61 protein-coding genes (2 of these 61 running past the window's edge) are annotated in these 55749 nt (G+C 67.7%); 15 read left to right on the forward strand and 46 right to left on the reverse strand.

Going from position 1 to position 55749, the window contains the following annotated elements:
• The 4 genes in view from SLQ33_RS18900 to SLQ33_RS18915 are tightly spaced (at most 7 nt apart) and all read right to left on the reverse strand, a layout consistent with a single transcriptional unit that may run on beyond the window.
• Window positions 1-17 carry the start of an HpcH/HpaI aldolase family protein gene (locus tag SLQ33_RS18900; RefSeq protein WP_319455393.1) on the reverse strand. 778 nt of this gene lie to the left of the window's left edge, so the window shows 17 of its 795 coding nt (coding positions 1-17); its start codon is at window positions 15-17; its stop codon lies beyond the left edge, outside the window.
• The gene (locus tag SLQ33_RS18905; RefSeq protein ID WP_319455394.1) at window positions 14-982 is read right to left on the reverse strand and encodes a zinc-binding dehydrogenase; all 969 of its coding nucleotides are present in this window, start codon (window positions 980-982) and stop codon (window positions 14-16) included. The genes SLQ33_RS18900 and SLQ33_RS18905 overlap by 4 nt, the downstream gene beginning before the upstream one ends.
• A 2-nt stretch (window positions 983-984) precedes the next feature.
• Window positions 985-2229 (reverse strand): cytochrome P450, encoded by a 1245-nt coding sequence (locus SLQ33_RS18910; protein ID WP_319455395.1) that lies wholly within the window; start codon window positions 2227-2229, stop codon window positions 985-987.
• 7 nt (window positions 2230-2236) lie between these two features.
• Entirely contained in the window at window positions 2237-2941 is a 705-nt protein-coding gene (locus SLQ33_RS18915; protein ID WP_319455556.1) for an NIPSNAP family protein, read from the reverse strand.
• 132 nt (window positions 2942-3073) lie between these two features.
• Between SLQ33_RS18915 and SLQ33_RS18920 the strand changes: the two genes are divergently transcribed.
• Window positions 3074-3892, forward strand: a complete 819-nt coding sequence (locus SLQ33_RS18920; protein ID WP_319455557.1) for an SMP-30/gluconolactonase/LRE family protein — start codon at window positions 3074-3076, stop codon at window positions 3890-3892.
• A 1-nt stretch (window position 3893) separates the two neighbouring features.
• The gene (locus SLQ33_RS18925) at window positions 3894-4700 is read left to right on the forward strand and encodes a thioesterase family protein (protein WP_319455396.1); all 807 of its coding nucleotides are present in this window, start codon (window positions 3894-3896) and stop codon (window positions 4698-4700) included.
• Here SLQ33_RS18925 and SLQ33_RS18930 read toward each other — a convergent pair.
• Window positions 4697-5860, reverse strand: coding sequence for a CoA transferase (locus tag SLQ33_RS18930; RefSeq protein ID WP_319455397.1), 1164 nt, complete (start codon window positions 5858-5860; stop codon window positions 4697-4699). The two genes, SLQ33_RS18925 and SLQ33_RS18930, sit on opposite strands and share 4 nt — an antisense overlap.
• A 107-nt stretch (window positions 5861-5967) precedes the next feature.
• Between SLQ33_RS18930 and SLQ33_RS18935 the strand changes: the two genes are divergently transcribed.
• From SLQ33_RS18935 to SLQ33_RS18950, 4 genes are all read left to right on the forward strand, one after another.
• Window positions 5968-7068 carry a phosphotransferase family protein gene (locus SLQ33_RS18935; RefSeq protein WP_319455558.1) on the forward strand — a complete coding sequence of 367 codons (1101 nt, stop codon included), beginning with the start codon at window positions 5968-5970 and terminating at the stop codon, window positions 7066-7068.
• Between the two features lie 94 nt (window positions 7069-7162).
• Window positions 7163-7711 (forward strand): TetR/AcrR family transcriptional regulator, encoded by a 549-nt coding sequence (locus SLQ33_RS18940; protein ID WP_319455398.1) that lies wholly within the window; start codon window positions 7163-7165, stop codon window positions 7709-7711.
• A 63-nt stretch (window positions 7712-7774) separates the two neighbouring features.
• Window positions 7775-9259 (forward strand): aldehyde dehydrogenase family protein, encoded by a 1485-nt coding sequence (locus SLQ33_RS18945; protein ID WP_319455399.1) that lies wholly within the window; start codon window positions 7775-7777, stop codon window positions 9257-9259.
• On the forward strand, window positions 9256-9663 hold the full coding sequence (locus SLQ33_RS18950) for a nuclear transport factor 2 family protein (protein WP_319455400.1): 408 nt from the start codon (window positions 9256-9258) through the stop codon (window positions 9661-9663). Before SLQ33_RS18945 ends, SLQ33_RS18950 begins: the two co-directional genes overlap by 4 nt.
• A 103-nt stretch (window positions 9664-9766) precedes the next feature.
• Here the strand turns inward: SLQ33_RS18950 and SLQ33_RS18955 are convergent, their stop codons facing one another.
• Together SLQ33_RS18955 and rlmN are read right to left on the reverse strand one after the other, a co-directional pair.
• A complete protein-coding gene (locus SLQ33_RS18955) occupies window positions 9767-10330 on the reverse strand; it encodes a hypothetical protein (RefSeq protein WP_319455401.1) in 564 nt (187 codons plus the stop codon).
• 16 nt (window positions 10331-10346) lie between these two features.
• Window positions 10347-11444 carry a 23S rRNA (adenine(2503)-C(2))-methyltransferase RlmN gene (gene rlmN / locus SLQ33_RS18960; protein ID WP_319455402.1) on the reverse strand — a complete coding sequence of 366 codons (1098 nt, stop codon included), beginning with the start codon at window positions 11442-11444 and terminating at the stop codon, window positions 10347-10349.
• Window positions 11445-11513: 69 nt separating this feature from the next.
• Here rlmN and SLQ33_RS18965 point away from each other — a divergent pair, with 69 nt between their 5' ends.
• On the forward strand, window positions 11514-12422 hold the full coding sequence (locus SLQ33_RS18965; RefSeq protein WP_413467660.1) for a DMT family transporter: 909 nt from the start codon (window positions 11514-11516) through the stop codon (window positions 12420-12422).
• Here SLQ33_RS18965 and SLQ33_RS18970 read toward each other — a convergent pair.
• From SLQ33_RS18970 to SLQ33_RS18985, 4 genes are all read right to left on the reverse strand, one after another.
• Window positions 12406-13287 (reverse strand): phosphatidate cytidylyltransferase, encoded by an 882-nt coding sequence (locus tag SLQ33_RS18970; RefSeq protein ID WP_319455404.1) that lies wholly within the window; start codon window positions 13285-13287, stop codon window positions 12406-12408. The genes SLQ33_RS18965 and SLQ33_RS18970 overlap by 17 nt on opposite strands.
• 34 nt (window positions 13288-13321) lie before the next feature.
• A complete protein-coding gene (gene frr / locus SLQ33_RS18975) occupies window positions 13322-13879 on the reverse strand; it encodes a ribosome recycling factor (RefSeq protein WP_319455405.1) in 558 nt (185 codons plus the stop codon).
• Between the two features lie 42 nt (window positions 13880-13921).
• Window positions 13922-14677: a UMP kinase gene (gene pyrH, locus SLQ33_RS18980; protein ID WP_319455406.1), complete on the reverse strand. Its 756-nt coding sequence runs from the start codon at window positions 14675-14677 to the stop codon at window positions 13922-13924.
• A 145-nt stretch (window positions 14678-14822) separates the two neighbouring features.
• Window positions 14823-15524, reverse strand: a complete 702-nt coding sequence (locus tag SLQ33_RS18985; RefSeq protein WP_319455407.1) for a class I SAM-dependent methyltransferase — start codon at window positions 15522-15524, stop codon at window positions 14823-14825.
• Window positions 15525-15569: 45 nt separating this feature from the next.
• On the opposite strand from SLQ33_RS18985, the gene SLQ33_RS18990 reads away from it, so the two are divergent.
• The gene (locus SLQ33_RS18990) at window positions 15570-15986 is read left to right on the forward strand and encodes a MarR family winged helix-turn-helix transcriptional regulator (RefSeq protein ID WP_319455408.1); all 417 of its coding nucleotides are present in this window, start codon (window positions 15570-15572) and stop codon (window positions 15984-15986) included.
• Between the two features lie 179 nt (window positions 15987-16165).
• Here SLQ33_RS18990 and SLQ33_RS18995 read toward each other — a convergent pair whose 3' ends face one another.
• The 10 genes from SLQ33_RS18995 to rpsB all read right to left on the reverse strand — a co-directional run bounded on the left by SLQ33_RS18995 (window position 16166) and on the right by rpsB (window position 26681).
• Window positions 16166-18145: a primary-amine oxidase gene (locus tag SLQ33_RS18995; protein WP_319455409.1), complete on the reverse strand. Its 1980-nt coding sequence runs from the start codon at window positions 18143-18145 to the stop codon at window positions 16166-16168.
• 21 nt (window positions 18146-18166) lie between these two features.
• Window positions 18167-19681, reverse strand: a complete 1515-nt coding sequence (locus SLQ33_RS19000; RefSeq protein ID WP_319455410.1) for an APC family permease — start codon at window positions 19679-19681, stop codon at window positions 18167-18169.
• 39 nt (window positions 19682-19720) lie between these two features.
• Window positions 19721-20458: an ABC transporter ATP-binding protein gene (locus SLQ33_RS19005; RefSeq protein WP_319455411.1), complete on the reverse strand. Its 738-nt coding sequence runs from the start codon at window positions 20456-20458 to the stop codon at window positions 19721-19723.
• A gap of 2 nt (window positions 20459-20460) precedes the next feature.
• Complete coding sequence (locus SLQ33_RS19010) at window positions 20461-21027, reverse strand: ABC transporter permease (RefSeq protein ID WP_319455412.1); 567 nt, start codon at window positions 21025-21027, stop codon at window positions 20461-20463.
• Window positions 21027-22193: an ABC transporter permease gene (locus SLQ33_RS19015; RefSeq protein ID WP_319455413.1), complete on the reverse strand. Its 1167-nt coding sequence runs from the start codon at window positions 22191-22193 to the stop codon at window positions 21027-21029. Before SLQ33_RS19015 ends, SLQ33_RS19010 begins: the two co-directional genes overlap by 1 nt.
• Window positions 22194-22374: 181 nt before the next feature.
• Window positions 22375-23781: an amidase gene (locus SLQ33_RS19020; protein WP_319455414.1), complete on the reverse strand. Its 1407-nt coding sequence runs from the start codon at window positions 23779-23781 to the stop codon at window positions 22375-22377.
• A 39-nt stretch (window positions 23782-23820) separates the two neighbouring features.
• Window positions 23821-24165 carry a hypothetical protein gene (locus SLQ33_RS19025; RefSeq protein WP_319455415.1) on the reverse strand — a complete coding sequence of 115 codons (345 nt, stop codon included), beginning with the start codon at window positions 24163-24165 and terminating at the stop codon, window positions 23821-23823.
• A 44-nt stretch (window positions 24166-24209) separates the two neighbouring features.
• Window positions 24210-24845, reverse strand: a complete 636-nt coding sequence (locus tag SLQ33_RS19030; RefSeq protein ID WP_319455416.1) for a nucleotidyltransferase domain-containing protein — start codon at window positions 24843-24845, stop codon at window positions 24210-24212.
• 150 nt (window positions 24846-24995) lie between these two features.
• Entirely contained in the window at window positions 24996-25811 is an 816-nt protein-coding gene (gene tsf, locus SLQ33_RS19035) for a translation elongation factor Ts (RefSeq protein ID WP_319455417.1), read from the reverse strand.
• Between the two features lie 21 nt (window positions 25812-25832).
• The gene (rpsB, locus tag SLQ33_RS19040) at window positions 25833-26681 is read right to left on the reverse strand and encodes a 30S ribosomal protein S2 (protein WP_319455418.1); all 849 of its coding nucleotides are present in this window, start codon (window positions 26679-26681) and stop codon (window positions 25833-25835) included.
• A gap of 294 nt (window positions 26682-26975) precedes the next feature.
• Here rpsB and SLQ33_RS19045 point away from each other — a divergent pair, with 294 nt between their 5' ends.
• Window positions 26976-27467 carry a M23 family metallopeptidase gene (locus SLQ33_RS19045; protein ID WP_319455419.1) on the forward strand — a complete coding sequence of 164 codons (492 nt, stop codon included), beginning with the start codon at window positions 26976-26978 and terminating at the stop codon, window positions 27465-27467.
• Here SLQ33_RS19045 and SLQ33_RS19050 read toward each other — a convergent pair.
• The 9 genes from SLQ33_RS19050 to SLQ33_RS19090 all read right to left on the reverse strand — a co-directional run bounded on the left by SLQ33_RS19050 (window position 27464) and on the right by SLQ33_RS19090 (window position 36921).
• Window positions 27464-28378, reverse strand: a complete 915-nt coding sequence (locus tag SLQ33_RS19050; RefSeq protein ID WP_319455420.1) for a tyrosine recombinase XerC — start codon at window positions 28376-28378, stop codon at window positions 27464-27466. The two genes, SLQ33_RS19045 and SLQ33_RS19050, sit on opposite strands and share 4 nt — an antisense overlap.
• Before the next feature lie 58 nt (window positions 28379-28436).
• A complete protein-coding gene (locus SLQ33_RS19055; RefSeq protein WP_319455421.1) occupies window positions 28437-29462 on the reverse strand; it encodes an NADP-dependent oxidoreductase in 1026 nt (341 codons plus the stop codon).
• A 40-nt stretch (window positions 29463-29502) separates the two neighbouring features.
• Window positions 29503-30666 carry a lactate 2-monooxygenase gene (locus SLQ33_RS19060; RefSeq protein WP_319455422.1) on the reverse strand — a complete coding sequence of 388 codons (1164 nt, stop codon included), beginning with the start codon at window positions 30664-30666 and terminating at the stop codon, window positions 29503-29505.
• Between the two features lie 23 nt (window positions 30667-30689).
• Window positions 30690-31541 carry a siderophore-interacting protein gene (locus SLQ33_RS19065; protein ID WP_319455423.1) on the reverse strand — a complete coding sequence of 284 codons (852 nt, stop codon included), beginning with the start codon at window positions 31539-31541 and terminating at the stop codon, window positions 30690-30692.
• A gap of 63 nt (window positions 31542-31604) precedes the next feature.
• Complete coding sequence (locus SLQ33_RS19070) at window positions 31605-32672, reverse strand: endo-1,4-beta-xylanase (RefSeq protein WP_319455424.1); 1068 nt, start codon at window positions 32670-32672, stop codon at window positions 31605-31607.
• A gap of 43 nt (window positions 32673-32715) precedes the next feature.
• Window positions 32716-33843 (reverse strand): DNA-processing protein DprA, encoded by a 1128-nt coding sequence (dprA, locus tag SLQ33_RS19075; protein ID WP_319455425.1) that lies wholly within the window; start codon window positions 33841-33843, stop codon window positions 32716-32718.
• Window positions 33840-35351, reverse strand: a complete 1512-nt coding sequence (locus tag SLQ33_RS19080) for a YifB family Mg chelatase-like AAA ATPase (RefSeq protein ID WP_319455426.1) — start codon at window positions 35349-35351, stop codon at window positions 33840-33842. The genes dprA and SLQ33_RS19080 overlap by 4 nt, the downstream gene beginning before the upstream one ends.
• The gene (locus SLQ33_RS19085) at window positions 35351-35722 is read right to left on the reverse strand and encodes a YraN family protein (protein ID WP_319455427.1); all 372 of its coding nucleotides are present in this window, start codon (window positions 35720-35722) and stop codon (window positions 35351-35353) included. Before SLQ33_RS19085 ends, SLQ33_RS19080 begins: the two co-directional genes overlap by 1 nt.
• Window positions 35723-35805: 83 nt before the next feature.
• A complete protein-coding gene (locus SLQ33_RS19090; RefSeq protein ID WP_319455428.1) occupies window positions 35806-36921 on the reverse strand; it encodes an FAD-dependent oxidoreductase in 1116 nt (371 codons plus the stop codon).
• A gap of 58 nt (window positions 36922-36979) precedes the next feature.
• On the opposite strand from SLQ33_RS19090, the gene SLQ33_RS19095 reads away from it, so the two are divergent.
• Entirely contained in the window at window positions 36980-37639 is a 660-nt protein-coding gene (locus SLQ33_RS19095; RefSeq protein WP_319455429.1) for a helix-turn-helix domain-containing protein, read from the forward strand.
• Here the strand turns inward: SLQ33_RS19095 and SLQ33_RS19100 are convergent.
• Entirely contained in the window at window positions 37590-37976 is a 387-nt protein-coding gene (locus SLQ33_RS19100) for a heme-binding protein (protein WP_319455430.1), read from the reverse strand. The genes SLQ33_RS19095 and SLQ33_RS19100 overlap by 50 nt on opposite strands.
• Window positions 37977-38202: 226 nt before the next feature.
• On the opposite strand from SLQ33_RS19100, the gene SLQ33_RS19105 reads away from it, so the two are divergent.
• Genes SLQ33_RS19105 through SLQ33_RS19120 form a run of 4 tightly spaced genes read left to right on the forward strand, consistent with a single transcriptional unit; the run spans window position 38203 to window position 44353 of the window.
• Window positions 38203-39222 (forward strand): iron ABC transporter substrate-binding protein, encoded by a 1020-nt coding sequence (locus SLQ33_RS19105; RefSeq protein ID WP_319455431.1) that lies wholly within the window; start codon window positions 38203-38205, stop codon window positions 39220-39222.
• Window positions 39223-39234: 12 nt separating this feature from the next.
• The gene (locus tag SLQ33_RS19110; protein WP_319455432.1) at window positions 39235-40806 is read left to right on the forward strand and encodes an iron ABC transporter permease; all 1572 of its coding nucleotides are present in this window, start codon (window positions 39235-39237) and stop codon (window positions 40804-40806) included.
• Complete coding sequence (locus SLQ33_RS19115) at window positions 40803-41873, forward strand: ABC transporter ATP-binding protein (RefSeq protein WP_319455433.1); 1071 nt, start codon at window positions 40803-40805, stop codon at window positions 41871-41873. The genes SLQ33_RS19110 and SLQ33_RS19115 overlap by 4 nt, the downstream gene beginning before the upstream one ends.
• Entirely contained in the window at window positions 41870-44353 is a 2484-nt protein-coding gene (locus SLQ33_RS19120; RefSeq protein WP_319455434.1) for an AMP-binding protein, read from the forward strand. Before SLQ33_RS19115 ends, SLQ33_RS19120 begins: the two co-directional genes overlap by 4 nt.
• Here SLQ33_RS19120 and SLQ33_RS19125 read toward each other — a convergent pair.
• The 9 genes from SLQ33_RS19125 to rplS all read right to left on the reverse strand — a co-directional run bounded on the left by SLQ33_RS19125 (window position 44322) and on the right by rplS (window position 50995).
• Window positions 44322-45137, reverse strand: a complete 816-nt coding sequence (locus tag SLQ33_RS19125) for an acyl-CoA thioesterase (protein WP_319455435.1) — start codon at window positions 45135-45137, stop codon at window positions 44322-44324. The genes SLQ33_RS19120 and SLQ33_RS19125 overlap by 32 nt on opposite strands.
• Window positions 45134-46336 (reverse strand): CoA transferase, encoded by a 1203-nt coding sequence (locus tag SLQ33_RS19130; RefSeq protein ID WP_319455436.1) that lies wholly within the window; start codon window positions 46334-46336, stop codon window positions 45134-45136. The genes SLQ33_RS19125 and SLQ33_RS19130 overlap by 4 nt, the downstream gene beginning before the upstream one ends.
• 37 nt (window positions 46337-46373) lie before the next feature.
• Window positions 46374-47006 (reverse strand): hypothetical protein, encoded by a 633-nt coding sequence (locus SLQ33_RS19135; protein WP_319455437.1) that lies wholly within the window; start codon window positions 47004-47006, stop codon window positions 46374-46376.
• Window positions 47007-47009: 3 nt separating this feature from the next.
• Window positions 47010-47750, reverse strand: a complete 741-nt coding sequence (locus SLQ33_RS19140) for an HAD-IIA family hydrolase (RefSeq protein ID WP_413467668.1) — start codon at window positions 47748-47750, stop codon at window positions 47010-47012.
• 65 nt (window positions 47751-47815) lie between these two features.
• Window positions 47816-48625: an SDR family NAD(P)-dependent oxidoreductase gene (locus SLQ33_RS19145; RefSeq protein ID WP_319455439.1), complete on the reverse strand. Its 810-nt coding sequence runs from the start codon at window positions 48623-48625 to the stop codon at window positions 47816-47818.
• A gap of 7 nt (window positions 48626-48632) precedes the next feature.
• Window positions 48633-48938, reverse strand: coding sequence for a DUF2469 domain-containing protein (locus SLQ33_RS19150; protein WP_102142913.1), 306 nt, complete (start codon window positions 48936-48938; stop codon window positions 48633-48635).
• 45 nt (window positions 48939-48983) lie between these two features.
• Window positions 48984-49721, reverse strand: coding sequence for a ribonuclease HII (locus SLQ33_RS19155; RefSeq protein ID WP_319455440.1), 738 nt, complete (start codon window positions 49719-49721; stop codon window positions 48984-48986).
• Between the two features lie 21 nt (window positions 49722-49742).
• Window positions 49743-50615, reverse strand: coding sequence for a signal peptidase I (gene lepB, locus SLQ33_RS19160; protein ID WP_319455441.1), 873 nt, complete (start codon window positions 50613-50615; stop codon window positions 49743-49745).
• Window positions 50616-50653: 38 nt separating this feature from the next.
• The gene (rplS, locus tag SLQ33_RS19165; RefSeq protein ID WP_319455442.1) at window positions 50654-50995 is read right to left on the reverse strand and encodes a 50S ribosomal protein L19; all 342 of its coding nucleotides are present in this window, start codon (window positions 50993-50995) and stop codon (window positions 50654-50656) included.
• A gap of 347 nt (window positions 50996-51342) precedes the next feature.
• Between rplS and SLQ33_RS19170 the strand changes: the two genes are divergently transcribed.
• Window positions 51343-52290: a hypothetical protein gene (locus SLQ33_RS19170; RefSeq protein WP_319455443.1), complete on the forward strand. Its 948-nt coding sequence runs from the start codon at window positions 51343-51345 to the stop codon at window positions 52288-52290.
• A 9-nt stretch (window positions 52291-52299) separates the two neighbouring features.
• Here SLQ33_RS19170 and trmD read toward each other — a convergent pair whose 3' ends face one another.
• The 6 genes from trmD to SLQ33_RS19200 all read right to left on the reverse strand — a co-directional run.
• Entirely contained in the window at window positions 52300-52977 is a 678-nt protein-coding gene (gene trmD, locus SLQ33_RS19175) for a tRNA (guanosine(37)-N1)-methyltransferase TrmD (RefSeq protein ID WP_319455444.1), read from the reverse strand.
• A gap of 1 nt (window position 52978) precedes the next feature.
• Window positions 52979-53500 carry a ribosome maturation factor RimM gene (gene rimM, locus SLQ33_RS19180; RefSeq protein ID WP_319455445.1) on the reverse strand — a complete coding sequence of 174 codons (522 nt, stop codon included), beginning with the start codon at window positions 53498-53500 and terminating at the stop codon, window positions 52979-52981.
• Window positions 53501-53505: 5 nt separating this feature from the next.
• On the reverse strand, window positions 53506-53748 hold the full coding sequence (locus tag SLQ33_RS19185) for an RNA-binding protein (RefSeq protein ID WP_003881089.1): 243 nt from the start codon (window positions 53746-53748) through the stop codon (window positions 53506-53508).
• The gene (gene rpsP, locus SLQ33_RS19190; protein ID WP_319455446.1) at window positions 53745-54242 is read right to left on the reverse strand and encodes a 30S ribosomal protein S16; all 498 of its coding nucleotides are present in this window, start codon (window positions 54240-54242) and stop codon (window positions 53745-53747) included. Before rpsP ends, SLQ33_RS19185 begins: the two co-directional genes overlap by 4 nt.
• Window positions 54243-54601: 359 nt before the next feature.
• Entirely contained in the window at window positions 54602-55018 is a 417-nt protein-coding gene (locus SLQ33_RS19195) for a nuclear transport factor 2 family protein (RefSeq protein WP_319455447.1), read from the reverse strand.
• A 28-nt stretch (window positions 55019-55046) separates the two neighbouring features.
• Window positions 55047-55749, reverse strand: the 3' portion of a protein-coding gene (locus tag SLQ33_RS19200; protein WP_319455448.1) for an osmoprotectant NAGGN system M42 family peptidase. 533 nt of this gene lie beyond the right edge of the window; the window shows 703 of its 1236 coding nt (coding positions 534-1236); its start codon lies off the right edge, out of view; the stop codon is at window positions 55047-55049.

The following is a 55749-nucleotide window of genomic DNA, read 5'->3' on the forward strand; positions in this document are numbered from 1 at the left end:
CTGCTCGCGCTCGTCATGGAACCAGCGCGATCTTGACGCGCTGCGGCGTTGGCCGGCAAGCGAGTTCGAATGCGGACTGGACGTCGGACACGCTGATGGTGTGCGTCAGGTAGGCGGGCAACAGGTCGGGATGCGCCCTGGCGAAGTCGTCGGCGAGGGCGAGCACGCGGCGTCGGTCGAGCGTCACACCCGACTTCAGCGTCAGGTTGTTGCGCAACATGATGCGCATGCTGATCGGGTAGCTGTCGTCGTCGGGCACTCCGAAGTAGAACACGGTGCCCCCGAAGGCCGCGGCCTCCACCGCGTGGCCCAGCGTCGCCACCTGATGTCCGACGGCCTCGATCACCACGTCGGGCTTGTCGGTGGCCGCGAGGTGCCGCACCCATCGGTCGCTGGTGGCGCGCACGACCGTGTCCACCCCGAACGCACTGGCCACGGCGGTGCGGTCGACCGGGTCCACCCCGGTGACGCGCGCGGCACCCGCGGCCTTGGCGACGTACGAGAACAGCAGCCCGATTGACCCCTGCCCGATGACGGCGACGTGGCGTCCGGTCAGGTCGGGCAGCTGCTCGACGGCGTACAGCACGCAAGCCAGCGGTTGCAGAGCCACGGCATGCTGCGGGGTCAGGGCTGAGTCGTAGTGCGCCAACCCGTTTCCGTCGGCCACCACGCGCTCCATGAGCCCGTCGAAGCCAGATGCCCACCCGACGACGCGGTCGCCGCGCTGGTGCTCGGGATGTCTGCTCGCGATGACCTCGCCCGCGATTTCGTGGATCGGGAAGCCATCCATCTCGGCGGCGCTGGATCCGGTGTCGCCAGGCAGCTTGCCCTGGGTTCCGCGGAAGCCGGGAAGGTCGCTACCACACACGCCGGCGGCCAGAAACTGCAGCAGCACGTGGCCTTCGGCCAGCGACTCGGGTGAGGGATCCGGAAGTTCGCGTCGCTCAAAGGTGTACGGCGCGACGAGGCGATAGGACCACATCGTCAGACGCCCTCCACCTGGACTCCAACAGGGACACTGCTCCAGCCCCACTGAAAGCTCGAAGGCGGTCGGTCCGCGGCGGCATGGTCGACCTCGAAGTCGGGCACCCGCTTGAGCCACTCCGTCACCATGATCGCGATCTCGAGCCGCGCCAGGTGCACACCGAGGCAGAAGTGCTGGCCGCGCCCGAAGGCGAGCAGCCGCTCGATGGGCCGGTTCCAGACGAACTCGTCGGCGTCCGGGTACTCTCGCTCGTCGCGGGCCGCCGAGCCGAGCAGCGTGATGATCCGTTGCCCGGGCTCGATGGTGGTGTCGTGGACGGTGAACGGCTTGCGCACCGTGCGCGCAAACCATTGCGCCGGTGCGCAATAGCGGATCATCTCCTCGCGCGCGACGGGTACGTTGGCCTCGAGGTCCGCGCGCACCGCGGCGAGTTGGTCGGGATGCTGGGCCAGCTCCCAGAGTCCGTGGGCGACGATCTTGGGCACCGTCTCGGTGCCTCCGATGAACACCCCGAGCATCTGAACGGCGGCCTCGAGGTCGGACAGCGGCGACCCGTCGGGCAGCCGGTAGGCCAGCAGGCCGTCGACGATCGGCAGCGGCTCGCCGTCCGACTGGGCCCGTCTGCGCTCGACGATCGGTGTCAGGTACTCCAGGTAGCCGGGCCTGGCGTTGGCCACCTCCACCCCGCTGCCGGGCTGTGCCTGGCTGCCCGCGTTAACGGTGGCGAGCACGTCGGCGGCGAGATCGGCTGGCAGTCCGACCAATTCGCAGACGATCGAGGCGGCGACGATGCCGCCGTAGTCCTGGGTGAGGTCGAAGCGGCCCTGCGGCAACAGCACGTCGAGGCGCTCGTTGGCCAACGTACGAATCCGGTCGGCCAGCGTGGTCACCGGCTTCGGTCGCAGTTGGCTGGACGTGCAGCGACGGACGTCCTCGTACAACGGCGAGTCGAAGTTCGCGTGAAACGGCAACGGGTGCAGGGGCGGATCGGGCACCGGCCCGTGGTTGTGGTGCGCCAGGACCGTCGCTGCGGGCAGCGTGCCCTCCGATGCGACGAAGGTGCCGTCGGCCAGGGCCAGCACGTCCCAGATGTCGGCGAACCGCGACAACGCGTACGTGTCCCACGCGGGGACGTAGTACACGGGGTGTTCGTCACGAAGCGTGCGGTAGTACGGCAATGGGTCAGCCATCACCGCCGGGTCGAACGGATCGTACGAGAATTCCTGAGCCACGGTGTTTCTCATGCTTCGCTCACAGTAGCGGGGATGGCGGCAGCGCTTGCAGGATTGAGTCCTCCCACCCGTCTCGCAAGGCAGGCGCGACGCTCATCCACGTCACGATCTCGGCGGGCGGACTGTCCTTCCACGACGGGTAGTGATTCTCGAAGCAGTCCCAGTCGCCCTCGAGGGCCCAGTAGTGGATGACCTCGTTGAAGCGGAACGTCGTGATGAACGAACCGAGCCACCGCTTGCCGGTGCGCTCCGACCACGGCACGTACAGCCGCTCGAGTTCCCGGATGTAGTCGTCCTGACGGCCCGGCTTGGTCTGCATCACCTCTTGGATCACCAGCCCCGCCTTGAAGCCGGACTCGGTGAGTTGGGCGAGCGTCTTGTTGCTCGCCCCGGCGTACATGATGCGGCCCTCGCCCGAGCCGCCGGTGTCGGACATGTACGACGCCCACGCCGACGCCGGCGCACGGTGGCTGCCGCCCGGCGCCTGGGCCTTGCCGATGCGGGCGTAGTCGGAGAAGCCGTCGAGCTCCCAGATGATCGTGACCTGCGGCCAGTGCCCGTTGTAGGACGTGGACTCCCACAGCGCGAACAGCCGCGCGCCGAGCTCCTCCATCATCGGGTGGTAGACCTCGCCGAATTCCTTCAGGAACCGGTCGCTACCTCCCGACCCGAGCGAAATGGTCTCGTGCAGGTAGAGCAGGGTGTGGCCGTGGTATTTCTTCATGCTCATGACGGTTGACCATGCGCGACACTCGTCGCGCGCACGTCGCACGTGGTTGACACTGGCACGTACGGAGCGTGACACTTATGGCGTGTTTTGTAAAGGTGCGCCACAATGCTAATCGGAGCTGAGCAGATGACCTTGACGCCGTTGGCCAACGGCTTCTGCTTCGGCGAGGGTCCCCGATGGTTCGAGGGCCTGTTGTGGTTCTCCGACATGCTCGGCGAGGCGGTGCACACCGTCACGCTGACCGGCGCCACCACCACGCTCTCCCTGCCGGGGCATGCTCCGTCCGGGCTCGGCTTCCGGCCCGACGGCGCGCTGCTGATCGCGTCGACCGAGCGACGTGAGGTGCTGCGCTACGACGGCGAAACGGTCACCACCATCGCCGAACTGGGACCGATGGTGCCCGCCAATCTCGGCGACATGGTGATCGACGAGCTCGGGCGGGCCTACGTGGGTTCGCAAGCCCGCGAGGGCGGGGTCATCGTGCGCATCGACCCCGACGACACCGCGACCGTCGTCGCCGACGCCCTTGACTTCCCCAACGGCATGGTCGTCACCCCGGACCAGAGCACCCTCATCGTCGCCGAGTCCACCGGACGCCGACTGAGCGCGTTCACCATCGCCGCCGACGGCGGATTGACCGATCGGCGGGTCTTCGCCGACGGGCTCGACGGACCACCGGACGGCATCGCGATCGACGCCGAGGGCGGTGTGTGGACGTCGATGGTGCTGGCCAATCAGTTCGAACGCATCGTCGAGGGTGGCGAGGTGACGGATCGCATCGCCGTCGGTGACCGGATGGCGATCGCCTGCGCGCTCGGCGGCCCCGAGGGCAAGACGCTCTTCCTGCTCACGAGCGCCGACGCCTACCCCGAGCGGATGGTCGGCACCAAGTCGTCGCGCGTCGACGCGGTGACCGTCGACGTGGCCGCACCCGGGGTGTGGTGAGGTGTCCGACTCGTACTACGAACTCATCGACACCGACGGCGAGCATGGTGAGAAGTTCGTCGCCAGCGATCTCGTGCGCAGCACGTGGACGGCGGCCATTCAACACGGTGCGCCGCCTTCGGCGCTGCTGGTGCGGGCGCTGGAGCGGTGCGAGCACCGTGAGGACACTCGGCTGAGCCGCGTACTCATCGACCTGCTCGGACCAGTGCCCGCCGAGGGCGACCTGTGGGTGCGATCGAAGGTCGAACGTCCCGGCAAGAGAATCGAATTGGTCTCCGCCGAACTCCTCGCCCAAGGCCCCGACGGAACGCCGCGACCGGTGGCCCGGGCCAGCGGATGGCGCTTGCAGACGTTGGACACCAGCGCACTCGTACACGCCGGCGCGACGCCGTTGCGTCCGCTGTCGGAGGCCGTCAACCGTAATCTGGCGAAGGACTGGGACCGCAACTACGTGCACAGCGTCGACTGGCGGTGGCTGACCGAGCCGTTCAGTCCCGGCCCTGGCGAGTCGTGGATCAAGCCGCTCGTCGACCTCGTCAAGGGCGAGTCGATGACGCCGTTGGAACGCCTGTTCTCGGTGGCCGACGACGCCAACGGCATCGGCACGAAGATCGACATCCGAAAGTGGACGTTCATGAACACCGACCTCGTCGTGCACGTGCACCGCCTTCCTCAGGGCGAATGGATCGGCATCCGCGCCGAGACGCACTACGGGCCTGATGGCGTCGGCACCACGATCGGGACGTTGTTCGACGAAGTCGACGCCGTCGGCAGCATTCAGGAGTCAGTGCTGCTCCGGCCGCGCTAGCGACGGGCGTCCAACTCCGCGAGCACCTCGTCGGTGTGCTCGCCAAGCGACGGCGCCCCGGCGCGCGGCACCCACGGGGTGCCGAGGAAGTCGGCTGGCGTGGCGACCATCGGTGTGGACGAATCGCCGTCCGGCACGTAGACGATGCCACCGGACTCGTGAAACTGGGCGTCGGCCAACACGTCGTCCATCGAGTTGATGGGCGACCAGAAGAAATCCGGTTCTGCGGCAAAGACTTCCGCCCACTCCTCGAGCGTCTTGGACGCGAAGATGGCATCAAGCTCGCCGATCAGTTCGGAAGCGTTGGTGGCCCTGGCGCGGGCAGTGTCGAACCTGGGGTCGGTCAGCCACTGGAGCCTGCCCACCGCCCGGCACAGCGGCGGCCAGTGCCGGTCGCCCTGTAGGCCGACGATCCAGAACGCCCGCCCGTCGGCGGCGGTGTAGTTGTTCATGCACGGGTTGCCCATGTGCTCGCGTTGGCCGATGGCCACCGAATGTCCGGTCTGCAGCAGCGTGTTCAGGTCGAAGCTGGTGGTGTAGGCGCCCTGCCGGTACAGCGACGTCGTCACCAACTGACCGACGCCGGTGCCGGCGCGCGACACCAATGCCGCACACACCGCCGCCACCAACGTCATGGCCGCCGAGTGATCGCCCATGCCGCCGCGCTGGAACGGCGGGGTGTCACCGGGACGCGTCAACAGACTCGCGATGCCGCCACGCGCCCAGAAGGCCGCCACGTCGTAGGCGGGTCGATCGGCGTCCGGGCCGTCGAGGCCGTAGCCGGTGATCAACCCGTAGACCAGCGCAGGGTTGAGCGCCGAAACGGAGTCGAAGTCCAGCCCGAGCCGCTTGAGTGCGCCTGGGCGCAGGTTCGTTACGAAGACGTCCGCGTCACCGAGCAATTCGGTTGCGGCGGAGCGGCCTTCGTCAGTCGCGAGGTCGAGCACTACGCTTCGCTTGCCCCGGTTGTCCATGTCGAACGGTGGGTTCGCCTCCGGACCGAGGCCGAGCATCCGGCCGAACGTGCGGGCCGGATCCCCCGCAGGAGGTTCGATCTTGACGACGTCGGCGCCCCAGTCGGCGAGTATCCCGCCCGCCGCAGGCGCAGCCACCCACACCCCGAGTTCGACGACCTTGATTCCTTCGACGGGTCCGGGCACGTCGGCCACCTTCCGATTTATGCGTTTGCTTTACAATATTCGATATTTTTGTAAAGCTATGGCGTTCGCGGTCAACGAAGTCAAGCCTAGGGAGGCAGCACGTGGCCATGCGGGTGCCCCCGGCGATCGGATTGACCGCACACCTCTTGCAAGGGGTGCAACGCGTCGCGACCGACGCCGTCGCGGGCTCCGCTAGGGCGATGCCACGCTCCGTCGCAGACCTCGATGCCGACTACCTCTCGCGACTGCTGGGCCGCACCGTCACCTCGGTATTGGTGATCGGCGGCGATGCCGGGACGTCGTCGCGCACCCGACTGGCGCTGACCGGTCGAGACGTACCCGACTCGGTCTTCGTCAAGATGCCCGCCCGAACCGCGGCCACCCGGTTGATGGGCGAACTCGGCAGGCTCGGCGAGACGGAAGTGCGCTTCTACGCGGCACTCTCCGCAGAACTGAGCGGCGTCCCGAGGTCTTACGGGTCGGCATTCGACGGACTGACGGGCCGCTACGTGCTGGTGCTGGAGGACCTGCCCGCCGATGAGTGCGAGTTCCTCGACACGCTGCACCCGATCGGCCCCGACAAGGCCAGTCTGCTCGTCGAACTGCTGGCCCGCCTGCACGCGAGGTTCTGGAATCGCGTGCCCGGCTGGGTCTACTCCGCTTCAGGGGACGACACGACGCTGCTCGTCGGGTCGCTGCTCAAAACCTCGTCCCGCAAGCTCGCCGAGCGCACGTCCATCCCCGCCGACGACAGCCGCTTCCTCGCCGAGAACTACCGCGCCGTCGCGGCGTTGACCGACGCAGCACCCCACACCGTCATGCACGGCGACGCCCACCCCGGCAACGTCTACTTCCGCAACGGCGAGGCGGGTCTACTGGACTGGCAGGCCGTGCGGCGCGGGCACCCCGGCCGCGAACTGTCCTACAGCCTGATCACCGGGATGGCCACCGAGGACCGCCAAACCCATCAGCGTGCGTTGCTCGACGTGTACCGAGGCGCGCTTGCCGCGGCGGGCGGCCCCGAGCTCGACCGCGAGGACCTCTGGCGCCGGTACCGCCAAGCCGCGCAGTACGCGTACACGGCGGCCGTGATCACCGCCGGGATGGGCGGCATGCAGGACGAGGGCATCGCGCTGGAGGGTGTGCGACGGGGCGTCGCGGCCCTCGAAGACCTGGACACGGTGTCCGTGCTGCGGAGCTACCTGTGACGGATTTGGGCCGCGCCGATACCTTCATCGCAGGTTGCGCGGCCTACGATAATTCGAAGGACAACACCCGTCGTCATTTCGTGAGGCACTGGACGTGAACGAACCGCTACCCGCCAGCCGGGTCACCGCCGACGCCGGCGAGGACTCGTCGACGCGAAATCGGATTCTCGCCGCCACCACGGAGGTGCTGGCGCGCAGCGGTCAGACCAAGCTGAGCCTGTCCGAGGTGGCCTTGCAGGCCGGGGTGTCGAGGCCGACGCTGTACCGCTGGTTCTCCTCGAAGCAGGAACTGCTCGACGGGTTCGGCCGCTACGAACGCGACATGTTCGACACGGGCGTCAGCGAGGCGACGGCCGGACTGCGTGGTACCGAAAAGCTGGACGCCGCACTTCAATTCATCGTCGCGTACCAGCAGTCATACTCGGGCGTGCGGTTGATCGACATCGAGCCGGAGGTGGTCATCGCACAGCTGGAGCGGGTGATTCCCGTGATGCGCGCGCGGCTGCTGCGGCTCATGTCCGGCCCCAACGCCGCCGTCAAGGCCGCGACCGCGATCCGAGTGGCCATCGCGCACTACATCGTGCGCAGCGACGACGGCGACCAGTTCCTTGCGCAGCTGCGTCACGCCGTCGGCATCAAGTAGTTAGTTCATCTCAATTTGGCCCAAGGGGCTGACACTGGCGCGCCAATTTGTAAAGCTGAGCACATGACTAGCGTGCAGGACGAAACGGGTGTGTTGGCCGGCGACGAGCGGATGCTGATCGACGGTGAATTGCAACATACTTCCAGTGGTGCCACCTTCGACGTCATCCATCCGGCCAGCGAACAGGTGGCGGGTCAGGCGACCGACGGCACCGTCGCCGACATCGAGCGTGCGGTCGGGGCGGCGCGGCGCGCGTTCGACGAGACCGACTGGTCACGCGATCTGGACTTCCGCTACCACTGCCTGATCCAGTTGCACGAAGCGTTGGAGCGCAACAAGGAGCGGCTGCGACGCGTGCTGATCACCGAGGTCGGGTGTCCGGTCACGGTGTCGGGCTCCCAGATCGAAAGCCCGATCGAGGAAGTCAAGCATTGGGCCGACCATGGTAAGGCGTTCGAATACCTCGTCGACACCGGCGTACACCCGACGCAGATGGGTCCGGCGCGGCGCAAGATCCACTACGAGCCCGTTGGCGTGGTCGGCGCGATCACCCCGTGGAACGTGCCGTTCTACCTCAACGTCGCCGAGACGGTGCCCGCGCTGATGGCGGGCAACACCGTCGTCCTGAAGCCGGCCCAGCTGACGCCGTGGTCCGGCAGTGAATACGGACGCATCGTGGCCGAGGAGACCGACATCCCGGCAGGCGTATTCAACGTCGTGGTGTCCAATGCCAATGAGGTCGGAGCGGCGTTGTCGGCCGATCCGCGCGTCGACATGATCACCTTCACCGGGTCGACGGCAACGGGACGCGCAATCCTGGCCGCAGGCGCGCCGACGGTCAAGAAGACGCTGCTCGAACTCGGTGGCAAGTCGGCCCACATCGTGCTCGACGACGCGGACTTCAACTCGGCGCTGCCGATGGCCGCGATGATGGCGTGCGTGATGTCGGGCCAGTCCTGCATCCTGCCCTCCCGAATCCTGTTGCCGCGCAGTCGCTATGAGGAGGGCCTGGAGATCCTCAAGGGCATGATGGAGGGCTTCCCCGTCGGCGACCCGTGGACCCCGGGCAACATGCAGGGCCCACAGATCAGCGAGCCCCAGCGTCAGAAGGTGCTCGGCCTGATCCGTTCCGGCATCGACTCCGGCGCGCGACTGGTCACCGGCGGCGGCATCCCCGAGGGACTGCCCGTCGGCTACTACGTGCAGCCGACGCTGCTCGCCGACGTCGACCCGGATTCCCAAGTGGCCCAGGAGGAAATCTTTGGGCCGGTGCTGGCGGTCACGCCGTACGACACCGACGACGAGGCCGTCGCGATCGCCAACAACTCCATCTACGGACTCTCGGGCGAGGTGTCCGGCGGTGACGTCGACCGCGCGTTCGCGGTGGCCACCCGCATGCGCACTGGCAACGTCACGATCAACGGCAAGAGCCACTTCGGCATCACCAGCCCATTCGGCGGCACCAAGCAAAGCGGCCTGGGTTACCGCAACGGCGAAGAGGGCTACAAGGAGTACCTCGAGGCCAAGACCATCGGCATGCCCGAATGAGCGACGAATCGGACATCACCGCGCTGCTGTACCGCTACGCCCGGGCCGTCGACACCAAGGACTGGGAGCTCTACCGATCGGTGTTCACCGACAACGCCGTCATCGACTACTCGTCCAATGGCATTCCGGCGGGGTCGCGGGACGACATCGCGGACTTCCTGAGCCAGGCGTTCACGGCCATTCCAATGTCGATGCACTACATCACCAACGTCGAGGTGGATGTGGACGGCGACACGGCAACGGTGCGGGCGATGTTCTACAACCCGACGCAGCTGCCCGGGTTCTCGGAGTTGAGCTCCTTCGGCGGCTACTACTTCCACGACCTGGTGCGCACCGCCGACGGATGGCGCAGCCGCAACTTGCGCGAGGAAGCGGTGTGGTCGGTCAACGGTCCCGGCGGCTAGTCCGCATCCGCCGAGACTGCAGAGAGATCGCGTTTGTTCGCAAAATCGTGATCTCACCGCAGTTTCGACGACGGAGTTGGAGCCCGGGCCGGGCGGCTGACGCCTACTTCTTCCGGTGACTGCCCCGGCGTGCGCGCCAGTCCGGGTCGGGTCCGGAGGTGGCGATGACAATCTCACCGTCGTGTTCGAGCAGTTCGGCACCCGGCGAGACCTCGGCAATGAGGCGTGCGAATTCCGCGCGGAACACTTCGGCGGCCTCGGTGCCCGCGGAAAGAAGCTCGGCATCGTAGAACCACAACGTGCCCGAGGCGGGGTCCCGCGACGTGAAATCTATGCGGGCGGAGAAGATTCCCGGGGTGTCCGTGTTGCCGAAGCTGAGAATGACCTGTTGCTCGTGAATCACGCTCGCCACGTAGAACCCGGGCTCGCCGTCGGGCACGGCCCGCTCCCAGCGTCGTTCAATCGCGTCGATCACCCGTTGCGCGGACGTCGATGTGGTGAACGCGTACACCTTCGCAAAGACGTCCCGGTCATGGAGCACTTGACGCGTTTTCCTGAGCACCGCCGAGAGGTGCGGTCGCAGCAGCAGGATGCGGACGACGAATGCGATCGCCAGCACGCTCGCAACGACGATGCCGAGACCGATGAGGATGGTCACGGCGTCCACGAGTCGCTCCCCTCGATCAGCCCTCGGCGGCGAGTTGCCCGCAGGCCGCGGCGATTTCCCGGCCTCGCGTGTCGCGGACGGTACATGACACACCCCGCTCGCGGACCCGCTTGACGAACTCCCGCTCCACCGGCTTGGGGCTCGCGTCCCACTCGCTGCCGGGAGTCGGGTTGAGCGGAATCAGGTTGACGTGCACCAGCGGCCCCAGCGCCCCGTGCAAGCGCTTGCCGAGCAGGTCGGCCCGCCAGGGTTGATCGTTGACGTCGCGGATCAACGCGTACTCGATGGACACCCGTCGTCCCGTGACGTCGGCGTAATACCTTGCGGCATCGAGGGCTTCGGCCACGTTCCACCGGTTGTTGACCGGCACCAGCGTGTCGCGGAGCTCATCGTCGGGAGCGTGCAGGGACAGCGCGAGCGTGACGCCGAGGTGCTCGTCGGCGAGCTTGCGGATCGCGGGGGCCAGCCCGACGGTCGATACCGTCACCGACCGCGCGGAGATGCCGAAGCCGTGCGGCGGCGCGGCGGTGATGCGGCGCACGGCGGCGAGCACGCGGTTGTAGTTGGCCAGCGGTTCGCCCATGCCCATGAATACGACGTTGGACAACCGGCCGTGATCGCGGTCTCGCAACTCCATCGCTGCGGCACGCACCTGCTCGAGGATCTCGGCCGTCGACAGGTTGCGGGTCAGCCCACCCTGCCCCGTCGCACAGAATGGGCACGCCATGCCACACCCCGCCTGCGACGAGATGCACACCGTGTTGCGCTGCGGGTAGCGCATCAGCACTGACTCGAGCGTCGTGCCGTCGATCGCTCGCCACAGCATCTTTCGCGTCTCACCGGCGTCGCATTCGATCTCGCGCACCGCGTCGAGCAGCCGCGGGAACAACGCGTCGGCGACCTGTTCGCGTAGCGCGGCGGGCAGATCGGTCATCTGCTGCGGATCGGCGATCAGCCGGCCGTAGTACTGGTTGGCCAGTTGCTTGCCCCGAAACGCGGGCAGCCCCAGGTCCGCGACGGCGGCCGCGCCGCCCTCGTCGTCGAGGTCGGCGAAGTGCCGCGGCGGCATACCCCGGCGCGGCGCCTCGAAAACCAGAGGTAGAGAGGTTGCCATGATTCTGCGTCAGTATCTCACCCGTGCATGGCGGAAATTGAATGGCGACGACGGGCGTTGGTCGCAACGATGGGAACCATGGCCCTGCCCCCGATGCCCCTGCGGACAGCGTCGAATCTGACGTTCTTCTATGCGCTTGGGTATCCCATTGGCGCACTTGCTGTTTCAGCGATGTCGCCAATGGCAGTGCTGGTATTCCGGTTCGGGTTGGCTGGCATGATCCTGGCCGGCTGGGCACTCATCTCCCGTGTGACGTGGCCCACTGGACGCACCTTGGCTCACGTACTGGTCGCCGGTCTGCTCACCAATGCGCTGCAGTTCATCTGCCTGTATCTGGCACTGCTGCATGGGGCGCCCGCGGTGCTGGGCGCGGTGATCATTTCGATGAATCCCGTGGTGACCGCCGTGCTGGCGACGGTGTTCCTCGGCGAGGGCATGACTTGGACCCGTGTCGGCGCGCTGATCCTCGGCGTCCTGGCCGTGCTGGCCGCCTGCGCGGGACGGCTGATGACCATCGGTGGAGTCGACACCGTCGTGCTCCTGCTGCTCGTCGCACTTCTCGCCATCGCCGCCGGTGGTGTTTACCAGCAGAAGTTCTGCTCCGGCGTGGACTTCCGGGCGACCGCGGCGCTGCAAAACGGAGTGGCCCTGCTACCCGTCGCGGTGCTGGCCACTGTCATGCCGTTCACGGTGGCCGATCCGTGGAAGGCGGCAGGCGCCGTCGCGGCCGTCGTCCTGCTCAACGCCACCCTGTGCATGACGCTTTACGTCCGCGCGATCAACAACTTCGGCGCCGCCGCCGTCGCGATGCTGTTCGCCGTCATCCCCGCGGTAGCGGGCGTCTTGTCGTGGCTGATGTTGGGTCAGCGGCCGGATGTCGGGATCGCGGTCGGCCTAGTGGTGGGCGCGGCGGCGTGCTGGCTGAACGCGCGGTCACGCCGGCCGGCTCCCCTGCAAGCCGTTACGCCAGCAGCGTGAGCACGATCCAGGTCGCAACGGCCGACGGCAGCACCGAGTCGAGGCGGTCCATCAGGCCACCGTGGCCCGGTAGCAGCGTCCCCATGTCCTTGATGCCCAGGTCGCGCTTGACCTGAGACTCGATGAGATCGCCGAGGGTTCCGGTGATCACCAGCATGAGGCCGAGCGGCACACCCACCCACGCCGGCTTGTCCAGCAGGAAGGTCACGGCCAGCACCGCGGCAGCGGTGCCACAGATCAGCGACCCCGCGAAGCCCTCCCACGACTTCTTGGGGCTGATCGCGGGCACCATCGGATGCTTGCCGAACAGCACGCCCGCCGTGTAGCCGCCGATGTCGGAGAACACGACGCCGACCATCAGGCACAGCACCCGCGCACCACCGTCGTCGGGATAGACCAGCAGCGTGCCGAACGCGCCGAACAGCGGGATCCAGGCGGCCAGGAAGACCGTCGCGGAGATGTCGCGCAGATAGTTGACCGGCGCGTCCTTCAGACCACCCGACAGCAGCCGCCAGATCATGCACACGACGACGGTGCCGCCGAAACTGCCCAGTGCCCCGGCCACGCCGAGCGGCCACGTCAGCCAGACCATGGCCTGGCCGCCGATCAGCAGCGGAATCACCGGTATCGCATAGCCCGCCGTGCGCAGTCGCCGGACCACCTCGTGGGTGGCCAGCGCCATCGCCGCGGCAACGACGCCGATCCACACGTACGGGACGAAGATCAGGATGGCGATCACGCCGAAGCCCAGCACCGCGCCAACGGCGATGGCCGCGGGCAGGTCGCGCCCGGCCCGGGACGCCTTCTTCTGCGGCTCGGCGGTGTCGCCAGCGCCGTCGGCGGGTGCGGTGTCGGGGTCTGCCACTGTGCTCGTTTCTGAAGGTCTGGTCTCCGGCGACCTAGACCTCCAGCAGCTCGCCTTCTTTGTTCTTGACGAGATCGTCGATCTGCGTGGTGTACGTCTGAGTCGCCTTGTCGAGTTCCTTCTCGGCCCGGCCAACCTCGTCCTCGCCCGCCTCGCCGTCCTTCTTGATGCGAGCCAGCTCTTCCATGGCCTTGCGCCGGACGTTGCGCACCGTCACCTTGGCATCCTCGCCCTTGGACTTCGCCTGCTTGACCAGATCGCGGCGCCGCTCCTCGGTCAGCTGGGGAATCGAGATACGGATGACGTTGCCGTCATTGCTCGGGTTGACGCCGAGGTCGGAGTTGCGGATGGCCTCCTCGATGCTGCGCAACTGGCTTGCCTCATAAGGCTTGATGACGACGAGCCGGGCCTCGGGCACGTTGATGCTGGAGAGTTGAGTGATCGGCGTCGGCGAGCCGTAGTAGTCGACCCTGACCCGATTGAACATGCCGGGGTTGGCGCGACCAGTCCGGATGGACGCGAGGTCGTCGCGCGCGACGCCCACCGCCTTCTCCATCTTCTCCTCGGCATCGAAGAGGGTTTCGTCGATCACGGTCGTTTCTCCCGTCGCTGTCGCTCGCCCGGCCACCAACCGTCAATCGGTGGTGACAAGTGTTCCGATCTTCTCACCTGCGACCGCACGCGCGATGTTTCCATCGGTGAGCAGGTTGAACACCAGAATCGGCATGTTGTTGTCCATGCAGAGGCTGAAGGCGGTGGCGTCGGCAACCTGAAGTCCGCGGTCGATGACCTCACGGTGTGTGATCGCGGTCAGCAGTTCGGCGTCCGGGTTCGTGCGTGGGTCGGCGGTGTACACGCCGTCGACCGCCTTGGCCATCAGCACCACCTCGGCGCCGATCTCCAGGGCGCGCTGCGCGGCCGTGGTGTCGGTGGAGAAGTACGGCAAGCCCATGCCCGCACCGAAGATCACGACGCGACCCTTTTCGAGGTGCCTGCGTGCGCGCAGCGGGATGTACGGCTCCGCGACCTGTCCCATCGTGATGGCGGTCTGCACTCGGGTGTCGATGCCTTCCTTCTGCAGAAAGTCCTGCAGCGCAAGGCTGTTCATCACGGTGCCGAGCATGCCCATGTAGTCCGAGCGGGTGCGTTCCATGCCGCGCTGCTGCAGTTGCGCACCTCGGAAGAAGTTGCCTCCGCCGATGACGACGGCCACCTGGGCACCGCTGCGGACCACTTCGGCGATCTGGCGGGCGACCAGCGCCACGACGTCGGGGTCCAGGCCCACCTGACCACCGCCGAACATCTCGCCGCCCAGTTTGAGCACCACGCGGGAGTACATCGGTCGGATCGGGGTGCTCTGGCTGGCTCCGCCTTCGTCAGGCACCGCCATCGTGGCTCCCTTCGGGTCCTCGCACGAGACTGCCATCCATTACTTGGCGAGGATGGCAACCCCAATCCTGCCAAACTGCGAGAACGCGGTGACGGACGGGTAGCTACGCGTGGAGATCGACCCTGTTCAGGTCGCGCGAAGGACGTCAGCCCAGGTGCGCCGAGAGCAGCCAGGCGGGGATGGACATGCGGCCGTTGCCTTCGTCCACGATGGCCTGCCCGGCGAAGTCCTCGAACCCGGCGATGGCCCCGACGGCCACGTTGGCGTGAATGCGGGCGGGCCGGACGTCGTCGATGACCCAGTACTTGCCCACCACGTCACGCAGTTCCTGCTCGGTGACCGGGTTCGCGGGGCCACCCGGCATGGAGTTCCGATCGAAGACCAGGACGAAGTACGACGCGCCCGGCGCGGCGGCCCGAACGATCGACTGCTGGTAGCCCTCGCGCAGCTCGACCGGCATGGAGTGGAACAGCGTCGAATCCACGATGGTGCCGAAGCGGTCGTCGTATCCGGTGAATGCGCTGATGTCGGCCACGTCGAAGCTGGCGTTGGTCAGGCCGCGCTTGGCGGCCTCTGCACGCGCGAGCTCGATGGCGGTGGGCGACTGGTCGAGGCCCACGGTGGTGAAGCCTTGCTCGGCGAGCGCGAGTGCAGTCGCAGCCTCACCGCAGCCGGCGTCGAGCACGTCGCCGTGGAACTTGCCCGCCGCGATCAAGGCGGCGATCTCGGGCTGCGGCTCACCGATGCTCCACGGCGGTCGGGCTCCGGGGCCCGACGGCAGCTCCGGAGCCTCACCGCGGTAGGCGGCGTCGAACATCACGTTCATCTCTTCGGTGGGGTTCGTCATGCCTCCTGTTTATCAATTTGGTTGATATGTGTCAAGATACTTGACATGGACGAAGGCGTAGACGAGCCGTTGGGCTACCTGCTGCACAGGGTGGCGACGTCCCTGCGCGCAGAAGTCACCACGATGGCGCTCGATCCTGCGGGCCTGTCGTTCCCGCAATACATCTGCATGCGGATCCTGTCGAGAACGCCCGGCCAGTCCAACGCCGACCTGGCGCGCGACGTGATGGTGTCACCGCAGGCGATGAACATGGTGGTCCGCGGGCTGCAAGACCGTGGCCTAGTGACGCGGCCCGAAACCGTCGCGTCCGGGCGTTCGCGACCGGCGGAGCTGAGCCGCGATGGTCACGCACTCCTGGAACGCATCGACGTCGGCGTCCGCGAAGCCGAACGCCGCGTGCTCGACCCACTGACGCCGTCGCAACGCGCCGAGTTCAAGAAGCTGCTGGCGGCGCTGGGCTGACCGTCACGCCGTGCGCACCGGCGGCGGGCTCCACCGACCGTCGAGCACCTCGGGCCTTGGCGCCGCCTCGTAACCGAGCGTGTGCAGGTCGTCGGACAGTGTGCTCACGGGTCGCCTCCGGGTCCGGGCCCTGTGGACTCAAGGCCAGAACACCGAAGGCTACCCGGGCGACGCCGCGTTCAGTGATGCGAGTGGCACGCCTTCGGAGGCGACGGCGGGATGTCGAGTGCCGGGTTTCCGTCGAAGAAGCCGATGGGCTTGAGGTGGAATCCCGTGTACGCACAAGGCATCACCGGCCAGTCCTCCGGCCGCACCACGTGGTGCGCGCCGAGGGTGTACCAGAGCACCACGTCGGTGTCCTCCAGTGGAGCGTCGTCGGCGATGAACTCCGGCAGGCCCTGCGCGTCGGCGGACTGGTACATGTAGTCCCCCGCCGCGAACTTCTCGGACTCTTCGTACTTGGTCACCCATAGGTTGTGCTGCACGAAGCGGGCGCGGTCGTAGATGTGTGAGCCCTCCTGCACCATGACGGGCACGATCTCCTTCGGCACCAGTTTGTATGCCACCGGACTGCCGAGTTCGTTCTTCTTCGACGGATTGGTGATCTTCCAGTACCGGCCCGTCTTCCAGTCCCAGTCCCGCGCACCCTCGGCTTCGGAGGCCACCAACGTGTCCTGGGTGATCCACGCGTTGTGGTGCGGGTTGAGCGCCGGGTCGGGCTCCGGGATCGAATCCACTTCGTACACACTGTTTCCCGGCCCGTCGACGCTCATGTCGAGCCGGAAGTTGAAGAAGTGCTGGTGATTCGGTCCGTAGATGCCCGGAGCGACGAGCTTGCCCCAGCGCGGAACCTCGCCGTCCTCGACGGCGCCGGTGGTGAGCACGCCGGACAGCTTGACCTCGACCTCGATCGACGCGTCGTTGTAGAAGTACCAGAAGAACCCGTACTCGTAGTTGCCGACCGTGCAGATCATCGAGACGACGAGTCGCCGGGAACGCCGGACCTCGACCTCTTCGGTGCGGAAGTCGGTGTGCTTCCAGGAGATCCCGTAGTCCTCCTCGTGCATGCAGATCGCGTTGGGGATGATGACCGCGTTGCCGCTCGAGTCGTTGACCGTGGCATCGAAGTACTGAATCTCTCCCAGACAGTCGCAGCCAAGTGTCAGCGGGTTGGCCGAGAAGCCCATCCCGACCTCACCCATGTCGAAGACGTTCTTGTTCCAGTGCGTCGGTGACGTATCGCCATAGGGCACCACCATTTCCGACAACGAGCCGCGGTACATGATGGGCCGCGTTTCGCCACGGTCGGTGTAGGTGACCTCGTGCAGCGTGATGCCCTCCCGCGGGTTGAAGCCGATCCGCAGCGACCACTTCTGCCACGTAACGTGCCAGCCGTCGACGGTGAAGCTGGGCCCGTCGGGCTGGGTGATCTCGATGGGCTTCACGTCGGAACGGAACTCGGTGAACGCCGGCCGGTTGTTCTCGTCGAACATGAACTTCGGGTCGTAGTTGCCCGCCGTCGGTGGAAGCGGCACGACACCGTGATCCTCGATGTCGATGATCTCCATCTTGTCCAGGTCGAACGTGACGATCAGGCCTTCGACCGGGCGGGCATAGCCGTGCTCGGACGGCGCCGCCCGCATGAACGTCAGCGGACGGCACACCAGCGCCGAGTTGTCGTAGTGGTCCTGCGCGCCGTAATAGCCTGCGGGCCATGGGTCGATCATCGCGAGGCTGAAGTCGGTGACGCCGCGTTTGCGCATCGCCTCCTGCCACCGCGGATCCTCACGGACCGTCTCCTCGACCCCGGTCATGTGCTCGACCAGATACGAGGGGAACCGGCCGGGTATCGCCTTCCACGACACGATCATCCGCGCTCCGAGGTCCACGACCGCCTCGTAGACCAACTTGGCGCCCGCGTCGTACATCGAGACGAACGCACACCGCGGCACGTCGACCGCGCCCTCGAACGTCAGCGTCGCGGTCTTGGCCGGCTCCGCCAGCTGGATCATCACGAACTTCAGTGTCGGCGTTGAGTATTCGGATGTCGTGATGACTGCCGCGGCTGACTCGATCTCCGCGCCGGTCAGCGGGTCGAGCGGGTAGTAGGTCTTGTCCTCGGTAGCGGCCGCCTGAAGGGTGGTGCTGTCCAATGTCATTTCGATCAAGCCTCTTGTTTCTTATTTCGTCGATTCACTTGTGTTTAGATCGAGCACGGCAAGATGCGCCAACGCGTCTTCGGCACTGGTCTTGTGTGCAGACCGCCTGCCGAAGAAGTAGACGACCACGCCGAGGAGCACCATGCCCACGGCGATGCTGCCCACCCACTTCATCCACTCGGCGTCGCCCACCCCTGAGCTCGTGAGCCAGGACTTGGCGAACGAGTAGTAGACGCCGGCGATGGTGCCCAACGAGCCGATGATGACCGTGATCCACACCCCGACCATGCCGCCGGGAATGCGCCAGAACGTCTCGTTGGCGTAGCGGTCGGCGTACTTCTTGCGCGCGATGATGACCGGGATCAGGAAGAAGAACCCGGAGATCAACCAGACGGTCGAGAGGCCACCCTGAAGGAAGATCGTCACGTTGGCCATGCTGGCCTGTGAGTACAACGCCACCAGGATTATCGATGAGAGCACGCCCTGGATGAGGATGGCCGTCACGGGGTTGCGGGTACGCGGGTTGAGGTGGGTGAAGATGCGCGGCAGGTGGCGCTCGAGGCCCGAGACGAAGATCAACCGGGAGTACGTCACCTGGTAGGACATCAACGCGACGAAGACGATCACCGCCAGGACGACGGCCCCGACCTCCATCACGCCCGCGGGGGCGGCCGTGCCCAGCATGCCGATCACACCGGTCACCGGGTTGATCTCGCTGGTGGGCAGCGCCATCATGGTGCCAAGCGTGGTCAACAAGTAGATGACCACCAGGGCTATCGAGCCCCAGATGACCATCTTCGGCCCGCTCTTGCGTACCGACAGGAACTCCGCACCCATGTTGTACGGCGTCTCGACGCCCAGCAGGTACAGCAGCACGGTGCCGTACAGGAAACCTGCGCCTGCGAAGTCGGGCACCGTAGCTGCGTGCGCATCGAACGGTGTGGCCGAACCGTTCTTCGCTGCGTAGACCACGCCCGAGATGAAGATGACTGCCGTCAACACCCCGTAGACGATGAAGACCGTGTTCATGATCTTCTGGTTCGCAGCGAGTTTCGCCAGCGCGAGACCGATGACGCCCCACAGGATCATCACCTGCAAGACGATGCTGATCACCGGACCCAGCTCCGCGTGGAAGGCCAGAAGCAGGAACTGCACGATGATCGCGGGTGACGACGCGGCGTTGAGGATCACCGGGATCCACGACAGGTAGCCACCGACGAAGCCCCAGGTCTCACCCATGGTGCGGGTGGCCCAGATGTACACGCCGCCTTCACCCGGCCACAGGTTGCCGAGCTCGGCAACCGCCATACCCGCGGGCACAAGGAACGTCAGGATGCCCAGAACCCACATCGGGATCGCGGTCCAGCCGCCCGCCGCCATCACCGATGAGCCGGTGATCCAGCAGATGATGAACACGTAGGTGGCCGTGAGGCCGAACGTGGTCATCACCTTGGGGAACACCTGCTCCGGGACGAGCTCGGTGGTCATTAGTTTGTCGCGGCCGGCCGACCGCGACGCTTCGAGTTCTTGTGTCATTGCTTCTTCCAATCGGTTCGAGTTCTGGCGCGGACTCGGCTAGTTGACGATTTGTCCGTCTTTCATGCGGATGACGCGGCTCGCTTCGTCGGCGACCGTGGGGTCGTGGGTGCTGGCGACGACGGTGACGCCAAGCGTCGAACACAGGTCACGCAGCATGCGCACCACCGTCTCCCCCGTGCGGTGATCCAGATTCGCGGTCGGCTCGTCGGCGAGCACCAGTGTCGGGTTGCTGATCAACGACCGCGCGATGGCGGTGCGTTGCTGCTCGCCGCCGGACATCTTGGTCGGCTGGTGGTTGATCCGATGACCCAGTCCCACCAATTCGAGCAACTCGATCGCCCGCTTGCGCAAGGCTTTTCGGTCGAACGGCTCGAACATCAGCGGCAGCTCCACGTTCTCGACCGCGGACAGGAACGGAATCAGGTTGTAGCTCTGGAAGATGAACCCGATCGTGTCGTGGCGTAACGCCGCGTACTGGCTCTCGGTCAGCTTCGAGGTGTCCTTACCCGCGACCTTGACGCTGCCCTTCGTCGGCCGGTCCAGGCCTCCGATGATGTTGAGCAGCGTCGACTTTCCGCTGCCGCTCGGGCCCATCAGGCAGACGAACTCGCCTGGCATCACCTGGAGTTCGGCTGCGACCAGAGCCTTGACCACCTCGTCGCCGAGCTTGTGCAGCTTCCACACGTCGGATATTTCGATGACCGGCGCCGGCGCCTCCGCGGTGGTGGCCGCGGTGGTTTCGGCATCCTCGTCGGTATCTTGTACGGCCGTCATGTCTAACCTCCACTCGAGAGCGAACGGATGGGTGGGCGCGACGCTGCGTTCCACGTGGGCACGATGCTGGTGGCGACTGCCGCGACGATGCTGACTCCCACCGCGATCGCCGAGCCGAGCAACAGGCCCGACGCGGCAACGCCCGTCGCAACGAAACCCATTGCATCCAAGACGAATCCCGTGATGACGGCGAGCGCGACGCCAGCCAGCGCACCCAGAACGGCCGCAACCACCGGTTCGACCAGCAGGGCGGCGATCACCGGCTTGCGCGGGATCCCGTTCGCGCCGAGGACTCCTAGTTCACGGGTGCGGTGGGCCACCGTCCTGGTGGTGGCGACCGCCACCTCCACGACACCGACCAACAGCACCGTGACGGCGATGAGCACGAGTGCACGCCCGATCTCGTCGGCATGTCCGAGCGAAGCCGACTGCGCGCGGATTCCTTCGGACATCCCGAACACGATGACCACGAGGAAGGCGCCGGTGGCCGTGGTCACCACGGGAAGCACCATTTCGCCGATGCGACGCCGTGCCGACAACCAGCCGTATGCGAGTCCCTTCGTCAGCACTAGCGGCCTCCCAGAAGGTCGACGGGACGTTGTTGCAGCAGCCGGTGCACGGGCACTAGCGCGCCGACGATCGCCATCGCCGGCAAGAATGCAGCCACCATCGCGGATGCCTGGAGCCAGGCCATCGGCGTCGCAATGCCCGGAATCACCAGTGCCACAGCGGCTCCCGCGCCGAGCACGCCGACGAGATAGGCGACCACGAAGACGATGCCCGACTCGACGAGGAAGAAGTACAGCACTTCGTCGGCCAAACCGATGCTGGCCATGATGCCGAACTCACGCTTGCGCTCGGCCACCGCGGCCAGAAACGACGACAACGCGATGATGAACCCCAGCACCAGGCCGATCATCGAGATCAAGCCGAGCGTGCTGCTGGTGACCTGGCCGGAGAACAGGGCCGAGAACTTTCCCTCGAATGTGAGCGGACCCGTACCCCCGACGGTGTCGTAGATCAGCCCGGCGCCAGCGGGATCCGGTGCCACCGACGGATCCGTCGTATCGGGCAGGCCGACGGCGGCGCCGAACGTCGGACCGAGCGTGCGACGCTTCTCGTCACCGGCCGGCGCGAAGATGGTCCACCACCCGTGCTCGCCGACGACGCTTGCAGCCAGCCCGCTCGCCACCGACATGCTCTGGCCACTACCCGTGACGGTGACCAAGAGACTCTGCCCCCCGACCACCACGCGGTCTCCGTCCGACACCCCCAGCCGGGCGGCCAGCCCCGAGCCCAAAATTGCTTGACCGCTGGCGATTTCGTCGCTTCCGCGCAACGAGACCTTCGTTCCGTTGAGGTCCGTGACGCCGGACAGCGTTCGCACCGCTCGCCAGCCGTCGGGCACGACGAACTCCGGTGCGGGGCCGCCGGCGACGAGCGCCTGCACGTCGGCGTCGTACTGCACGCCGGCCGCGGGGACGGCCCAAAGCTGGGCGCCGCCGAGTACGTCGGTGACGGAGTCGGCTCCTGTGATCGCGAAACTCGACGAGATGGTGCGCACGATCACCACACAACCGATCGCCAGCGCGATGCCGAGCACGGACAGCGCAAACCGTTCGGGACGACGGCGAATGTTCGCCAGCGCGAACCGGACGAGGCACGCGAACGTGTTGCCCGAGGTTGCGGTGGCGATCGCCGGTGATCGAACGGTTGTGGGCGCGGGGGTCTCCACACAAAGGATGGTGGAATCGCCGTGTTTCGCCAATGGCGACTGTGCGTGTCGGCCGCGTTAACTAGCACGGGTTTCGATTACGGCGCAGTGTCACGCAGGCAACGGATTTCGTTGCCCAATCATCCGTTCGGTTCGAATGGTGTTGATGACCACCGTCATTGGCCGTCGGAATGCGCAGCGGTCAGGCGCCGAGCAAGGGGAACGGGCGAGCCTCTTCGAGTTCGTACGCGAGCTCCAGAAGCCTCGCCTCCTGCCCCACCGTCGTGGCGAACATCATCCCGACGGGCAGCCCGTCGGTCGACAGCGCGAGTGGTAGCGAGATTGCCGGGTCGCCCGTCGCGTTCTGTAGTGGCGTGAACCCCACCCAGTCGATCAACCGGTCGATGATCTGGTCGTAGTCGGCCATCGGGTCGAGATGCCCGATCGGCGGGGTCACGCCGGAAAGCGTCGGGTTGAGCACGACGTCGTACTGCTCACCCAGACGCGCGGTGATCCGGCGCGTGCGCGCCAACCTCACGATCGCCGACGGAACGCGGTGGAGCCGCCGCGCCGCCGACCGCTCCAGCCCTCTGCTGAGGTTGTCGAGCCTCGATGCATCGAACGTGGGGCCGAACGTGCGGCGGCCGCCCCGTATCAGCGCGAACGCCAAGAACGCCCAATAGAGCAGGAAGTCGTCCTTGAACTGTGCTGGCACGGGATTGTCGATGGTCGTCACGCGATGGCCGAGCTCCTCGAGCAGCGCCGCCGTCTTCAGCGTCAGCTCCGTGACCTCGGGACTCGCCGTGCGTGCCACCGACTGGGTGCACACCGCGATGCGCAGCCGGGCCTTGCCGGGCGCTGTGACGTCACCGATGCGGGGCAGCTTGGGATTGTGGTGGATGCGTTCCATCTCGCGGTAGAACGCCGCGGTGTCACGCACCGAGCGGGTGACGACGCCGTTGGCCACGATGAGCAACGGCATCGCCCGGGTCTCCTTGTCGACCGGCAGCCGCCCCCGCGATGGTTTCAGCCCGACGAGCCCGTTGCACGCGGCGGGGATGCGGATCGAGCCGCCGCCGTCGTTCGCATGGGCGATGGGCACCACGCCGGACGCCACGAAGACGCCCGCCCCCGACGATGATGCTCCTGACGAATACGCCGGATCCCATGGATTGCGGACCGGTCCGAGCCGAGGATGTTCTGCCGAACCGCTGAACCCGAACTCCGACATACGAGTTCGGCCGAGCGGCATCAGCCCCGTCGCCAGGAAGTCACGGGCGAAGTCGCCGTCCGCTACGCCAGGGTGCGGCTCCCACGCGTCGGTGCCCTGCATCATTGGCATGCTCTCGACCGCGACGTTGTCCTTGACGAAGGTCGGGATGCCGTCGAAGTACCCCCCGTACGGTCGCTTGGCCGCTGCGCGGAGGCGCGCCCGGTCGAACGCGTCGTACGCCATCCCGTTCAGGTCTGGGTTGACCCGCTCAGTGCGGGCGATGGCCGCCTCGACCAGTTCGGCCGCGGACACCGCACCCGAGGCCAGTGCTTCGACGAGCCCGACCGCGTCGAGCTCGCCCAGCGCGTCGTCGGTGAATGCGGATATGCGTGCCATGGCCCGACGGTAGCAACGCCAGCGCCTGCAAATTGCCGATTAGGGGCTGGTTGACGACGTGCGGCGGGCGCCTTCGACCAGCGCTTCCGCCGCTCGGCTGGCTTTCTTCAGATCGTCGGCTGACACCTGCTGATGCGTATAGGCGACCTTGGTCTTCACGTTCAGCAGTGTCCGCAAGTGCGTCTCCATGCTGGCCTCGGCCTTCTTCAGTAGTGCGATCGCTTCATTGTGGTTCTCGCCCGTCGCATGAAGTCCTAGCCGGGCGCAACAAATGACGTCTGCGGCTGCAATTCCTGCGTCGACCAACAAGTCGACCGCCGCGTTCGGCATGTCGTGCTCCTGGGCGAGCGTCGCGGCATCCTGGAACTCGATCGCCTTCTTCAACCGGCCGGTACGGATCGCGTTCGTACAGTCCCTGGTTCGTCCCGTCATTTGCTTCTCGATTCCTTCGACCCCTGCCGTAGCTGCTTCACGAGCCAGGCGCGCGACCCAGCCACCGTGAGGCCTTGGTCCACCACATCGCGCAGCAATGGCTCGTCAACTGCTCCCCGCAACTCGTCGACCGTGTACTCAAGGACGCGCGCATCATTGCCCGTCCACCTCGTGGCCGCGGCCCCAAGCTCATTGACTTGGTCGGCCCACAAGTGGTCGAGGATCCCGCCATCGCGAACGAGAAAGATGTCGAGGTCGCTGTCCACGGTCATGTCGCCGCGAGCCGCCGACCCAAATACCGCGGCATACACCGGCGCAGGATCCCAGGCTTCGAGGTGTTTCTCGAGGCGGGATAGGAACGTGCCTCCGAGCCGAGCGAGTGCCCGAATTGGATCCGCCGCAAGGTGATCGGTATTGAGCCGATACGTGAACGCATTACCCACGCGATCGGCACTGACGATGCCCTGAAGGACCAAGCGCGTCAACACCTTGCGTATGCCTTCCTCGGAGTAGTCGTTGAGGACACGCCGGATCTGGCCCGCGGTGAACGCGGCATCGTGCGCTGCCAGGACGGCTAGTACATCGCCATCAAGCGTGGGCGTCACGGTCGCGAACGGCCGGTTGAATTGCACGGCAGCGCTCCTTGCCCAACTAATGTTGATCTAAGCGTACTATAGTTGGGCTACACCAACAATAGTTGGTAACCGATGCAGCGAACAAGATGCACGAAAGCCCCGCACTTCCGCGATTACCGGAAGCTACGGGGCCGTCGTGTTACGTCGTTAGGGCTGTCCGACCTCGAACCGAGCGAACCGGGTCACGGTCATTCCGGCGTCGTCGAGCACACCCTGGACGGTCTTCTTGTCCTCCGTCAGCGCCGGCTGCTCGAGCAGCACGACGTCCTTGAAGAACCCGACGAGCCTGCCCTCGATGATCTTCGGCAGCGCCTGCTCGGGCTTGCCTTCCTCGCGGGCGGTCTCCTCGGCGACGCGGCGCTCGCTGGCAACGAGCTCCTCCGGCACGTCGGCCTTCGTCAGGTACTTCGCCTTCATCGCCGCGACCTGCTGTGCGATGACGCGCGCGATGTCGGCGTTACCGCCGGTGTACTCCACCAGCACGCCAACGGCCGGCGGCAGATCCGATGCCCGCTTGTGCAGGTAGGTCGAGACCTCACCGTCGAAGTACGCCACGCGGCGCAGTTCGAGCTTCTCGCCGATCTTGGCCGACAGGTCCGCAATGGCCTGCTCGACGGTGCTGTCACCGGCCGGGGCCGCCTTCAGCGCGTCGACGTCGCCGGCCTTGGCTGCCGCGGCAGCCGCGACGACCAAATCGGCCAGCGCCTGGAACTCCGCGTTCTTGGCGACGAAGTCGGTCTCGGAGTTCAGCTCGATCAGCGCGCCGCCCTTGGCTGCCACCAGCCCTTCGGCCGTGGCCCGCTCGGCGCGCTTGCCGACATCCTTGGCGCCCTTGATGCGGAGCAGTTCAACGGCCTTGTCAAAGTCGCCGTCGGCCTCGACAAGCGCGTTCTTACAGGCCAGCATCCCGGAGCCGGTGAGCTCCCGGAGCCGCTTGACGTCGGCAGCGGTGTAATTCGCCACTTTCAACCTCTCTTGAATTGGTCAGGAAGACTCAGGAGCGGGGGTTTCGGTCGGGGCTTCGGGCTCGGCGGCACCGTTGGTGGCTGGGGTCGCCGCTCCCGCGGTGGCACCGGCCAGCAGTTCCTGCTCCCACTCGGCGAGCGGCTCCGCACCCTCGGCCGCGGGCTTGTCGCTGCCCGCTCCGGAACGTGCCTGCAGGCCCTCCGCGACGGCGGACGCGATCACCTTGGTGAGCAGCGCGGCCGAACGGATGGCGTCGTCGTTACCCGGGATCGGGTAGTTGACCTGGTCGGGGTCGCAGTTGGTATCCAGGATCGCGATGACCGGGATGCCCAGCTTGATGGCCTCGCTGACGGCGAGGTGCTCCTTGTTGGTGTCGACGACCCAAATGGCCGACGGAACCTTGGCCATGTCGCGGATACCACCGAGGCTGCGCTCGAGCTTGTTCTTCTCGCGGGTCAGCATCAAGATTTCCTTCTTGGTGCGCCCCTCGAAGCCGCCCGTCTGCTCCATGCCCTCGAGTTCCTTCAGGCGCTGCAGGCGCTTGTGGACCGTCGAGAAGTTGGTGAGCATGCCACCCAGCCAGCGCTGGTTCACGTACGGCATGCCGACGCGGGTCGCCTCGTCGGCGATGGACTCCTGCGCCTGCTTCTTGGTGCCGACGAACATGATGCTGCCACCGTGGGCGACGGTTTCCTTGACGAACTCGTACGCCTGGTCGATGTAGGTCAGCGTCTGCTGCAGGTCGATGATGTAGATGCCGTTGCGGTCGGTGAAGATGAACCGCTTCATCTTGGGGTTCCAGCGACGGGTCTGATGCCCGAAGTGGGTGCCGCTGTCAAGCAGCTGCTTCATGGTCACGACGGCCATGTTTTGCCCAGCTTTCATTGTCGGTTGTCGTCCGGCGTCGGGTGATGCCGAACCCTGGCGTCTGCTGCGTGCCGGACCCATCCTGAGACGAGACCGCCGGCATGCGAGTGCAACCCTGGAGGAACGGGGCTGCGGTGCAGGCGCGCGAAGTCAACCCGCTGATGCGGATTGCGGGACTCAGTTTACACCGTTGACATGCATGCTTTGACCACGCCGCGATCCACAGTGGCGTCCCCGTCCACAGATGGGTCCGCTCCCCTTCCCCGGTGGCCCGCGGCGGGCTGAACTGGGCCGATGAGGATCGTGGCCGCGCTGGCCATCCTGGTGCTGGTAAGTACGCCACCGGTCCACGCCGACACCGGTCGGCTCGCCTGGCCACTACACCCACGTCCGGCGGTGCTACGCACGTTCGATGCTCCCGATCCAGACTGGCAGCACGGGCATCGCGGCGTCGACCTGTCGGGCGCGCCTGGGCAAGGCGTGCATGCCGCGGCCCCCGGGACCGTGGTGTTCGCGGGGCGGCTCGCGAACCGGCCGGTGATCTCGATCGCCCACCCCGGCGGGCTGCGCACCAGCTACGAACCCGTCGACGCACTGGTACGCACTGGGCAACTCGTCGACGTTGGCGCCACGATCGGCACGCTGGTCGCGGGGCATTCCGGCTGCGGGGCTGCCGCGTGTCTGCACTGGGGTGCCATGTGGGGTGCTGCGGCCCGCGCGGACTACGTCGACCCCCTGAGGTTGGTGGTCTCGACGCCGATCCGGCTCAAGCCGTTGAGCGGTTAGGCGCGGGGGTGGGCCTGATCGTGCACCGCGCGCAGCCGCGCCACCGTCACGTGCGTGTAGAGCTGCGTGGTCGCCAACGACGAGTGGCCCAGCAGTTCCTGCACGACCCGCAGGTCGGCTCCGCCTTCGAGCAGATGCGTCGCCGCGCTGTGCCGCAACCCGTGCGGACCGATGTCGGGTGCCCCGTCGACGGCGGCCATCGTCTGGTGCACCACCGTGCGGGCCTGACGCGGATCGAGCCGCTTTCCGCGGGCGCCAAGCAGCAGCGCGGGCCCCGAGTCCGCGGTCGCCAGCTCCGGACGAGCGTCGGCCAGCCACGCGGTCAACGCCCGTTGCGCGGGCTCGCCGTACGGCACGGTGCGCTGCTTGTTGCCCTTGCCAAGCACCCGCAGCAGCCGCCGCGACGCGTCGACGTCATCGGTGTCGAGCCCGCACAACTCGCTGACGCGTATCCCGGTGGCATAGAGCAACTCGACGATCAGCCGGTCCCGCAAGGCAAGCGGATCACCTTGCTGTGCACCGGAATTGGCGGCATTCATGGCGTCCAGCGCCTGATCTTCGCGCAGCACCGACGGCAGCGTCCGACGCGCCTTGGGCACTTGCAGCCGGGTCGCCGGGTCGCCGTCGATCAAACCGGCGCGCGACGCCCAGGCCGTGAACGTCTTGACCGCGGAGGTGCGCCGCGCCAGCGTCGTGCGGGCGGCCCCGGCCGACGCTTGCGCCGCCAACCACGACCGCAGCAGCGGCACCGACAGCCCCGCCAGGGACGCCTCCGGGGCCCGCTCGGACAGGAACGCGAACAGCGACCGCAGGTCACCGAGATAGGCGCGGCGGGTGTGCTCGGAGCGGCCTCGCTGCAGCGCGAGGAACTCGTCGAACTCCTCGAGCACCACGTCGAACTGGACCGCCATCCCCCTACGGTCGCAGGCCCCGCCCGCGATGTGGCCTAGGCGGGCCGCGTGTGTCGGGTCAGGCGGGCACTGGGCTGGGTGGGCTGACCTCGACGAGCATCTTGCCGATGTTGGCTCCGGTGAACAGTCCGTTGAGCGCGTCGACGCAGGACTCGAGGCCCTTGAAGACGGTCTCGCGGTGCGCGAGCAGACCGTCTTGCTCCCAGCCGCGCAGCGCGTCGAAGGCCTCGTCGAAGCGGCCCCACTCGTCGAGCGCGTTGAACCCCTGCATCGATGCGGTCCTGGCCAGCAGGTTCACGTAGTTGGCCGGGCCGGGGTGCTCACCGGTGAGGTAGCTGGAGATGACGCCGCACAGCACCACCCTGGCCTTGGCGGCGAGCCGACCGAGCACCGCGTCGAGGACGGGTCCGCCCACGTTGTCGAAGTAGACGTCGACACCCTTCGGGCAGTGCTGCTTCAACGCGGCCGCGAGGTCGGCTTCCTTGTAGTCGATGCAGGCGTCGAACCCGAAGTCCTCGACCACCGCGCGGCACTTCTCCGGACCACCGGCGATGCCGACCACGCGGGCACCCGCGATCCTCGCGATCTGACCAGCCACCGAACCCGTCGCGCCCGCGGCGGCGGACACCACCACCGTCTCCCCCGCCTTGGGCTTGCCGACGCCGGTCATACCGAAGTACGCGGTGGCTCCGGTCGGGCCGTAGATCGACATCACCGCCAGTTGGTCGGTCAACCCGACGACGGGTGTGGCGAACACATCGTCGCGAATGATCGAGTAGTCCTGGAAGCCCGTCAGCGTGGTGACGACGTCGCCGACGGCATAGGCGTCGCACCGCGATTCGACGACCTCGCCGATGCCGGCTGCCCGAATCACGTCGCCGAGCTCCACCGGCGGCAGGTAGCCGGGTTGCCCGTCGAGCCACGTGCGCGCGGCGGCGTCCATCCCGACGTAGGTGGTGCGGAGCAACGCCTCGCCGTCGGCGGGCTCGGGCGCAGGCACGCTGACCAGCTCAGTGTCATCGGGGGCAACGAGCCCAGTCGGGCGGCGGCGCAACAGGATCTGGCGGTTCAACCGATCGGGCACGACCCGAAGCTACCGAAGGACGGGGGCCGCCGACGCCGAATCAGGAACCGACGCGTCGCAAGGCGTCGGGAGTCAGGTCGGCCAGCGTCGGATACCCGTCGATGCCCATGATGAGATCCGCCTCGGCGAGCAGCGATCGCAGCACGTGCACGACCCCATCGGTGCCGGCGAGTGCCATCCCGTAGGCGTAGGGCCTTCCGACGCCGACGGCCGTCGCCCCGAGCGCCAGTGCCTTCACGATGTCCGCGCCGGTGCGGATGCCCGAGTCGAACAGCACCGGCACCGGACCCGCGGCCTCGACGACGGCGGGCAGGCAGTCGATGGCGGGGATGCCGCCGTTGGCCTGGCGGCCGCCGTGGTTGGAGCAGTAGATGCCGTCGACGCCGCCGTCGATGGCCCGGCGCGCGTCGTCGGGATGTTGGATGCCCTTGACGAGCAGCGGCAGCTTGGTCAGCGAGCGGAGCCAGGGCAGGTCGGCCCACGACAGCGAGTTGCCGAACGTCGACACCCACTTCAGGATCGCGGGCTGCATGTTCTCCTCCGGCGGCTGCGGCAATCCGTCGCGGAACACGGGGTCGCTGGTGTAGTTCGCCAGACACTTCCCACGGAGCTGCGGGAAGTTCGACGTCGACAGGTCACGCGGTCGCCAGCCCGGCACCCACGTATCGAGCGTGACGACGATGCCCTTGAACCCGGCCGCCTCCGCCCGCTGAACGAAACTGGCCGCGAGGTCGCGATCCGCCGGCGTGTACAGCTGGAAGAAGCCGGGTGTCTCGCCGAACTCGGCGGCGACGTCCTCGAGCGGATCGGCCGTCAGCGTCGACACCACCATCGGCACACCGGTACGCGCCGCCGCCCTGGCCGCCGCGAGGTCCCCGTGCCCGTCCCGCTCGCAGATCCCCATAACGCCGATCGGTGCCATGAACACCGGCGAGGGCAGCGTGAGCCCGAACAGGTCGACGGAGAGGTCGCGCTCCTTGGCGCCGACGAACATCCGTGGCATCAGCCCCCACTGGTCGAATGCGGACACGTTGACGCGTTGGGTGCGTTCGTCGCCCGCGCCGCCCGCGACGTAGGACCACACCGACGGCGACATCGCCGCCTGCGCTCTGGCCTCGAGGTCCGCGAACGCCATCGGCAGCGACGGCACGACACCGGACAGGCCTTGCAGGTAGATCTCTAGCTGATAGTCACCGAACGCCATGGGCTAAGCGTGCCAGCCCGGGGTCAGCCTTCGGTGCCGGATTCCGCTTTCGCCAGTTCGGCCTTCCATTGGCGGAAGGTCTCCTCGGTGCGGCCGCGGCGCCAGTAGCCGGAGATGGACGCCCACTTGGCCTCGACGCCGCGTTCCTTGCGGACGTAGGCGCGGAGGTTGTGCATGACGGTCTGGGCCTCGCCGTGGATGAACACCTGGACCTGACCGGGCAGCCACGCGGACTCCTTGACCTCCGCGACGAGCGGCGCGTGGTCGCCGGCCTGGTCCTCGGGCACCAGGTCGGCGCGCCCGCCGCGGTAGATCCAGCGGATCTCGACGCCGTTGGGCGCCTTGAGCGGCAACTCGTCGTCGGGTCCGGCGACCTCGATGAAGGCCTTGCCAATCGCATTGGGCGGCAACGCTTCCAGTGCCGCACTCAGCGCGGGCAGGCCAGCCTCGTCGCCGGCCAGCAGGTGCCAGTCGGCGGCCGGGTCCGGTGCGTAGGCCCCGCTGGGCCCCATGAGGTACGCCGGGTTGCCGGGCTGCAACGCGGCGGCCCACGGTCCTGCGACACCGTGTTCGCCGTGCACGACGAAGTCGATCGCGATCTCCCGGCGCGCGGGATCGGCGTGGCGGACGGTGTAGGTACGCACCACGGGCCGCTGGCCCTCGGGGAGTTCGTTGAAGCTGTCGAGGGTCAGCGGTTGCGGAAGCGCCGCGACGTCGACGTCGTCGCCGACGATGGCGATCTTGACGTACGAGTCGGTGAAGTCGTTGGGCGCGAACGTGTCGAAACCGCTGCCGCCCAGCACGACTCGGATCATGTGGGGGGTCAGCTGTTCGCTGCGGATCACCTCGAAGGTGTGAATCGGACGGCCTGCCACGCGTACCTCCTGGTAATCGGCCAACCTCACCGACTATACGAGTGGCTCAGCACCCGTGGCGGGCTACCGCCAGCCGCCGTCCGGCGGACGGGCCAACACGCCTGCCGCGAACTTCGGCTGCCAGTCGGTGGTCAGCAGCGCGCCGAAGTTGTCCTGGATGTCGTCGTGGTTGGCGGTGTCCAGGTCCCGGATGGAGTAGATGAAGATCGGTCCGCTGAAGCCCGTGTCCGCCAGCCCGGCCATCACGTCGACGATCTGCTTGGCCTGCTCCTCCTGGCTGACGCCCTCGTCGGTGGCACTCGCGGTCGGCGCACCCGTTTCGGTCATCCAGATCTTCAGGTCGCCATCGCCATGCACGGTCATGATGTCGTGCACGCGGGCGACGTCCGACCAGCCGTGGTACGGGTCCGCCGCGATCCCGCCGGGGAATACGTACGGGTGCATGGCGATCGCGTCGAAGTAGTCCTTCGCGCCGGCGATGTACATGTCGTTGACGAAGTTCGGCGGAGCGTCGACGCCGACCGCGGGGCTGAGTCCGGCGGCGATCACGGTGGCGTTCGGCTGCACCAACTTGATCGCCGGATAGGCCGCCTTCAACAGTGCGACGTAGCCGGCTGGGCGGCCGGCGCTGAACCCGAAGAACCGTGGCAGGTTCGGCTCGTTCCAGATCTCCCAGTCGGAGATCCGGGCCTGGTATCGCTTGACGACGGCGGTGACGAAGTCGGCGTAGTCGGCGGCGTTGATGGGCGGGTGGCTGAACGACGTGCCCGGCTCCCTGGCCCAATCCGGGGTGTTGGTGATGAGGCCGAGCACCTTGAGGCCGCGGCTGCGGGCGCCGTTGATCCAGCGGTCGGCGTAGGCCCAGTCGAACTTTCCCTGGACGGGTTCGATGAAGTGCCAGTCGATGTGCACGCGCAGCCACTGCGCGCCGGTCTTGGCGGCCGCATCCAATTCGCGGTCCGCGTCCTCCGCGCTCATCCAGATCTGCGGGGCCCCGACGGCGAAGCCGTACCCGCCGGGAGGGGTGACGACGGGCTCGGGCGCTTCGCGGCAGCTCGCCAGACCCAGTACGACGACCAGCAGAAGCACCACGGCCAACGGGCCAACGCGCCTGCCCGCATCGTGGTTCACGCGGCAAACCTACCGGAGGACGCGTCGCCGCCGACCCGCCCAGCTAGCGCCGCGCCAGTTTCCACATACCTTCGGTGCGCATCACCAACCCCTCCAACTCGAGCGTCGCCAGCGGTCCCAGCACCTGCGTCGGCGGCAGGCCCGAGGCCACGGCGACCTCATCGACGGTGCGAGCACCGCGCGCTGGCAACGCGTCGTACACCCGCACCACGTTTGGCTCGAGGCCGTCCAGTGGTGAAGTCGGCCGACCGGGCTCGGTGGCCAGTTCACCGATGCGGCCGACCAGTTCGACGATCTCCTCGGACCTTGTGACGAGAGTGGCTCCGTTGCGCACCAGCACGTGGCATCCCGTCGACGCCGACGACGTCACCGGCCCCGGCACCGCGCATACCGGTCGGTTCAACGCCTCGGCCCACGCGGCGGTGCTGGCGGCTCCGCTGCGCAACCCGGCCTCGACGACCACCGTGGCGCCGCTCAACACAGCCACGAGACGGTTACGGGTGAGGAACCGGTGCCGCGCCGGCCGCACGCCCGGCGGGTACTCGGTGACGACGAGTCCGTGCTTGGCGATGCGGTGCAACAGCGCGGAGTGTCCCGAGGGATAGGGCACGTCGATGCCACCCGCCAGCACGGCCACCGTGATCCCGTCGGCCGCCAGTGCGGCCCGATGGGCGACGCCGTCGATGCCGTAGGCGGCGCCGGAGATCACCGCGACGTCCCGCTCCACCAGACCGGTGGCGAGGTCCGCGGTCACGTGTTCGCCGTAGGCCGTCGACGCTCGCGTGCCGACGAGCGCGCAGCTGCGTTCCGCGACGTCGGCCAGCCGCTCGGGACCCACCACCCACAACACCAGCGGCGGGTGGCCTTCGGGACGCTTCGTCCTGTCAACGTTGGCGAACTGCATGAACGGCCCCTCCGGCCAGTCGTCGTCACCCTGCACGATCAACCGTCCACCCATCCGCTTCAGGATGGCGACATCCTCAGCGGCACAGTCGACGTCACGGCGCGCCTCGGTGCGGCTCAACAGTTTGTCGTCCTTGACGTCTCTGCGCTTGACGAGGCTGGCTGCCTCCACGGCGCCGACGTTCGCCACCAGCACCGCCAATTCGGGGCAGGGCGGCTCGGCGACCCTGGAGAGGTACGCCCACGCGAGGAGCTCGTCGTCGGTCATCGGGCACCTCCCGCCTGCCGGAAGCTCAGCGCCGTCGTGACATCGTCGAGGTTCGGCGACTCGCGGCCGGCCAAGTCGCACAAGCTCCAGGCGACGCGCAACGTGCGGTCGACGCCCCGGATGCTGAGCACGCCGCGGTCGAGTGAGGTGCGCAGCGGTGCCATCACTGCGTGTGGCGGGCGAAACCGCCTGCGCAGCAATGGTCCACTGACTTCGGCATTGGTGCGGACGCCGTACGGCGCCCACCGCAGCGCGGCGGCTTGCCGCGCCCCCTCCACCCTGCCGCGAACAGTGGCCGTCGACTCGCCGTGTTCGGCATTGATGGCACCCGAGCGGACGGGGTCCATCACGACGCGCAGGTCGACGCGGTCGAGCAGCGGACCCGACAGCTTTCCGAGATACCTGCGCTTCTCGGCCGCCGCACATCGACAGTCGCGCGGGTCGGCGGGCGCACACGGACACGGGTTCGCGGCGAGCACGAGTTGGAATCGAGCCGGGTAGCGCGCCACTCCGTCACGGCGGGCGAGCCGGATCTCACCGTCCTCCAACGGCGTTCGCAACGCCTCGAGCGCGCTGACGCCGATCTCGGCGCATTCGTCGAGGAACAACACTCCGCGATGGGCGCGGCTGACCGCTCCCGGTCTGGCCATCCCTGACCCCCCGCCGACCAGTGATGCGACGCTGGACGTGTGGTGCGGCGCCACGAACGGTGGCCGGGTGATCAACGGTGCGTCGGCGGTCAGGAGGCCCGCCACCGAATGGATCGCGGTGACCTCCAACGCCTCGTCGGACGTGAGCGCGGGAAGCAACCCTGGAAGCCGCTGCGCCAGCATGGTTTTCCCGATGCCAGGAGGTCCGGTCAGCATCAGGTGATGAGCGCCGGCCGCCGCCACCTCGACCGCGAACCGGGCGTGGGACTGACCAACGACGTCGGCGAGTTCGGCCACCGGTTCGGGCTCCGACGACGCGGTGGGCACCTCGCATTCGAGCGCCGCCTTGCCATTCAGCCACGCCTGCAGTTGGCTCAGCCTGCGTACGCCCCACACTTCGATGCCATCGATCAGGCTGGCCTCGGCGACGTTCTCCATGGGCACGACGACCGCCGGCCAACCGTCCCGCTTGGCGGCCAGCACCGCGGGCAGCACGCCCTTGACCGGTCGGACGCGGCCGTCGAGCGCGAGTTCGCCCAACAGCACGGTCTTCTCCAGCCGCGGCCACGTCCGCTTGTGTTGTGCCGACAACACCGCGCAGGCCAGCGCCAGGTCGTACACGGAACCGACCTTGGGCAGCGTGGCCGGCGACAACGCGAGCGTCAGCCGCGCCATCGGCCACTCGTTGCCGCAGTTGGTGATCGCCGCGCGCACGCGGTCCCGTGACTCCTGTAGCGCCGCGTCGGGCAACCCGACCAGATGCACACCGGGTAGCCCCGAAGTGATGTCGGCCTCGATCTCGACGAGCTCGGCATCCAACCCACGCACGGCCACGGAGAAGGCCCGACCCAGCGCCATCACCCCACCCCCTGGATGTGGGTGAGCTCCGGGGTCGGCGCACGCCCGATGCGCACGCCGACGACGTCGATGCGCACCTGCGCCCAGCTGCCGTCGTGGTTGGCCAGCCACAACCCCGCCAGCCGACGCAGCCGACGCACCTTCTGCGGGGTGACGGCCTGTGCCACGCCGCCGAACTGATCGGTGGTGCGTGTCTTCACCTCGACGAACACGACCGTCCGTGCGTCGGGGTCGGCGGCGACCACGTCGAGCTCGCCCCACCGGCAGCGCCAGTTGCGGTCGATCACCCGCAGTCCGAGGGCCGTCAAGTGGTCGACCGCGAGTTGCTCACCGAGGGCGCCGATTTCGGCCCGGGTCCAGGACTCTGTCATGGCCCCACCCTGAACGGCAGAGCCGTCACGTCAGGTGCAGTGACCCCCGGTTGTCCACAGTCGGCGCTTCATCCACAGCACGTTCATGGTCGCGCCGGACTGAGCGCCGCCACCAGCGGTCCCAGCCGCATCGCCGCGTTGCGCGCGACGACGCCAATGGGTGTAGCAGGCACTATGAGCCGCGACCCCGCGCCCATCCAGCGTTGGCGAGGAGCGACGAGCCGGCGGTGCTGCTGCTCGTACGCACGCAATGCCGTTGCCGGATCGGTTGGGTGTGCGGCGATGACTTCGGCAAGTGTTGCGGCGCCGGCAATCGCGAGGCTCGATCCCTCCCCGAACAACGACACGCAGGATGCGGCGTCGCCGAGCAGCACGATCCGTCCGTTCGCCCATCGGTCGAGCCGAACGCGACTGACGGCGTCGAAGTACACGTCCTCGGCCGTGCGCACCCGATCGAGCAACTCGGGCACTCGCCATCCCATGCCCGCGTAGGTCGCGCACACGATTTCCCGATGGCGAGCGGTATCGCGATGGTCGACGCCCCGCAGTTCGGGGCTACGGAAGATGAAGGCGGCGATGCCCCGGCCTGTCGCGGGGTGAACGGCAACGGCGCGGCCAGCGGTGTTGTGGATCAGCACGGTGTGACCGTCAACCTCTTCGGCGAGGTCCACCGTGGCGACGTACAGGCTCATGTGCTCGATGAACCCGGTCCCGAACGCCAATTCTCGCACCCGCGAATGCAACCCGTCAGCACCCACCACGAGGTCGAAGCGGCCCGGCGGCGCGTTCTCGAAGGTGACGGCGACCCCGTCACCGTCGTCATCCAGGGCGGTGACGGTGTCGCCGTATCGGTACTCCGCGAGGTCCCGCCCGGCCTCGCTCAACGTCGCGGCTAGCTCGCTCCTGGGAATCTCGATGCCGTGTCCGAGTTGCATTGGCACCCAACCGATTCGGCGTCCGCCGGCGTCCACCGCGCTCATCTTGGTCGAATGCGTCGCCGCGGCCCGCAGCTGCGGAAGCACTCCCATCCGCTCGGCGACGCCGTAGGCCGGACCGCGCACGTCGACCGGGCTGCCGCTGGAGCGATTGCCGACGGCCCGTTCGACCACCGTCACTTCCATTCCGTGGCGCGCCAGCCAATACGCCGCCGTCGACCCAGCCACCCCGGCCCCGACCACCAACACGTTCCGCACGGACATCGCGACACCTCCTGCACTCAATGCATATTTGCACTCAATGCAGTTATACACTCGATGCATGTCAGAGGAAACCGGTTCACTACGGGAGCGCAAACGGGAGCGCACGCACCAGGCGATCATCGATGCCGCGCTCGAACTATTCGCCACGAAGGGCTACGACGGCACCACCGTGGCGGACATCGCCGACGCCGCCGACATCGGCACCCGCACGTTCTTCACCTACTTCGCCAGCAAGGACGAGTTGCTGTTTCCCGGAGCCGACGCCCGCGTGCTGGCGGTCGTCGAGGCGATCGAGCACCGGGGGCGACGCGACCGTCCGGCCGACGTCCTGCTCCGCGCGTTGCAGTCGGTCATCGAGGCAGGCCACGAGTTCGCCGACACGCAAGGCGCACTGCGGTTCCGGCTCATCCAGACCGTGCCTGCCGTGCGCGGCCGGGCCCTGCAACTGCAGCTCGAGGCGCAACGCGATATCGCGCGCCGTCTGCGTGCGGCGTACCCCGACGAGCTCGACGACATCACGGCGGGGGCCATCGTGGGCGCGTTCGTCGGCGCCGTCACTGGTGCGGTACAGGCGATGGTCGACGCCGGCGGGGCCGGCGATTCCGACGCGGTACGACGGGCCGCCGACGTCGCCCTGCGCCCCTGGCAGAGCCAAGGCGCGACGAGGCCTACCCCATCGTCTCGAGCAGCGTCGCGAGCTGGGTCGGTGACATCGTGATGCCGCACTGGCTGCGCATGTCCTTCAACGGCGCCGCGATGCCGTTGAGTTCGAGGAACTCGCCTGGATGCGAGGTGAAGTAGGCCCGCACGTTGGTTCGCGCGACGTCGGTGGGCTGCGAGGCCGCCGCCGTCAATACGTCGTTCGCGCCCGGGTGGGCGTCGAGGAAACCACCCGCCGCGCCGAGCACGCCGCTTGCCGTCGTGGCCAACGCGCTCGCGGTACACGGCGCGGCATTGGCCGCCGGCATCGCGACCGTGCCGGCCACGACGGCCCCAAGCGCAGCGGCGGACAGTGCAGCCACGAGGCGGCGAGCAGACGTTTCAATCAGTTTCATTGCGCAATTCCCCAACGTTAGTGGTTCGACACCCGAGCACACAGCCAATGGTCAGCATCATTTCAAGGTCGAATCCACGCCGCGACCCGTTCGGGGAATCCACCACGACGCGCTAGGGGGTGACCTCGACGGACGGGGACCGGCGACACGTGTTCGAGGTATATGTTGGCTAGGCAATCCTCAGTTGAGCGGCGCCAGGACGAACGGCGCGGAAAGGACACCGTCGATGCGATTCCCTTGGAGTCGGCTGGCAGTTCTACTGGCCGTGCTGGCCCTCGTCGTCGGCCTGACGTCGTGCTCGTCGGACTCCGAGAAGTCCGATGCCCTGCTGATCTACAACGCGCAGCACGAGTCGCTGACCAAGGAATGGATCGACGCGTTCACCAAGGAGACCGGGATCAAGGTCGAGTACCGCCAGGGCGGCGACACCGAGCTCGGCAACCAGCTCATCGCCGAGGGCGCCTCGTCCCCGGCCGACGTGTTCCTCACCGAGAACTCCCCCGCGATGGCCGCGGTCGAGAAAGCCGGGCTGTTCGCCGACCTCGACCAGGCCACCATCGCGCAGGTGCCGCCGCAGTACCGCCCCACGACCGGGAAGTGGACCGGCGTCGCGGCCCGCACGACCGTCTTCGCCTACAACAGGACCAAGCTCACCGAGGCGCAGCTGCCGAAGTCGATCATGGATCTGGAGAAGCCGGAGTGGAAGGGCCGCTGGGGCGCCCCGCCCGTCAAACCCGACTTCCAGGCCATCGTCGCGGCGATGCTGCAGCTGACCGGTGAACCGGCCACCGCGCAGTGGCTGGCAGGCATGAAGACGAACGCGGAGATCTTCTCCGACAACATCGCCACACTGCGCGCCGTGAACGACGGTCAGGTCGAGGGCGGCGTCATCTACCACTACTACTGGTTCCGCGATCAGGCCAAGACCAAGGAGATCAGCGCCAACACCGCGCTGCACTACTTCAAGAACGAGGACCCGGGCGCGTTCGTCTCGATCTCGGGTGGCGGAATCCTGAACTCCAGCAAGAAGAAGGACCAGGCCCAGAAGTTCCTGACGTTCATCACCAGCAAGGCCGGCCAGGAAGTGCTGGAGAACGGCACGTCGTTCGAATACCCCGTCGCCAGCGACGTGCCCGCCAACAAGGCCCTCGTTCCGCTCGACCAACTCCAGGCGCCCGCCGTCAACCCGTCCGATCTCGACTCGCAGAAGGTCACCGACCTGATGACGAAGGCCGGCCTGCTCTAGATGGGTTACTAGGTGGTCACCGCTGAGACGACACCGGCCGCGGCCCCGACCGCCGCGACCGGAAGTGCACGGCCGGGCCCGGTGGTCAGCGCGGGTGTCGCGCTCCTGGTCGCTGCGACGTTCGTACCCCTGGGGTACGTCGCATGGTCGATGGCGTCACTCGGGCCCGGTCCGGTCTACGAGCTACTCGCGCGGCCGCGCGTCGGTGAACTGCTCGTCAACACCGTCGGCCTCGTCGTCGTGACGGTGCCGCTGTGCCTCCTGCTCGGCGTCGGTACCGCCTGGCTGGTCGAACGCACCGACCTGCCGGGCCGCTCGGTCTGGCGTCCGCTCTTCGTCGCACCGCTCGCGGTCCCCGCTTTCATCAACAGCTACGCGTGGGTGAGCGTCATCCCCACGCTGCACGGCTTCTGGGCGGGGGTGCTGGTGGCGACAATGTCGTACTTCCCCTTCGCCTACGTGCCGGTGGCCGCCACGCTGCGCCGCCTCGATCCCGCGATCGAGGAATCCGCCCGCGCGCTCGGGTCGAGCCCGCGTGCCGTCTTCTGGCGGATCGTGCTCCCCCAACTCCGGCTCGCCATCCTCGGCGGCGGACTGCTCATCGGCGTCCACCTGCTGGCCGAGTACGGTGCGTTCGCGATGCTGCGCTTCTCGACGTTCACCACGGCGATCTTCGAGCAGTTTCAGGCCACGTTCAACGGGGCGGCGGGCAGCACCCTCGCGGGCGTCCTCGTGCTGCTGTGCCTGGTGCTCATCGTCGGCGAGAGCGCCGCCCGCGGCAACGCTCGCTACGCCAGGATCGGCTCCGGTGCGCAACGCGGTTCGACACCACATCACCTGGGCGCCATGGCCATTCCGGCGAATCTGGCGCTCGCGGCGCTCGCGGCGCTGGCCCTCGGCGTGCCCGTGTGGACCATCGCGCGATGGCTCTGGATCGGCGGCGTGCAGGCCTGGGCGTCGGGCGACGTGCTGACCTCGACGGCGCAGACGGTGATGCTCGCTGCCGCGGCCGCTGCGCTGACCACGGTGCTGGCCTTCCCCTTCGCGTGGGTGGCGGTGCGCTACAGCGGGTTCTTCGCCCGCTTCGTGGAGGGCTCGAACTTCGTCACTAGCTCGATGCCGGGCATCGTCACCGCGCTGGCCCTGGTCACCGTGGCCATCCGGTACCTGCCCCCGCTCTATCAGACGGTGTTCCTGGTGCTGGCCGCCTACGTGCTGATGTTCCTCCCCCGTGCAATGGTGAACCTGAGATCGGGCCTGGCGCAGGTGCCGCCCGGGCTCGAGGAGGCCTCCCGGTCGCTGGGGGTTTCGCCGACGTGGACGTTCCTGCGCGTGACGTTGCGGCTCACCGCCCCCGCCGCCGCCGCGGGCGCGTCGCTCGTATTCGTCGCCGTCGCAACGGAACTGACGGCGACGCTGCTGCTGGCTCCGACCGGCACCAACACGTTGGCGATGAGGTTCTGGTCGCTGTCCAGTGAGCTCGACTACGCGGGCGCGTCACCGTACGCGTTCCTGGTCGTCGCTCTGTCGGTACCCGTCACGGTGGTGTTGTTCAGACAGTCGACCAAGGCGGCCGCGCTATGAGCCGCACCAGGGGTGACAACGCGCTCGAGATCGCCGGACTGGCCAAGTCGTTCGGCGGCCAGGAGGTGTTGCACGGGGTCGACCTACAGGTGCCCGCGGGCACCATCACCGCCGTCGTCGGCGCGTCGGGCTGCGGCAAGACGACCCTGTTGCGACTGGTCGCGGGCTTCGAAACACCCGACGCGGGAACCATTTCCATCGCCGGGCGACAGGTCGCGGCGCAGGGCAAGTGCGCACCCGCGCACCGCCGCGACGTCGGCTACGTCGCCCAGGACGGCGCGCTCTTCCCGCATCTCACCGTCGGTGCGAACATCGCCTACGGGCTGCCCCGCGGCGGCCGCGATGCCACCGCCCGGGTGGCGGAGCTGCTGCGGACCGTGTCGCTCGACGAGTCCTACGCCAAGCGCCGACCCCACGAGCTCTCCGGCGGCCAGCAGCAGCGCGTCGCGCTCGCCCGCGCGCTGGCCCGCAAGCCAGCACTGATGTTGCTCGACGAGCCCTTCAGCGCACTGGACACCGGGTTGCGGGCGTCGACCCGCAAGGCCGTCGCGGCACTGCTGTCCGAGGCCGGCGTGACCACGCTGCTCGTCACGCACGACCAGGAAGAGGCCCTGTCGATCGCCGACCAGGTGGCCGTGATGCGCGCCGGACGGTTCACCAAAGTCGGTACGCCGCAAGGCGTTTACCTCGACCCCGACGACCGGTTCACCGCCGAGTTCCTCGGCGACTGCGTGCTGTTGCCGTGCACCGTCACCGCCGGTACGGCGCAATGCGCGCTGGGCGTGCTACCGGTGCGCAACACCGACGTCATCGGTTCCGCGACGCTCATGCTGCGCCCGGAGCAGCTAGTGGCAACGACCGTCGCCGACGACGACAAGGGCAGCGGCGTGGCCACCGTGTTGGCCTCGGAGTTCCGCGGCCACGACGTGCTTCTGACGGTCGACCTCGGCGCGGACCTCGCACCGATCACCGTCCGCCAGCACAGCGTCGCCCCGCCCGCCGTGGACGCGAAGGTCCGCATCCAAGTGAACGGCACCGCCGTCGTCTTTGGCGAATCGAATCGATGATGTTCGACCGGCTCGTCGAGCACCTCGCGTCGTTCGGCGACCAGGTCGCGGTGCTCACCGAGGACGACCGCCTCAGCTACGCCGAACTCGCCGCGCGGGTGGCTCACCGGTCCACCGCATTCGGCAGCCGACGCCGGCTGGTGATGGTCGAAACCCGCAACGACGTCGACACGTTGGTGAGCTACCTCGGCGCGCTCGCGGGCCGCCACGTGGTGCTGCCACTGCCCGCGGGCGTCGACCACCCGTCGATCATCGACGTCTACCAGCCGGACACGCTCGTTCGCGACGGCGTCACCGAACGCCGCCACCGCGCCCACCACGACCTCCATTCCGAGCTCGCACTGCTGCTGTCGACGTCGGGCAGCACGGGCTCCCCGAAGCTGGTGCGACTGTCACGTGCCAACCTGACCGCCAACGCCAAGGCCATCGCCAGCTACCTCGACATCCGGCCCACCGACCGGGCGGCGACGACGTTGCCGATGTCGTACTGCTACGGGCTGTCAGTGATCCACAGCCACCTGTTGCGCGGGGCGGGGCTGATCCTCACCGACCACTCGGTGGTCGACGACGGCTTCTGGGACCTGTTGCGGCGGAACGCGGGAACGACATTCGCTGGCGTCCCGCACACGTTCGACCTGCTCGACCGCATCGGCTTCGACGAGATGTCGCTGCCCCACCTGCGCTACGTCACCCAGGCCGGCGGACGGCTCGCACCCGAGGCCGTCCGACGGTTCGCCTCGCTCGGACGGGCGCCGGGCTGGCAGTTGTTCGTCATGTACGGCGCGACCGAGGCGACGGCCCGGATGGCCTATCTCCCACCGGAACTCGCCCACACTCATCCGGGCTCCATCGGGGTTCCGATACCGGGTGGGTCGTTCACCCTGGAACCTGTCGACGGCATGCCAGCCGACGTCGGCGAGCTGGTGTACCGAGGCGACAACGTGATGCTTGGCTACGCGCAGACGCCTGCCGACCTGGCGCTCGGACGGACCGTCGATGAACTCCGCACCGGTGACATCGCCCGCCGCGATCCGGACGGGATGTACGAGGTCGTCGGCCGCAGTGGCCGTTTCGTCAAGTTGTACGGGTTGCGGATCGACCTGCAGCACATCGAGGCGCAGCTGCAGGGCCAAGGCGTGGCCGCGAGCTGCACCGACGGCGACGGACTCCTGCTGGTGGCCGCCGAGCGAGCAGACGGTAGCGACGTGGCGCGGTTGGCGTCGGACGCTTCGGGTCTGCCGCGCGCCGCGATCCGGGTGGTCGACGTCGAGGACGTGCCGCGGCTCCCGTCCGGCAAGCCGGACTACCAGGCCGTGCGCGAACTCGCCGCCAACCGCGCGGCCGACCCCGAAACCCTCGACCTGCGTGGCCTGTTCGCCGACGTGTTGCAACTCGACCCCTCGTCCATCAGCCCGGAACAGAGCTTCGTCGACCTCGGCGGCAACTCGCTGTCCTACGTCGCGATGTCGGTGCGGCTCGAGCGCGCGCTCGGCCACCTTCCCGTCGACTGGCAACGGCTTCCGTTGCGCGAACTGCAGGTTGCCTCGCGGCCCCGACGGTGGTGGGGGGCGACGCTCGAGACCAGCGTCGCACTGCGCGCCATCGCCATCGTGTTGGTCGCCGGGTCGCACGCCGAGCTCTGGGTGCTGTGGGGCGGGGCGCACGTATTGCTGGGCGTGGCAGGCTACAACTTCGGCCGGTTCTGCCTCACCCCGTTGCCGCGCCGCGAGCGCGCCCGCCACCTGCGCAACACCATCGCGTGGATCGCCGTGCCCGCGGTGCTGTGGATCGCGTTCGCACTGATCGCCACCAACGACTACGCCGCGACGAATCTGCTACTGGCCAACAAGTTCCTTGGTCCCGACGACAGCATGACGGCGGGCCGACTATGGTTCGTCGAGGCGGTGGTGTGGATCCTGGTCGTGCTGGCGCTGGTGTGCTGGACGCCGATCGGCGACCGGTGGGAACGTCAGCGGCCCTTCGCGTTTGCGGCGGCGTTCCTGGCGCTCGGGCTGGCGATGCGCTACGACGTGTTCGGCTTCGGGCTGGGCCACGACGCGTGGTTCACGGTGCTGGCCTTCTGGTTCTTCGCGATCGGTTGGGCGGCGGCCAAGTCGTCGACGGTGTGGCAGCGCCTCGCGGTGACGGCCGTGCTGGCCATCGGCATCGTCGGCTACTTCGGCCAACCGGGCCGGGAGACGCTGGTGTTCGTGGGGTTGACGCTGCTGATCTGGTTGCCCGCCATCCGCTGCCCGTCAGCGCTGACCGTGGTCGCCGGTCTGGTGGCCGAGGCCTCGCTGTTCATCTACCTGACGCACTACCAGGTGTATCCGCTGTTCGGCGAGCACAAGCTGGTCGGGGTCGCCGCGGCGGTCGTCGTCGGAATCGTGCTGACGCAACTGCTGACCATGCTGCGCAAGTTGATTCGCACCCGCGCGCACCGCCCGGTCAGGACGGCGACTGCTCCCGCTCCGCTATGAGCCCCTCCTGAGCCAAGGTCGCCGTGACGGCGCCGTCGGCACCGATCAAGCTGCCGGTGACCACACCGCGCCCGCGCGCGGCCGCCGGTGAGCGCAACTCCAGCACGTTCCATCGATCGGCCCGTATCGGCCGATGAAACCAGATCGACGAGTCGGTGGTGCCGCTGCGGTGAGTGCGCGCCTTCATCGAGTGGCCGTGCACGGCCAGCGCGGGATCGATCATGTACACGTCGCAGACGTAGGCGGCGATGATGGTGTGCAGCAACGGCTCCGCAGGCATGGCTGCCGTCACACGCCACCACATCCGACGCACGAACTCGCCCGAGGTGCGGTCGTCGTCGATTCGGATGTCGAGCTCGTCCAACGGCATCGACGGCGCGGGCCCCGCGGGACCCGTTCGGGCCAGCGCCTCGGGGTCGCCGGGAAGTGCAACGCCGAGCCCGTGTTCGGGGCCTGGCATGGCGGCCGAGAACGACACGCTTGCCGTGGTGAGCAGCCGGCCATCCTGCCGGGACTCGATCCGGCGTGCGGCCGCGGTGCGCCCGTCGTACACCGACTCGACGGCGTAGGAGACCTCGTCGCTCGCCTCGCCGCCCCGCAGGAACTGCAGATGCATGTTGGTGGGCACCTTGGCCGGATCGACGGTCCGGCACGCGGCGGCCAGGCTCTGCGCCATGAATTGACCGCCGAAGGATCGCTTGCCTGCCGGTCCACTGGCCGGGCCGATCCAGGTGCGCTCGTCGGGGCCTGCACGCAGGTCGAAGAGCCCCAGCAGGGCGCTCACGCCACCGTCCCCGATGCGAAGAGTTCGGCGAGCTCCGCGTCGCCGAGCCCGAGGTTCGTGCGCAACACGTCGGCGGTGTGATCACCGAGCGCCGGCGCCGCCACCGCCTTCGGGTAGGTGCCGTCGATGGACAGCGGCAGGCCCGGCGCCAGGTACTCGCCGATGCGCGGCTGATCCAAGGTCGTGAACAACGCGTTGTCGGTCACCTTGGCGTCGGTCACGACGTCGGCGAAGGTGCGGTAGCGCTCCCACAGGATCGACGTGCTCGACAGGGCGGCCGCCACCTCGGCGCCGGTGTGGCCGGTGAACCATACGGTGAAGAGTCCGGTGAGTGCGTCGCGATGACGGTAGCGGTCCCCCTCGTCGGTGAAGTCGGCACCGAGCGTCTCCCCCAGCGCGGCAACCGCTTTCGCCGTTCCAGTCAGTTCCGTCAAGTCCCGGAAGTGACGGCCCGTGAGTGCGACGATCATGAACGAGACCCCGTCCCCGCTGCTGAACTGCTGACCGTACTGCCCGAAGATCGAGTTGCCGATCCGCTCGCGCGGTGTGCCGTTCACCATCACCTCGGTGAGGAAGCTGAGGTTGCCCGCCGTCGCGAGCGCCACGTTCTCCAGCGGGATGCTGATCCGCTGGCCGTCGCCGGTGGCGTCGCGGTGGCGCAGTGCAGCGGTGACGGCCAGCGCGGCGTAGATGCCACACGCCACGTCCCACGCGGGCAGCACGTGGTTGACCGGAACGTCGAGGCTTGCGGGACCGGTGACGAGCGGGAAGCCCAGCCCCGCGTTCACGGTGTAGTCGACGCCCGTGCCGCCGTCCGCACGCCCCGAGATCTCGACGTGGATGAGATCGGGCCGCAACGCCACCAGCGTCTCGTACGAATGCCATTGCCGCCCAGCGACGTTGGTGATGAGGATGCCGCTGTCCGCGATGAGCCGCTGAATCAACTCCTGGCCCTCGCTGGACCGCACGTCGACGGCCACCGAACGCTTGCCCTTGTTCAGCCCGGCCCAGTAGATGGACTCGCCGTCGTCGGTGACCGGCCAGCGGTGGTAGTCGGCGGCGCCGCCCACCGGGTCGACACGGATCACCTCCGCCCCGAGCTGGGCGAGCGTCATTCCGGCCAGCGGCACCGCCACGAAGCTCGAGATCTCGATGATCCGCACTCCAGCGAGCGGTCTGATGGCATCCGTTGAAGTCACCGGCTCACGATATTGGCTAGCGGCGCGGGTGCTCCGCTCACCCCTCGACGACGACGGCGCGGTCCCCCGAACCGGTCAGCAGCATGCCGCGATCCCCGTCGACGACCACCCCGCGCAGGTACGTCGTGTACGGGGTCGCGCCGTCGTAGATCTCGTTGCGGACCTCCTCCGCCAGCACCGACCGACCGTCGGCCACCCACTGGTAGCGGCAGCGGCTCTCGGTCTCACCCTGGCCGAGGTCCTCGGAGAGGTACTCCAACTCCACGCCGGACGGCCGGTCGATGCCCAACGCCGCGAGCACCGAGTCGGGCCCCCAACCCGACAACGTGATCCGCCGCGTCGCCTCCGGGGGCAGCGTGTGCTCGCCCGCCTCGACGAACCGGGCCAGTCGCCAGCCGTCGTCGATTCGGCGCAGCGCGATGCGCCTGCCCGCAGGCACGAGCTCCACGACGAGCACGTCGGCGGCGACGTGGACGGCGCGCGCCGACGTCACCTCACCGAGGGTCCTTGCCCCGTCGCGCAACCCGGCGAGGTCCCACGGCCGCACCCGACCATCGAGGTCGTCGGCGAGCAGGGCCGTCACCGCGTGCGACACCCCGTTGCGGAGCTGCCGCGGCGTCTGATCTTCCAGCGCAGCAACGACTTCCGGTTCGACGTGAACGGGAAACATCCGTCAGACGAGCTCGATGGCGTCCGCGATCGAATCCAACACCCGGCTCGGCCGGAACGGATACCGTTCGATGTCGGCAAGCTTGGTCGACCCGGTGAGCACCAGAATGGTCTCGAGTCCCGCCTCGATGCCTGCGACCACGTCGGTGTCCATTCGGTCACCGACCATCATCGTGCTCTCCGAGTGCGCCTCGATGCGATTCAGCGCGCTGCGGAACATCATGGGGTTCGGCTTGCCGACGAAGTACGGCTCCCGACCGGTGGCCTTCGTGATGAGCGCCGCGACCGACCCGGTGGCGGGAGTCGGACCCTCGGCCGACGGACCGGTCACGTCCGGGTTGGTCGCGATGAAGCGCGCACCGTCACCGATGAGTCGGATGGCCTTGGTGATCGCCTCGAACGAGTACGTCCGCGTCTCGCCGAGCACCACGAAGTCGGGACCGGTGTCGGTCAGCGTGTAGCCGACCTCGTGCAGCGCCGTCGTCAGACCTGCCTCGCCGATCACGTAGGCCGAGCCGCCCGGCAACTGATCGTGCAGGAACGTCGCCGTCGCCAGGGCCGAAGTCCAGATCGCCTCCTCCGGCACCGTCAGCCCGGAGCGGGCCAGCCGGGCCGCTAGGTCGCGCGGGGTGAAGATCGAGTTGTTGGTCAGCACCAGGAACGGGCGCTTCTTCTCCGCGAGCCGCTGCAGAAAGTCAGCCGCGCCCGGCAGGGCACGTTCCTCGTGCACCAGGACGCCATCCATGTCGGTCAGCCAGCACTGAGCCTTGTCTCGCACGGGACCATCCTTCCAAGCCGACCGGCCCAATGTCAGCGAACGACCACCGACGACGGTGTCCGCGGGTCACCGAGCATGTCCCGGTGCGACGGCGGCCGGCGTCCACCCTCGTCGGTGATGCCGTACCGCTGCCCGAGTTCGGCGCCGATCAGCGTCTGCCCGCTGAGTTCCAGCAGCGCAGGATCCCGATAGAGCGCGTCGATCAGCCGCCCCGTGAACTCGGGGGTCTCGGCGTGCTCGGCGGTCTTGGCCAACGCCTCGGGGTGACCGTCGAACGCGGAGGTGAACTTCTCCGTCAAGAGGATCCCCATCCAGATGGAGATGGTGGCGACGCCCGTGCCGGCGAAGTCGACGGCCATGTCGGCGGCGAGCTTGTCGATGCCCGCCTTCTGCGCTCCGTAGGCCGGTCCATGCATGTAGCAGACCGAGCCCGGCGACGACGTGAACGCGATCAGCCCATGCTCCTGGCCAACCATCAGCGGGGCCGCGCACCAGGACGCTACGTACGACGATCGCAGCCCGACGTCGAGGACGTCTGCAAGCGCAAGTGGCTTCTCCCAGAACGGCTTCGGGTCGACCAGGTCGTCATGGATGGCCGCGGCGTTGTTGACCAGCAGGTCGAGTGCGCCGCTTTCGTCGCGCACCCGGTCGAACAGTCTCGCCACGTCGGCGTCGTCGCGGTGATCGACCACCACCGGAATGCCACCGTCGCCACCGTCGGTCACCGTCCGGCCAGTCAGGTAGACCCGCCAGCCCGAACTCAGCAACGCGGTCGCGATGCCGCGGCCCGCGCCACGGCTGGCGCCCGTTACGACGGCGACGGGGGTTCGGGCGTCGGTCATCAGTGGGTCAGTCGGGTAGCCGCAGTTCGGGCTTCTCGACCTCTTCGATGTTGACGTCCTTGAAGGTGATCACCCGAACCTGCTTGACGAAGCGGGCCGGCCGGTACATGTCCCACACCCACGCGTCGGCCAACCGGAGCTCGAAGTACACCTCACCGTCGGAGTTGCGCGGTACCAACTCGACGCTGTTGGCCAGGTAGAACCGCCGCTCGGTCTCCACGACATAGCTGAACTGGCCCACGATGTCCTTGTATTCGCGGTACAGCGAGAGCTCCATCTCGGTTTCGTACTTCTCGAGATCTTCGGCACTCATCTAGTCAGCGGTCCTCTGGTCGACGTCATCTGGGGCCATCTTTCCTCACCCGTACTCCCTACGCTGCTCCGACTCCGGATCCGACGGATCGTCGACCCACTCGGGGACCTCGCGGACCACGACCTCGGTCCGGCCACCCGCCCGACGCACGTTCACGAACGAATACCGGTGCTCGCTACACGGCCCCAATTCGGCCAGGGCCGCGGTGTGCGTCGGCGTGCAGTAGCCCTTGTGCAGGGCGAAGCCGTAGCCCGGGTGGTCCTGTTCCATCGCGACCATCAGCCGGTCGCGGCTGACCTTCGCCAGCACGCTGGCCGCGGCGATGCACGCCGCCGCCGCGTCTCCGCCGATCACCGGCAGCGACGGCATGGGCAACCCGGGCACCCGGAACCCGTCGGAGAGCACGTACCCCGGCTTCAGCGGAAGCCCGGCCACGGCGCGTCGCATGCCCTCGATGTTGGCGACGTGCACGCCGCGCCGGTCGACCTCGGTGGATGGGATGAACACCACGTGGTAGGCCAGCGCATAGCGGCGAATCAGCGGAAAGAGCCGCTCGCGTTCCTTCTCGGTGAGCTTCTTCGAGTCGTCGAGCGCGGAGAGGCTCTCCAACCTGTTCGGGCCCAACACGCACGAGGCGACCACCAGCGGCCCGGCACAGGCGCCGCGGCCGACCTCGTCGACCCCGGCCACCGGCCCCAGACCGTTGCGGTAGAGCGCGGATTCGATGGTGCGCAGGCCCGAGGACTTGCGGATCACCGTTCTCGGCGGCCAAGTCGCTGGCACAACACTCCTACTGGCTGGAAGTCATTGCTGCGGGTTGAACGTGGTGACGCCGCCCCACCGGCCCGGCGGCCAGGCGATGAACCGCGCCTTCCCGATGACGTTGTCGACCGGCACCGTCCCCGTCGTGGGGTCACCGGTGCACCAGACGCCGGACTGCACGGACGCGGGATCGTTGGCGCAGTGCATCCGTGAGTCGGCGGAATGGGTGCGGTTGTCCCCCATCACCCACAGCCGGCCGTCGGGTACCTTCACGGGCCCGAACTCGTTGCCAAGGCACGTGGCGTAGGGATTGGTTTGTTCGACGTTCATCGTCGTGTAGTTGAGGTACGGCTCGTCGAGTTTCTTGCCGTCGACGGTCAAGCCGGTCGTGTAACGGCACTCGACGGTCTGGCCGCCGACCGCGATCACGCGCTTGACGAGATCGTTCTCGTCGGGCGGCACGAAGCCGATGAACGAGAGCGCGTTCTGCATCCACCGGACCGCGGTGTTGTCGGAGCGGATCGACTTGTAGCCGACGCTCCAGGACGGCGGGCCCTTGAACACGACGACGTCGCCGGGCTCCGGCGACGAGAACCGATAGGTGAGCTTGTCGACCATGATGCGGTCACCGACGCAGCCTGAGCAGCCGTGCAGCGTCGGCTCCATCGACTCGGATGGGATCAGGTACGGCCGCGCGACGAACGTCAGCATGACGTAGTAGAGCACCACCGCGATGACGACCAGGAGCACCGTCTCGCTGGTGAGCGCGGTCAGCACCGTGCGCAGCGCGGACTTCGGTTTGCGGGGCGCATCCTCGGTGGTCCCGTCCGAACCGTCCGTTGTGGCGGCGTCGGAGGATTCGTCGGCGTCGGCGGCAACTGCGGCCGCGTCGGCGTCGTCACGGGATTCGGTCACGGCTTCACCCTAGCGAGCGCGCCGGACGGGGCGCTGGGTCAGCGCTTTTCCTTGATCTTGGCCTTCTTGCCGCGCAGCTCGCGCAGGTAGTACAGCTTCGCCCGGCGGACGTCACCACGGGTGACGACGTCGATGTGGTCGATGTTGGGCGAGTGCACCGGGAAGGTCCGCTCGACGCCAACGCCGTAGCTCTCCTTGCGCACGGTGAACGTCTCGCGAACGCCACCGCCCTGGCGGCGCAGCACGACGCCCTTGAAGACCTGGATGCGCTCCTTGGACCCCTCGATGACCTTGACGTGGACATTGACGGTGTCGCCGGGGCTGAAGACCGGGATGTCGTCGCGCAGCGACGCCTGATCGATGAAGTCCAGCGTGTTCATCGGTGACACTTCCTTGTTGGTCGCGGCTCGGTCTCCTGCGTCGGGTGCGACGCGTCGCCGAGCCCGTTGTCTTCGGTAACTTTGGGGTGTATCTCGCAGCAGACGCGGCGCGTCGTGCGCAGACAACTGGTCAATTGTGCCAGATGGCCCCCCGTGCGACGAAATCGCGCTTGCAGGGTCGCCGTTGGGCTGGTGGAAACGACCCCGACAACGTGCGCACGACTCGCCGAGCCCAAGGCGCGTCACAGCCACCAAGCAGTTAGTCTAGGCGGACGGGGTCGCGGGCCGATGGTGACATCACAGCTCGATTCACGCCCTATCTCGGCACTACGCCTACGAGGAGGGCCATGCACCGCCGGCCATCAAAACTGCTGATGGTCAGTGCCGCAGCGTTCGCGGTCGCGACGGTGGTCGCAGGGTGCGAGGCGAAGGTCTACGGCACGCCACCCGCACCTCCCGGCGCCCCCCAACTCACCGTCGTCGCCCCGCTCGGCAGCATGGCTCCGCTTCCCGAGGCGCCACCCGACGACCCCGTCGCCGCCTTCACCGGGCTGGCCGACCGCGAACGTCTGGCCACCGCCGAGGCGTCCAAGTCCGGCGCCGACATCACCGTCGCCATCCTCGACCGCAACACCGACCAACTGGTCACCAACGGCAGCGGCGGCACCATCGCCATCGCCTCGGTGGTCAAGCTGTTCATCGCCGACGACCTGCTACTGCAGGTGGCCAAGGGTCAGACGGTGTTGTCGCCGGACGACCGCAAGATGCTCGACGTCATGCTGCGGTCCTCCGACGACAGTGCCGCCGAAGTCTTCTGGAATCGCAGCGGTGGCAGCGCGATCATCAACCGAGTCGTCGCCCGCTATGGGCTTGGTTCGACGCGCCCGCCGGGCAACGGGCGGTGGTTCAACACCATCAGCACGGTGTCGGACCTGGTGCGCTACTACGACATGATGATGGCCGGCACCGGCGGGTTGCCGCCCGAGCAGGCCAGCATCATCCTGTCCAATCTGGCGGCGTCGACACCGATGGCGATCGACGGGATGATGCCCGGCGGCGTCTACCCGCAGCGCTTCGGCATTCCGGACGGTCTGTACGCCGAACCCGTTGCCGTCAAACAGGGTTGGATGTGCTGCATCGGCGCCGACTGGATGCACCTGTCCACCGGTGTGATCGGGCCCGAACGCCGCTACATCATGGCGATCAGCTCGATGCAGCCCACCGGCGACTCGTCGGTCGCGCGCGACACCATCACCCAGGCCGTGAAGACCATGTTCCCCGGCGGGCACATCTAGCCCACCCAGCTAGTCGAGCAGATCGGGCCTGCGCTCGCGGGTGCGCTCGAGCGCCTGCTCCCGCCGCCAGGCGGCCACCTTGGCGTGGTCGCCCGACAGCAGCACCGGCGGCACGTCGAGCCCCCGCCAACTCGGCGGGCGGGTATAGCTCGGCCCCTCTAGCAGCCCATCGGAATGCGAATCGTCCAGGTGGGAAACGGGATTGCCGAGCACGTTGGGGAGTAGCCGCACGACGGCCTCGACCATCACCAGCACCGCGGACTCGCCGCCCGCAAGTACGTAGTCGCCGATCGACACCTCCTCCACCCGCATGCGGCGGGCGGCGTCGTCGACCACGCGTTGGTCGATGCCCTCGTAACGGCCGCAGGCGAATGCCAGGTGGTCTTCGCCGCCCCAGCGTTGGGCATCGGCCTGGGTGAACAACCGCCCCGCCGGGGTGGGGACCACCAGAAGCGTTTCGTCGGAACACACCTCGTCGAGCGCGGCGCCCCAGATCGGCGCCGTCATCACCATTCCGGGCCCGCCGCCATAGGGTGCGTCGTCGACCGCCTTGTGCACGTCGTGGGTCCAGCGGCGCAGATCGTGCACGGCGAGCTCGACGATGCCCGCTTCGATGGCCTTGCCCGGCAACGCTTGTCGCAGTGGCGCGAGGTAGTCCGGGAAGATGGTGACGACGTCTATGCGCATGTCACTCCAACTCCAGGAGGCCCTCTGGCGGGTCGATGTCGACGATCCCGTCGTCCAGCGAAACCGCCGTGACGATCGCCTCGACGAACGGCACCAATAGCTCGGCCGCGCCGTCGCGTTTCACCGCCAGCAGTTCACCACCAGGAGTGTGAAGCACCTCGGCGACGACGCCGACGACGTCACCACCGACCGTCCGCACGGTCAACCCCTCCAACTGGTGGTCGTAGAACTCGTCGGGGTCCTCGATCGGGGGAAGCTCGGTGGCGTCGACGACGAACAGCGTGCCCCGCAGCGCGTCGGCGGCGTCCCGGCTCGCAACGCCGGATAGCCGGACGAGCAGTCGGCCGCCATGCGGGCGCGCGGCATCGACGACGAAGTTGCGTTCGGCGCCGCCGCGACTTGGCTTGCCGCGCAGCGTGTTACCGGGAGTGAAGCGGGCTTCGGGGTCGTCGGTGCGAACGTCGACGACGACCTCACCGCCGATGCCGTGAGCCTTGACCACCCGCCCGACGACGAGATCCATGGGGATTACTGGTCGGTGTCCACCACGTCGACGCGGATGCCTCGGCCGCCGATGCCGGCGACCAGCGTGCGCAGCGCGGTCGCCGTGCGTCCGCCGCGGCCGATGACCTTGCCCAGGTCGTCGGGGTGCACGTGCACCTCGACGGTCCGCCCGCGACGGCTGGTCACCATGTCGACGCGGACGTCGTCAGGATTGTCGACGATTCCCCGAACGAGATGCTCGACGGCGTCGACGACGACGGAGCTCATTCGGCAGGCGCAGCGTCGGCGGGCGCGTCAGCCGCCTCAGCCTCGGCTGCGGGCTCCGCAGGCGCCTCGTCGGCGGATTCGGCAGCCTCTGCTGCCTCTTCCTTCTTGGTCTTCTTCTTCTTCAGCTGCGTCGCCGCACCGGTGGGTGCCTCGTCAGCGGCGGCCAGCGCGGCGTTGAACAGGTCCAGCTTGGACGGCTTGGGCTCCTTGACCCTCAGCGTGCCCTCGGTGCCGGGCAGGCCCTTGAACTTCTGCCAATCGCCGGTGATCTTGAGCAGCGCCAACACGGGCTCGGTGGGCTGAGCGCCAACGCCCAACCAGTACTGCGCACGCTCCGAGTCGATCTCGATGAGGCTCGGATCTTCCTTCGGGTGGTACCGGCCGATGACCTCGATGGACCGACCGTCACGGCGATTGCGCGCGTCGGCGATCGCGATGCGGTACTGGGGGTTGCGAATCTTGCCGAGCCGAGTGAGCTTGATCTTGACAGCCATGGTGCAGCCACTTCTCCTGTTGCGTTTGCCACGCTGCAATTCAGCGATAGGGGCGGACGTGCCCGTATCCGGTTTTGCCTTACGTGTGTGACCGCCGCGCAGCGCATCGAGCGAATCGAACCGTGTCGCGCGGTAGACAGTCGCCCATTGTGCCAGAGCGTGCAGGTCGTAGGGAAATCGCCGACGATGGCCCTCGACCGTGCCGTTTCGTACGCGACACGCCGCGCAGGGCGTATCGAATCGCACAATCGCGGCCTTCGGGGCGCCGGTGGTTTCGTGCCTAGCCGCTTCGGGCCACGGTCCACTACACCGTGGGTTTCGGCGAGCTCAGCTCGTCGAACGCCGAACACACCCTGGGCTCAGACGATGCGGTCGAAGCACTTCGTCTCGACGCGCCGCGTCATGCGCCAGCCTGCGTCGGTGCGGATGAACTCGTCGTCGTACCAGAGCCCACAGAACAGGATCTGCCCGTCTTCGGAGAGCTTCATCGGGTTGAAGCAGATGATGCGTGACGTGGCGGTGTCGCCGGTGATCGTCACGTCGAAGTTGCCGATCAGGTGCGAGTACGCCGGGAAGTTGGGCAGCACCTCCGCCAGCCACTTCTTGACGTCCGGGAACTGGCCGTCGATGCCGCCCATGGCCCGGTAGTCGATGTAGGCGTCGTCGGTGAAGACGTGGTCGAGGTCGTCGAACTGGCGCTTGTCGATCGCCGTGGAGTAGTCGACCAACAGCTGCTGCAGTTCCAGACGGTCGGAGATCTCTTCGAGGCTCAGCACGCCTTCGATTGAACACCGTCGGCGACCGTCAGGCTTGCGGACCCTCCGCCGGCGGCCAGTGCTCCCCCGGTGACGCCTCACCGGGCTCGGTGTGGTCCCCGCGCGACAACGGCACCCACTGCTCGCTTGGGGCCGGCTGCTTCGACGACGGGAAGTCGCGGAGCTTGCCCGAGGGATTGGCGTCCCACTTGGCGAACGTCAGCGGGGTCTGCAGCCACGCATGCAACAGGTTGTAGGTCGCCTCCAACGAATCCAAGTGGGTGCGCTCCCAGCCGTGGCTGCCGTCGAGTCCGAAGCCCACCAGCGCCGCCCGCGTGCCCGCGCCCGCCTCGATGGCCGCGGCGGCGTCGGACCGGTAGTAGCGGAAGACGTCCCGCGCATACGGAATGCCGTGCTTGTCTGCGAGGCGGCACAGCTTGCGGGTCAGGTGGTAGTCGAACGGCCCATGCAGGTCCGCCATCGGGATGGTCACGCCGTCCTCGATGGAGTGCTGCCCTGGCGCACACACCGCGTTGTCCACCGAGACGAGTTCCGCGACGTCGGGTGGGAGTCCGTGGCTGGCGCCGTGGCCGACCTCCTCGGTGATGGTGACCATGATGGTGCTGCGGTGCGGCAGCAGGAGCTTTCCCTCGGCGGAGTTCTTGGCCAGCGCGAGCGCTACCGCGACGCCTGCCTTGCCGTCGAGGTGGCGCGAGACGATGAACCCGTCTTCGGTGAGTTCGGGGCTGGTG

This window comes from Mycobacterium sp. RTGN6 (assembly GCF_033804605.1).
Classification (GTDB): Bacteria; Actinomycetota; Actinomycetes; order Mycobacteriales; family Mycobacteriaceae; genus Mycobacterium.

What these genes read in the sequence shown, in the direction of transcription:
- SLQ33_RS18905 (WP_319455394.1), bottom strand. Translation starts at nt 982, where the DNA reads ATGTGGTCCTATCGCCTCGTCGCGCCGTACACCTTTGAGCGACGCGAA.
- SLQ33_RS19150 (WP_102142913.1), bottom strand. Translation starts at nt 48,938, where the DNA reads ATGAGTGCCGAAGATCTCGAGAAGTACGAAACCGAGATGGAGCTCTCG.
- SLQ33_RS19095 (WP_319455429.1), top strand. Translation starts at nt 36,980, where the DNA reads ATGTCAGAGGAAACCGGTTCACTACGGGAGCGCAAACGGGAGCGCACG.
- SLQ33_RS18985 (WP_319455407.1), bottom strand. Translation starts at nt 15,524, where the DNA reads ATGACGAACCCCACCGAAGAGATGAACGTGATGTTCGACGCCGCCTAC.
- SLQ33_RS19185 (WP_003881089.1), bottom strand. Translation starts at nt 53,748, where the DNA reads ATGAGCTCCGTCGTCGTCGACGCCGTCGAGCATCTCGTTCGGGGAATC.
- SLQ33_RS18920 (WP_319455557.1), top strand. Translation starts at nt 3,074, where the DNA reads ATGACCTTGACGCCGTTGGCCAACGGCTTCTGCTTCGGCGAGGGTCCC.
- SLQ33_RS19020 (WP_319455414.1), bottom strand. Translation starts at nt 23,781, where the DNA reads ATGGCACGCATATCCGCATTCACCGACGACGCGCTGGGCGAGCTCGAC.
- SLQ33_RS18965 (WP_413467660.1), top strand. Translation starts at nt 11,514, where the DNA reads ATGGGAACCATGGCCCTGCCCCCGATGCCCCTGCGGACAGCGTCGAAT.
- rlmN (WP_319455402.1), bottom strand. Translation starts at nt 11,444, where the DNA reads ATGGCAACCTCTCTACCTCTGGTTTTCGAGGCGCCGCGCCGGGGTATG.
- SLQ33_RS19060 (WP_319455422.1), bottom strand. Translation starts at nt 30,666, where the DNA reads ATGGCGTTCGGTGACTATCAGCTAGAGATCTACCTGCAAGGCCTGTCC.
- SLQ33_RS18915 (WP_319455556.1), bottom strand. Translation starts at nt 2,941, where the DNA reads ATGAAGAAATACCACGGCCACACCCTGCTCTACCTGCACGAGACCATT.
- SLQ33_RS18990 (WP_319455408.1), top strand. Translation starts at nt 15,570, where the DNA reads ATGGACGAAGGCGTAGACGAGCCGTTGGGCTACCTGCTGCACAGGGTG.
- SLQ33_RS19135 (WP_319455437.1), bottom strand. Translation starts at nt 47,006, where the DNA reads ATGTTTCCCGTTCACGTCGAACCGGAAGTCGTTGCTGCGCTGGAAGAT.
- SLQ33_RS19140 (WP_413467668.1), bottom strand. Translation starts at nt 47,750, where the DNA reads ATGGATGGCGTCCTGGTGCACGAGGAACGTGCCCTGCCGGGCGCGGCT.
- SLQ33_RS19100 (WP_319455430.1), bottom strand. Translation starts at nt 37,976, where the DNA reads ATGAAACTGATTGAAACGTCTGCTCGCCGCCTCGTGGCTGCACTGTCC.
- rpsB (WP_319455418.1), bottom strand. Translation starts at nt 26,681, where the DNA reads ATGGCCGTCGTGACCATGAAGCAGCTGCTTGACAGCGGCACCCACTTC.
- SLQ33_RS19120 (WP_319455434.1), top strand. Translation starts at nt 41,870, where the DNA reads ATGATGTTCGACCGGCTCGTCGAGCACCTCGCGTCGTTCGGCGACCAG.
- SLQ33_RS18935 (WP_319455558.1), top strand. Translation starts at nt 5,968, where the DNA reads ATGCGGGTGCCCCCGGCGATCGGATTGACCGCACACCTCTTGCAAGGG.
- SLQ33_RS19005 (WP_319455411.1), bottom strand. Translation starts at nt 20,458, where the DNA reads ATGACGGCCGTACAAGATACCGACGAGGATGCCGAAACCACCGCGGCC.
- rpsP (WP_319455446.1), bottom strand. Translation starts at nt 54,242, where the DNA reads ATGGCTGTCAAGATCAAGCTCACTCGGCTCGGCAAGATTCGCAACCCC.
- SLQ33_RS19115 (WP_319455433.1), top strand. Translation starts at nt 40,803, where the DNA reads ATGAGCCGCACCAGGGGTGACAACGCGCTCGAGATCGCCGGACTGGCC.
- dprA (WP_319455425.1), bottom strand. Translation starts at nt 33,843, where the DNA reads ATGACCGACGACGAGCTCCTCGCGTGGGCGTACCTCTCCAGGGTCGCC.
- SLQ33_RS18950 (WP_319455400.1), top strand. Translation starts at nt 9,256, where the DNA reads ATGAGCGACGAATCGGACATCACCGCGCTGCTGTACCGCTACGCCCGG.
- rimM (WP_319455445.1), bottom strand. Translation starts at nt 53,500, where the DNA reads ATGGATCTCGTCGTCGGGCGGGTGGTCAAGGCTCACGGCATCGGCGGT.
- SLQ33_RS18945 (WP_319455399.1), top strand. Translation starts at nt 7,775, where the DNA reads ATGACTAGCGTGCAGGACGAAACGGGTGTGTTGGCCGGCGACGAGCGG.
- SLQ33_RS19145 (WP_319455439.1), bottom strand. Translation starts at nt 48,625, where the DNA reads ATGACCGACGCCCGAACCCCCGTCGCCGTCGTAACGGGCGCCAGCCGT.
- SLQ33_RS18910 (WP_319455395.1), bottom strand. Translation starts at nt 2,229, where the DNA reads ATGAGAAACACCGTGGCTCAGGAATTCTCGTACGATCCGTTCGACCCG.
- SLQ33_RS19085 (WP_319455427.1), bottom strand. Translation starts at nt 35,722, where the DNA reads ATGACAGAGTCCTGGACCCGGGCCGAAATCGGCGCCCTCGGTGAGCAA.
- rplS (WP_319455442.1), bottom strand. Translation starts at nt 50,995, where the DNA reads ATGAACACGCTGGACTTCATCGATCAGGCGTCGCTGCGCGACGACATC.
- SLQ33_RS19080 (WP_319455426.1), bottom strand. Translation starts at nt 35,351, where the DNA reads ATGGCGCTGGGTCGGGCCTTCTCCGTGGCCGTGCGTGGGTTGGATGCC.
- SLQ33_RS19050 (WP_319455420.1), bottom strand. Translation starts at nt 28,378, where the DNA reads ATGGCGGTCCAGTTCGACGTGGTGCTCGAGGAGTTCGACGAGTTCCTC.
- trmD (WP_319455444.1), bottom strand. Translation starts at nt 52,977, where the DNA reads ATGCGCATAGACGTCGTCACCATCTTCCCGGACTACCTCGCGCCACTG.
- SLQ33_RS19000 (WP_319455410.1), bottom strand. Translation starts at nt 19,681, where the DNA reads ATGACACAAGAACTCGAAGCGTCGCGGTCGGCCGGCCGCGACAAACTA.
- SLQ33_RS19045 (WP_319455419.1), top strand. Translation starts at nt 26,976, where the DNA reads ATGAGGATCGTGGCCGCGCTGGCCATCCTGGTGCTGGTAAGTACGCCA.
- pyrH (WP_319455406.1), bottom strand. Translation starts at nt 14,677, where the DNA reads ATGGCGGTGCCTGACGAAGGCGGAGCCAGCCAGAGCACCCCGATCCGA.
- SLQ33_RS19105 (WP_319455431.1), top strand. Translation starts at nt 38,203, where the DNA reads ATGCGATTCCCTTGGAGTCGGCTGGCAGTTCTACTGGCCGTGCTGGCC.
- SLQ33_RS19170 (WP_319455443.1), top strand. Translation starts at nt 51,343, where the DNA reads ATGCACCGCCGGCCATCAAAACTGCTGATGGTCAGTGCCGCAGCGTTC.
- SLQ33_RS19090 (WP_319455428.1), bottom strand. Translation starts at nt 36,921, where the DNA reads ATGTCCGTGCGGAACGTGTTGGTGGTCGGGGCCGGGGTGGCTGGGTCG.
- SLQ33_RS18995 (WP_319455409.1), bottom strand. Translation starts at nt 18,145, where the DNA reads ATGACATTGGACAGCACCACCCTTCAGGCGGCCGCTACCGAGGACAAG.